General features: G+C 38.1%; 58 protein-coding genes, 1 pseudogene and 2 other annotated features (2 of these 61 only partly in view). Of the genes and pseudogenes, 38 read left to right on the top strand and 21 right to left on the bottom strand.

Annotated elements, in window-relative coordinates; genetic code table 11:
• Nucleotides 1-131, top strand: partial view of a phosphatase PAP2 family protein gene (locus LS684_RS11645; RefSeq protein ID WP_233806161.1) — the 3' portion only. The gene continues 364 nt to the left of window position 1, outside the view; 131 of the gene's 495 nt are visible here — the last part of the coding sequence; its start codon lies beyond the left edge, outside the window; its stop codon occupies nt 129-131.
• 9 nt (nt 132-140) lie between these two features.
• Here the strand turns inward: LS684_RS11645 and LS684_RS11640 are convergent, their stop codons facing one another.
• Nucleotides 141-335 carry a hypothetical protein gene (locus tag LS684_RS11640; protein WP_233806160.1) on the bottom strand — a complete coding sequence of 65 codons (195 nt, stop codon included), beginning with the start codon at nt 333-335 and terminating at the stop codon, nt 141-143.
• Between the two features lie 234 nt (nt 336-569).
• On the opposite strand from LS684_RS11640, the gene LS684_RS11635 reads away from it, so the two are divergent.
• The 3 genes from LS684_RS11635 (at nt 570) to LS684_RS11625 (ending at nt 3,471) form a co-directional block, all read left to right on the top strand.
• A complete protein-coding gene (locus tag LS684_RS11635; RefSeq protein ID WP_233806158.1) occupies nt 570-1,499 on the top strand; it encodes a manganese-dependent inorganic pyrophosphatase in 930 nt (309 codons plus the stop codon).
• A gap of 126 nt (nt 1,500-1,625) precedes the next feature.
• Nucleotides 1,626-2,894, top strand: coding sequence for an MFS transporter (locus LS684_RS11630; RefSeq protein WP_233806156.1), 1,269 nt, complete (start codon nt 1,626-1,628; stop codon nt 2,892-2,894).
• Complete coding sequence (locus LS684_RS11625) at nt 2,848-3,471, top strand: TetR/AcrR family transcriptional regulator (RefSeq protein ID WP_233806155.1); 624 nt, start codon at nt 2,848-2,850, stop codon at nt 3,469-3,471. Before LS684_RS11630 ends, LS684_RS11625 begins: the two co-directional genes overlap by 47 nt.
• Nucleotides 3,472-3,509: 38 nt before the next feature.
• Here LS684_RS11625 and bioB read toward each other — a convergent pair whose 3' ends face one another.
• Together bioB and LS684_RS11615 are read right to left on the bottom strand one after the other, a co-directional pair.
• Nucleotides 3,510-4,502, bottom strand: coding sequence for a biotin synthase BioB (bioB, locus tag LS684_RS11620; protein ID WP_284701558.1), 993 nt, complete (start codon nt 4,500-4,502; stop codon nt 3,510-3,512).
• A gap of 52 nt (nt 4,503-4,554) precedes the next feature.
• The gene (locus LS684_RS11615; protein WP_233806153.1) at nt 4,555-5,151 is read right to left on the bottom strand and encodes a biotin transporter BioY; all 597 of its coding nucleotides are present in this window, start codon (nt 5,149-5,151) and stop codon (nt 4,555-4,557) included.
• 470 nt (nt 5,152-5,621) lie between these two features.
• Between LS684_RS11615 and LS684_RS11610 the strand changes: the two genes are divergently transcribed.
• Together LS684_RS11610 and thrS are read left to right on the top strand one after the other, a co-directional pair.
• Nucleotides 5,622-6,011 carry a sporulation protein gene (locus tag LS684_RS11610; protein WP_233806152.1) on the top strand — a complete coding sequence of 130 codons (390 nt, stop codon included), beginning with the start codon at nt 5,622-5,624 and terminating at the stop codon, nt 6,009-6,011.
• 216 nt (nt 6,012-6,227) lie between these two features.
• Nucleotides 6,228-6,454: a binding site (T-box leader), on the top strand.
• Between the two features lie 34 nt (nt 6,455-6,488).
• Nucleotides 6,489-6,713 (top strand) — a binding site (T-box leader).
• A 50-nt stretch (nt 6,714-6,763) separates the two neighbouring features.
• Nucleotides 6,764-8,683 (top strand): threonine--tRNA ligase, encoded by a 1,920-nt coding sequence (gene thrS, locus LS684_RS11600; RefSeq protein WP_233811628.1) that lies wholly within the window; start codon nt 6,764-6,766, stop codon nt 8,681-8,683.
• Nucleotides 8,684-8,809: 126 nt separating this feature from the next.
• Here the strand turns inward: thrS and LS684_RS11595 are convergent, their stop codons facing one another.
• Nucleotides 8,810-9,511: a thermonuclease family protein gene (locus LS684_RS11595; protein ID WP_233806151.1), complete on the bottom strand. Its 702-nt coding sequence runs from the start codon at nt 9,509-9,511 to the stop codon at nt 8,810-8,812.
• A 305-nt stretch (nt 9,512-9,816) separates the two neighbouring features.
• Between LS684_RS11595 and LS684_RS11590 the strand changes: the two genes are divergently transcribed.
• Complete coding sequence (locus tag LS684_RS11590) at nt 9,817-10,074, top strand: stage VI sporulation protein F (protein WP_233806150.1); 258 nt, start codon at nt 9,817-9,819, stop codon at nt 10,072-10,074.
• Between the two features lie 24 nt (nt 10,075-10,098).
• Here LS684_RS11590 and LS684_RS11585 read toward each other — a convergent pair whose 3' ends face one another.
• From LS684_RS11585 to LS684_RS11575, 3 genes are all read right to left on the bottom strand, one after another.
• Complete coding sequence (locus LS684_RS11585) at nt 10,099-10,977, bottom strand: mechanosensitive ion channel family protein (protein WP_233806148.1); 879 nt, start codon at nt 10,975-10,977, stop codon at nt 10,099-10,101.
• A 60-nt stretch (nt 10,978-11,037) separates the two neighbouring features.
• Entirely contained in the window at nt 11,038-11,424 is a 387-nt protein-coding gene (locus LS684_RS11580; protein ID WP_233806146.1) for a globin domain-containing protein, read from the bottom strand.
• 478 nt (nt 11,425-11,902) lie between these two features.
• Complete coding sequence (locus LS684_RS11575) at nt 11,903-12,232, bottom strand: hypothetical protein (RefSeq protein ID WP_233806144.1); 330 nt, start codon at nt 12,230-12,232, stop codon at nt 11,903-11,905.
• Nucleotides 12,233-12,424: 192 nt separating this feature from the next.
• Here LS684_RS11575 and LS684_RS11570 point away from each other — a divergent pair, with 192 nt between their 5' ends.
• Nucleotides 12,425-13,009, top strand: a complete 585-nt coding sequence (locus LS684_RS11570) for a hypothetical protein (RefSeq protein ID WP_233806141.1) — start codon at nt 12,425-12,427, stop codon at nt 13,007-13,009.
• A 92-nt stretch (nt 13,010-13,101) separates the two neighbouring features.
• Nucleotides 13,102-13,248 carry a hypothetical protein gene (locus LS684_RS11565; RefSeq protein ID WP_233806139.1) on the top strand — a complete coding sequence of 49 codons (147 nt, stop codon included), beginning with the start codon at nt 13,102-13,104 and terminating at the stop codon, nt 13,246-13,248.
• 183 nt (nt 13,249-13,431) lie between these two features.
• On the opposite strand, the gene LS684_RS11560 is transcribed toward LS684_RS11565, so the two are convergent.
• Complete coding sequence (locus tag LS684_RS11560) at nt 13,432-13,857, bottom strand: ferritin-like domain-containing protein (RefSeq protein ID WP_233806137.1); 426 nt, start codon at nt 13,855-13,857, stop codon at nt 13,432-13,434.
• Nucleotides 13,858-13,986: 129 nt separating this feature from the next.
• On the opposite strand from LS684_RS11560, the gene LS684_RS11555 reads away from it, so the two are divergent.
• The 3 genes from LS684_RS11555 (at nt 13,987) to mnmH (ending at nt 18,121) form a co-directional block, all read left to right on the top strand.
• Nucleotides 13,987-15,912: a protoglobin domain-containing protein gene (locus LS684_RS11555; protein WP_233806135.1), complete on the top strand. Its 1,926-nt coding sequence runs from the start codon at nt 13,987-13,989 to the stop codon at nt 15,910-15,912.
• Between the two features lie 101 nt (nt 15,913-16,013).
• Nucleotides 16,014-16,958 (top strand): VanW family protein, encoded by a 945-nt coding sequence (locus tag LS684_RS11550; RefSeq protein ID WP_233806133.1) that lies wholly within the window; start codon nt 16,014-16,016, stop codon nt 16,956-16,958.
• A gap of 80 nt (nt 16,959-17,038) precedes the next feature.
• The gene (mnmH, locus tag LS684_RS11545; RefSeq protein WP_233806131.1) at nt 17,039-18,121 is read left to right on the top strand and encodes a tRNA 2-selenouridine(34) synthase MnmH; all 1,083 of its coding nucleotides are present in this window, start codon (nt 17,039-17,041) and stop codon (nt 18,119-18,121) included.
• A 153-nt stretch (nt 18,122-18,274) separates the two neighbouring features.
• Here the strand turns inward: mnmH and LS684_RS11540 are convergent, their stop codons facing one another.
• A complete protein-coding gene (locus LS684_RS11540; protein WP_233806129.1) occupies nt 18,275-18,469 on the bottom strand; it encodes an aspartyl-phosphate phosphatase Spo0E family protein in 195 nt (64 codons plus the stop codon).
• Between the two features lie 208 nt (nt 18,470-18,677).
• Nucleotides 18,678-18,857 (bottom strand): H-type small acid-soluble spore protein, encoded by a 180-nt coding sequence (locus tag LS684_RS11535; RefSeq protein WP_233806127.1) that lies wholly within the window; start codon nt 18,855-18,857, stop codon nt 18,678-18,680.
• A 189-nt stretch (nt 18,858-19,046) separates the two neighbouring features.
• Here LS684_RS11535 and LS684_RS11530 point away from each other — a divergent pair, with 189 nt between their 5' ends.
• From LS684_RS11530 to odhB, 3 genes are all read left to right on the top strand, one after another.
• On the top strand, nt 19,047-19,262 hold the full coding sequence (locus tag LS684_RS11530; RefSeq protein ID WP_233806125.1) for a hypothetical protein: 216 nt from the start codon (nt 19,047-19,049) through the stop codon (nt 19,260-19,262).
• A 428-nt stretch (nt 19,263-19,690) separates the two neighbouring features.
• The gene (locus tag LS684_RS11525) at nt 19,691-22,537 is read left to right on the top strand and encodes a 2-oxoglutarate dehydrogenase E1 component (protein ID WP_233806123.1); all 2,847 of its coding nucleotides are present in this window, start codon (nt 19,691-19,693) and stop codon (nt 22,535-22,537) included.
• Nucleotide 22,538: 1 nt separating this feature from the next.
• Nucleotides 22,539-23,774, top strand: a complete 1,236-nt coding sequence (gene odhB, locus LS684_RS11520) for a 2-oxoglutarate dehydrogenase complex dihydrolipoyllysine-residue succinyltransferase (protein ID WP_233806121.1) — start codon at nt 22,539-22,541, stop codon at nt 23,772-23,774.
• Nucleotides 23,775-24,354: 580 nt separating this feature from the next.
• Here the strand turns inward: odhB and sda are convergent.
• The 4 genes from sda to LS684_RS11500 all read right to left on the bottom strand — a co-directional run bounded on the left by sda (nt 24,355) and on the right by LS684_RS11500 (nt 28,646).
• The gene (sda, locus tag LS684_RS11515) at nt 24,355-24,483 is read right to left on the bottom strand and encodes a sporulation histidine kinase inhibitor Sda (protein WP_233806119.1); all 129 of its coding nucleotides are present in this window, start codon (nt 24,481-24,483) and stop codon (nt 24,355-24,357) included.
• A 456-nt stretch (nt 24,484-24,939) separates the two neighbouring features.
• Nucleotides 24,940-26,094: a Ger(x)C family spore germination protein gene (locus LS684_RS11510; protein ID WP_233806116.1), complete on the bottom strand. Its 1,155-nt coding sequence runs from the start codon at nt 26,092-26,094 to the stop codon at nt 24,940-24,942.
• A 1-nt stretch (nt 26,095) separates the two neighbouring features.
• Nucleotides 26,096-27,556, bottom strand: a complete 1,461-nt coding sequence (locus tag LS684_RS11505) for a spore germination protein (protein WP_233806114.1) — start codon at nt 27,554-27,556, stop codon at nt 26,096-26,098.
• Complete coding sequence (locus tag LS684_RS11500) at nt 27,519-28,646, bottom strand: endospore germination permease (protein WP_233806112.1); 1,128 nt, start codon at nt 28,644-28,646, stop codon at nt 27,519-27,521. Before LS684_RS11500 ends, LS684_RS11505 begins: the two co-directional genes overlap by 38 nt.
• Before the next feature lie 432 nt (nt 28,647-29,078).
• Between LS684_RS11500 and LS684_RS11495 the strand changes: the two genes are divergently transcribed.
• The 9 genes from LS684_RS11495 (at nt 29,079) to crcB (LS684_RS11455) (ending at nt 35,823) form a co-directional block, all read left to right on the top strand.
• Nucleotides 29,079-30,722: an AMP-binding protein gene (locus tag LS684_RS11495; protein WP_233806111.1), complete on the top strand. Its 1,644-nt coding sequence runs from the start codon at nt 29,079-29,081 to the stop codon at nt 30,720-30,722.
• Nucleotides 30,723-30,842: 120 nt separating this feature from the next.
• Nucleotides 30,843-31,007 (top strand): hypothetical protein, encoded by a 165-nt coding sequence (locus LS684_RS11490; protein WP_233806110.1) that lies wholly within the window; start codon nt 30,843-30,845, stop codon nt 31,005-31,007.
• An 83-nt stretch (nt 31,008-31,090) separates the two neighbouring features.
• Nucleotides 31,091-31,963 (top strand): gamma-glutamylcyclotransferase family protein, encoded by an 873-nt coding sequence (locus tag LS684_RS11485; protein ID WP_233806109.1) that lies wholly within the window; start codon nt 31,091-31,093, stop codon nt 31,961-31,963.
• 65 nt (nt 31,964-32,028) lie between these two features.
• Entirely contained in the window at nt 32,029-32,256 is a 228-nt protein-coding gene (locus tag LS684_RS11480; RefSeq protein WP_233806108.1) for a hypothetical protein, read from the top strand.
• Nucleotides 32,257-32,304: 48 nt separating this feature from the next.
• A complete protein-coding gene (locus LS684_RS11475) occupies nt 32,305-32,508 on the top strand; it encodes a DUF6501 family protein (RefSeq protein ID WP_233806107.1) in 204 nt (67 codons plus the stop codon).
• 136 nt (nt 32,509-32,644) lie between these two features.
• Nucleotides 32,645-33,241, top strand: a complete 597-nt coding sequence (locus LS684_RS11470; protein WP_233806106.1) for a GNAT family N-acetyltransferase — start codon at nt 32,645-32,647, stop codon at nt 33,239-33,241.
• Between the two features lie 108 nt (nt 33,242-33,349).
• Entirely contained in the window at nt 33,350-34,999 is a 1,650-nt protein-coding gene (locus LS684_RS11465; protein ID WP_233806105.1) for an FAD-binding dehydrogenase, read from the top strand.
• A gap of 67 nt (nt 35,000-35,066) precedes the next feature.
• Nucleotides 35,067-35,456: a fluoride efflux transporter CrcB gene (gene crcB, locus LS684_RS11460; protein WP_233806103.1), complete on the top strand. Its 390-nt coding sequence runs from the start codon at nt 35,067-35,069 to the stop codon at nt 35,454-35,456.
• Nucleotides 35,449-35,823 carry a fluoride efflux transporter CrcB gene (crcB, locus tag LS684_RS11455; protein ID WP_233806101.1) on the top strand — a complete coding sequence of 125 codons (375 nt, stop codon included), beginning with the start codon at nt 35,449-35,451 and terminating at the stop codon, nt 35,821-35,823. Before crcB (LS684_RS11460) ends, crcB (LS684_RS11455) begins: the two co-directional genes overlap by 8 nt.
• Before the next feature lie 84 nt (nt 35,824-35,907).
• Here crcB (LS684_RS11455) and LS684_RS11450 read toward each other — a convergent pair whose 3' ends face one another.
• Nucleotides 35,908-36,459 carry a GNAT family N-acetyltransferase gene (locus LS684_RS11450; protein ID WP_233806099.1) on the bottom strand — a complete coding sequence of 184 codons (552 nt, stop codon included), beginning with the start codon at nt 36,457-36,459 and terminating at the stop codon, nt 35,908-35,910.
• Nucleotides 36,460-36,910: 451 nt separating this feature from the next.
• Here LS684_RS11450 and LS684_RS11445 point away from each other — a divergent pair.
• The 7 genes and pseudogenes from LS684_RS11445 to nadE all read left to right on the top strand — a co-directional run.
• Nucleotides 36,911-37,027: pseudogene (locus LS684_RS11445) on the top strand (transposase); the annotation flags it as partial.
• A 124-nt stretch (nt 37,028-37,151) separates the two neighbouring features.
• The gene (locus tag LS684_RS11440) at nt 37,152-37,292 is read left to right on the top strand and encodes a hypothetical protein (RefSeq protein ID WP_233806097.1); all 141 of its coding nucleotides are present in this window, start codon (nt 37,152-37,154) and stop codon (nt 37,290-37,292) included.
• Nucleotides 37,293-37,433: 141 nt separating this feature from the next.
• Nucleotides 37,434-37,994 (top strand): sugar O-acetyltransferase, encoded by a 561-nt coding sequence (locus LS684_RS11435; RefSeq protein WP_233806096.1) that lies wholly within the window; start codon nt 37,434-37,436, stop codon nt 37,992-37,994.
• Nucleotides 37,995-38,114: 120 nt separating this feature from the next.
• Nucleotides 38,115-38,570, top strand: a complete 456-nt coding sequence (locus LS684_RS11430; RefSeq protein ID WP_233806095.1) for an NUDIX hydrolase — start codon at nt 38,115-38,117, stop codon at nt 38,568-38,570.
• A gap of 962 nt (nt 38,571-39,532) precedes the next feature.
• Nucleotides 39,533-40,075 (top strand): cysteine hydrolase family protein, encoded by a 543-nt coding sequence (locus LS684_RS11425; protein WP_233806094.1) that lies wholly within the window; start codon nt 39,533-39,535, stop codon nt 40,073-40,075.
• Between the two features lie 43 nt (nt 40,076-40,118).
• Nucleotides 40,119-41,585 carry a nicotinate phosphoribosyltransferase gene (locus LS684_RS11420; protein ID WP_233806093.1) on the top strand — a complete coding sequence of 489 codons (1,467 nt, stop codon included), beginning with the start codon at nt 40,119-40,121 and terminating at the stop codon, nt 41,583-41,585.
• A gap of 64 nt (nt 41,586-41,649) precedes the next feature.
• Nucleotides 41,650-42,474, top strand: coding sequence for an NAD(+) synthase (nadE, locus tag LS684_RS11415; protein WP_233806092.1), 825 nt, complete (start codon nt 41,650-41,652; stop codon nt 42,472-42,474).
• Nucleotides 42,475-42,542: 68 nt separating this feature from the next.
• Here nadE and LS684_RS11410 read toward each other — a convergent pair whose 3' ends face one another.
• Complete coding sequence (locus LS684_RS11410; RefSeq protein ID WP_233806091.1) at nt 42,543-42,992, bottom strand: AraC family transcriptional regulator; 450 nt, start codon at nt 42,990-42,992, stop codon at nt 42,543-42,545.
• Nucleotides 42,993-43,332: 340 nt separating this feature from the next.
• Between LS684_RS11410 and LS684_RS11405 the strand changes: the two genes are divergently transcribed.
• Together LS684_RS11405 and pepF are read left to right on the top strand one after the other, a co-directional pair.
• Nucleotides 43,333-44,319 (top strand): DnaD domain-containing protein, encoded by a 987-nt coding sequence (locus LS684_RS11405; RefSeq protein ID WP_233811627.1) that lies wholly within the window; start codon nt 43,333-43,335, stop codon nt 44,317-44,319.
• Nucleotides 44,320-44,451: 132 nt separating this feature from the next.
• Nucleotides 44,452-46,239, top strand: a complete 1,788-nt coding sequence (gene pepF / locus LS684_RS11400; RefSeq protein WP_233806090.1) for an oligoendopeptidase F — start codon at nt 44,452-44,454, stop codon at nt 46,237-46,239.
• 60 nt (nt 46,240-46,299) lie between these two features.
• Here pepF and LS684_RS11395 read toward each other — a convergent pair whose 3' ends face one another.
• The 4 genes from LS684_RS11395 to LS684_RS11380 all read right to left on the bottom strand — a co-directional run bounded on the left by LS684_RS11395 (nt 46,300) and on the right by LS684_RS11380 (nt 51,465).
• Nucleotides 46,300-47,361, bottom strand: coding sequence for a hypothetical protein (locus tag LS684_RS11395; protein ID WP_233806088.1), 1,062 nt, complete (start codon nt 47,359-47,361; stop codon nt 46,300-46,302).
• 245 nt (nt 47,362-47,606) lie between these two features.
• The gene (pflA, locus tag LS684_RS11390; protein WP_233806086.1) at nt 47,607-48,350 is read right to left on the bottom strand and encodes a pyruvate formate-lyase-activating protein; all 744 of its coding nucleotides are present in this window, start codon (nt 48,348-48,350) and stop codon (nt 47,607-47,609) included.
• An 85-nt stretch (nt 48,351-48,435) separates the two neighbouring features.
• Entirely contained in the window at nt 48,436-50,661 is a 2,226-nt protein-coding gene (gene pflB, locus LS684_RS11385; RefSeq protein WP_233806084.1) for a formate C-acetyltransferase, read from the bottom strand.
• Nucleotides 50,662-50,985: 324 nt separating this feature from the next.
• On the bottom strand, nt 50,986-51,465 hold the full coding sequence (locus LS684_RS11380) for a cupredoxin domain-containing protein (RefSeq protein ID WP_233806083.1): 480 nt from the start codon (nt 51,463-51,465) through the stop codon (nt 50,986-50,988).
• 183 nt (nt 51,466-51,648) lie between these two features.
• On the opposite strand from LS684_RS11380, the gene LS684_RS24215 reads away from it, so the two are divergent.
• From LS684_RS24215 to LS684_RS11360, 3 genes are all read left to right on the top strand, one after another.
• Complete coding sequence (locus LS684_RS24215) at nt 51,649-52,353, top strand: spore coat protein (protein WP_349293048.1); 705 nt, start codon at nt 51,649-51,651, stop codon at nt 52,351-52,353.
• An 83-nt stretch (nt 52,354-52,436) separates the two neighbouring features.
• Entirely contained in the window at nt 52,437-53,639 is a 1,203-nt protein-coding gene (locus LS684_RS11365; RefSeq protein WP_233806082.1) for a DHH family phosphoesterase, read from the top strand.
• Nucleotides 53,640-53,825: 186 nt separating this feature from the next.
• Nucleotides 53,826-54,506, top strand: a complete 681-nt coding sequence (locus tag LS684_RS11360) for a TerC family protein (RefSeq protein WP_233806081.1) — start codon at nt 53,826-53,828, stop codon at nt 54,504-54,506.
• 31 nt (nt 54,507-54,537) lie between these two features.
• Here the strand turns inward: LS684_RS11360 and LS684_RS11355 are convergent, their stop codons facing one another.
• On the bottom strand, nt 54,538-55,752 hold the full coding sequence (locus LS684_RS11355) for an NAD(P)/FAD-dependent oxidoreductase (protein WP_233806080.1): 1,215 nt from the start codon (nt 55,750-55,752) through the stop codon (nt 54,538-54,540).
• Between the two features lie 141 nt (nt 55,753-55,893).
• Between LS684_RS11355 and LS684_RS11350 the strand changes: the two genes are divergently transcribed.
• Together LS684_RS11350 and LS684_RS11345 are read left to right on the top strand one after the other, a co-directional pair.
• Entirely contained in the window at nt 55,894-56,832 is a 939-nt protein-coding gene (locus LS684_RS11350; protein ID WP_233806079.1) for a glycine-rich domain-containing protein, read from the top strand.
• A gap of 155 nt (nt 56,833-56,987) precedes the next feature.
• Nucleotides 56,988-57,671 carry the 5' portion of a D-alanyl-D-alanine carboxypeptidase family protein gene (locus LS684_RS11345; RefSeq protein ID WP_233806078.1) on the top strand. Its footprint extends 450 nt past the window's final position, so only the first 684 of its 1,134 coding nucleotides appear in the window; it begins with the start codon at nt 56,988-56,990; its stop codon lies off the right edge, out of view.

Raw genomic sequence — 57,671 nt, 5'->3', positions numbered from 1 at the left:
TGATGATCTTTGCTTCCATGACCGGTGTATCAAGAGTTTGGCTGGGGCACCATTACCCCTCTGATGTATTCGGAAGCGCTATCATTGGAGTGGTGATCAATCAAATTTATGAGAAAGTTAACAGGCTCTAGAATATAAGGCTAAAAGCCACCGTTATTATGATCATCCTTCACCTGGCTGCTGTGGGCTTCGAGATAGGCTTTATCATAACCAGAAACATGTTTCGCATTTTCTTCTGGATCAAAATCATGAATTCCTCGTTTTTTATAGGACCAATCAACAAAAAAACCAATACCAAACAGAGTAGCAATGATTCCTAAAAATATCCATCCCATCGAATCAGCTCCTTACATCCTTACACATAGTATATGACAAAATCTAACAGGTTGTAATAGTTCATTGGATATATTTTCTAGTAAGTTTGACTAGTGAATTTTTTAAAGATTACAGTCCATTGCTCTACAAAAAAGTTGTGTTTTATTATACAATTGATAGGCAATACTGGATTGGTGACAAATGATTTTGTTCGAGTTGATCCGCTAACAATGAAGCAAAAAGGAGTACATAACATGGAAAAAGTATTAGTTTTTGGACATAAAAATCCTGACACGGATTCAATTTGCTCTGCAATCGTTTACGCAGACTTGAAAAATAAGCTAGGCATGACCGCAGAAGCTGTTCGTCTTGGAGAAATCAATGGGGAAACAAGCTACGCATTAGAATATTTTCAAGCAGAAGCACCCCGATTAATTGAGAAAGTGGCTGACGAAGCTTCTGGAGTGATTCTAGTCGATCATAATGAGCGCCAACAAAGTGCCGATGACGTCGATCAAGCTCAAATATTAGAGGTTATTGATCATCATCGAATTGCAAACTTTGAAACGGGATATCCATTATACTTCCGTGCAGAGCCAGTAGGTTGTACAGCGACAATTCTAAAGAAGATCTATAAAGAAAACAATGTCAGCATTGATAAAAACATGGCGGGTCTTATGCTTTCAGCAATTATTTCAGACTCATTATTATTCAAGTCACCTACATGTACAGAAGAAGATGTGCAAGCAGCAAAAGAATTGGCTGAAATTGCAGGTGTCAATGCAGAAGAGTACGGTTTAGCCATGTTAAAAGCTGGGGCAGACTTAAGTCAAAAAACAGTAGAACAGTTAATTTCGATTGATTCAAAAGAGTTCTCTATGGGTTCAAGCAAAGTAGAAGTGGCACAGGTTAACGCGGTAGATGTTAATGATGTTCTTTCTCGTCAATCCGAAGTTGAATTAGCTCTATCAAGGGTTATTGAAGAAAAGAACTTGGATTTATTTGTGTTTGTTGTAACAAACATCTTAACAAGCGATTCAACGGCCATAGCATTAGGACAAGCAACAGACAAAGTTGAACAAGCATTTGGGGTCAAGCTTGATGATCATAAAGCGGTTTTAAAAGGAGTCGTTTCTCGTAAAAAGCAAATTGTTCCTGTTTTAACAGAAGCATTTGTAAAATAATTAAAGATTCAAAAGCCTCTACAGTCATTCTGTAGAGGTTATTTTTTTATTCTGCTTGTAAAACGACAATAGTGTCGTTATAATTATTAAAAAGACACCATTGTCGTTTTAGAGGGAGGAATAGAGATGAAAGAACAAATTTTCAAAAATAAGGGTTTTTTAACCTTAATGGTTGCCCAATTAATATCGGGGTTAGGGGATTGGTTAAGTATAGTAGCGATTATGACACTGGTTGGGTTAAAATGGGATTCAACACCATTGGAGGTTTCTTTTATCATCCTTTCACTTACCATTCCGATGGCTTTGTTTGGCCCTTTCGCAGGTATAATAGCTGATCGATTTAATCGAAAACAATTATTGATTTTCTCTGATATTGTCAGGGCCTGTTTAATCCTCTCACTAACATGGGCAAACTCACTTTCAGCGGTATATGCTTGTTTATTTGCCATCGGTTTTTTATCCGCCATATTTATTCCTGCTAAGAATGGAATGTTAAAGGAACTAGTAAAGGATGTACAAATGAAAAGCGCTATGTCCATTTCATCGATGATTGATTCTATGACTAAAGTGTTAGGTCCTCTAGTAAGTGGGATACTTGTGACCGTTTTCGGCACTAAGATCATTTTTACGATTGACTCCGCTTCGTTTTTCGTATCTGCAATATTGATTATGTTTCTTCCGAAAATGGCAAAAGTAGTAGTAGAGGGGCAAGATTTTCACAAGAAGTCATCTTTTAAAGAGGATTTTATTGAAGGAATGCAACGAATTCAGGGAAATCGATTATTACTAGTAGGGTTATCTTTGTTAGGCGTATGTCTATTCATTCTACAGCTCTCTGACTCCCAAATTATTGTATTAATAAGAGAATTATCTCATGCATCTCCGGATTTATTTGGGCTTATCGTGACGGCAGCTGGGCTTGGAACGCTGTTCGCAGGAATGATTCTAGCTAAAAAAACAACATACCATGCGTTCAGGCTCATTCTATTGGGTGTATTCGGAATAGGTGCAAGCTTTAGCCTCATGGCCGTACTAGCGGGACTTGATTTGCCATTTTCGACATTATGGGGTCTTGTGCTCGGTTTTTCCGCAGGGTTATCGGCAGGACTCGTATTTATCCCTTTCCAGGCTACCGTCCAAGTGGACACTCCCGTCCATTTAACAGGGCGTGTATTCGGAGTGGTTAATAGTGTAACCACAACCGCAACTATTGTTGGTCCCTTAATTGGTGGGTGGCTTGCAACTATATATGGTGTGATTCCAACCTTTATTGTGACAGGTGTTCTATTAATAGTTATTTCGATCATTGGTTATGTTTTTAGAAATAAAATTGAAAGAGGGAAGAGAGATGTCACCACGAGTGAGCAAGCAGCACAAAGAACTACGTCGAGCTAATATTCTAGCTGCTGCTAAAAAGGTATTTATTCAAATTGGCTACGAGCGTACAACGATGAAGCATATTATGGATGAAGCAAATGTGAGTAGAGGGGGGCTGTATCAATATTTTTCCAATAAAGAGGCTGTCTTTGAAGCGTTGTTAGAAGAGGATTTAAACGATGAATTAGAAGACACGGCTTCGTTATTAGTCGAACAGGTTGACTCCTATTGGGATCTGTTATTATGGTCAATTTTTGGGGAAAGTAAAACTCCAAACGATGATATGGATGAGTTATCGCCATCAAAACTTGAATTTTTTATCACAGGCAGGCATAATGCTCACCGAAGAACATATGGCGAAACTCGCTATCAGAATGGGCTGAAAATCTATCAAGACATAATAGAAGCAGGGCAAAAAAACGGTGAATTTTCGAGCAGGTTTCCTAGCAATCTAATTGCCCGTACGATCGTTACATTTATTGATGGGACGGCTTTAGAGCACGCCATCCTCCCAGCAGAAATCTTAAAGCTAGCAGATCAAAATCGCCTGTTCTTTGATTATATAAAAGCCGCATTAGAAGTAAAGGAATCATAAGAAAACCGGATGAGCTGAATGAGCTCATCCGGTTTTTATTAAGCACGAATAGGAGTCTGTACATAATCAATTTCAAAACCAAGGTCTTCAAGCATTTGATGGTCAGCAGTACTTTCTTGTCCAGCAGTTGTTAAATAATCGCCAACGAAAATGGAATTTGCAGCATATAAGCCAAGAGGTTGTAAACTTCTTAAATTTACTTCTCTCCCGCCTGAAATACGGATTTCCTTTGATGGGTTAATGAAACGCATCAAACAAAGGACCTTTAAACAATACCTAGGGTTTAATTCGTTTGTTCCTTGTAAAGGAGTCCCGTCTATCGCATGTAAAAAGTTAACGGGAATCGAGTCTGCATCAAGAACCTTTAAGCTTCTTGCCATGTTGATCACATCTTGTTTCGTTTCCTTCATGCCTATAATCACTCCAGAGCAAGGGGAAATGCCTTGTTCTTTTATTAACTCAACCGTGTTGACACGATCCTCGTATGTATGAGAGGTGGTAATGGATTGGTGATGATTCTCAGATGTATTAATATTATGATTGTAGCGATCGACACCAGCTTCTTTTAGTTTAGCTGCTTGGTCTGGTTTTAGTAGGCCCAGACAGGCACAAATTTTTAATCCAAATTTATCTTTAATCTCTCCAACTGCAGAAATGACTTGGTCAAGCTCACGATCGCTTGGCCCTCGACCACTTGCTACAATGCAGTAAGTTCCTACATTCAACTGGTGTGCTTGCTCAGCACCTTTTATGATGGCATCCTTGTCCATCATTCGGTATTTTTCGATTGGAGCAGTTGAAATACTCGACTGAGAACAGTAACCACAATTTTCAGGACACATACCGGACTTCGTATTTATAATCATATTTAGCTTTACTTTATTGCCATAATAATGATGGCGGACAGTATATGCGCTATTAACAAGTTCAAGTAATTCATGATCAGGACAATCCAGGACGTCCATTGCTTCTTTATCTGATAGTTCTTTCCCATCTAACACATTTTGAGCGATTCCTCTCCATTTACCCATATAAATCCCCCTCATATAGCTAATGTTTCAAATTCTCTCAAGCTTACTCGACTCAAGCCGCTTTTTTTAAATGGCGAAATTGATTTTTCGAAAGAACGGACTTATCAAATCGATAAGCAAAGATACCAGCTAAAACGGCTAAAATAATATCTTTTGGAAGAGGAACAACCATCCAGAGCCATGCCATTTGATAGGTAAATCCTTCTGGTGCAGCGGCCCAAAATTTATAGGCAAAATACATCCAATTCGTTCCAACCACATAATTGATGACTAATCCAATTAAAGCAGCAACCACATAGATTGGCAGTTTATTATTTTTCTCAATGATTTTTCCTGTTACGTATGCAGTTAAGATAAAAGATAGAATGAATCCAAAAGTGGGGCTAATAATCGATGAAAACCCTCCACCAAATCTTGCGAAAACGGGAACTCCAACTAGACCTACTAAAGCGTATACAGTCATTGCGACGGAACCTAAACGACTTCCCAAAACAGCTCCTGCTAGAACAGCAAAAAAGGTTTGGAGTGTGATCGGAACGCCACCGACAACCATAAATGGAGCAATTGACGTAATATTGGCTCCAATTGTCATCAGTGCAACAAACATCCCAACAAGCGTAATGTCAATTGCCTTAAATTGTTTCTTCATTTTGTTAACCCCCATATGAGAAATAGTAATGTAACTCTAGGATAATCGTAGGAACTATTTAATGTCAACCAAATGTTAATATAAGTTTACATAAATATAACTGAATTTTGCATAAAATTAATTGTGTATAATTAATTTATGTAAACTAATGTGGATGTTCAAGGAAATATTTGACTGACTGCTATTTTTATAGTATTCTAATATTAATTTAATAAGTTCTCCAAAGGGGAGTAGCTTTAGCAGCAAAGTCGTCATTTCAGAGACACGTGTCTCTCGGCTTTGTTGGCAACAAACTTTATGTTGTTAGCAAGACCTTTACCAATTCGGTAAAGGTCTTTATGTTTAGGTCTTTACCAGATAAATGGTAGAGGCCTTTTTTGTTTGAAAAAGCCTGCTTACAAAATGCTAGATGCAATGAAACGCAAGAAACCCATTAAACAGCCAAAATAATTGATAGGAGAGGATAAATCATGATTCTACGAAAATATATGTCTCTACTTGGTGTAGGTGCAGCTAATATTGATTTAATTCTAGAGAAAACAGATTTTAATATAGGAGAAAGTGTAAATGGTTATTTTTCTATTGTAGGAGGAACAATTGAACAGAAAATAAGGCGAATCGAATGTGATCTAGTATTAAAAGATCGGAAAACGAAAAGTGAACACATCATTGAATCGTTTACGATGTATTCTACAAAGTCCATTGCATCTACAGAAATGAATAAAATCCCTTTTTCATTCCATTTACCAAAAAATATTCGTTGTTCAGATGAGAATATTTCCTATCGCTTTAAAACGAAGATGTATTTTCAAGAGGGAGTTAAGAGTGAGGATCAAGACTTCATTCGAATTCATGGTTGATTAGGTGGTTTACGCTGAACTAGGGAAGTGTGATTTGGTGTTAGTTAGATTAGTCAGTATAGAGCATAAAAAAATTTAGAGAGCTAAAATCATCTTAAATACTGGGAGAATACTGTGTTTTTGAAAAATCAATGGATGTAGATTTTCAAACAATGAAAAATAAATGATTGCAAAAAATAAATCATTCATGTAAGATGTAAAATAATTCAAATTTATGAAAATGCTTTGATTAGGACAACATTTACTTTTTACGGTTTCCAGAGAGGGAAGGAAAGCTGAAATCTTCCTAACGCAGGGAAAGTATCTTACCACCTTTGAGCAGTATTGGGGAACTTAAAGTATCCAATACCGTATCTGCGACGTTACAGCACCAAAGCCATAAGCTCGTTTTTAGCTTGTGGGAAATTGGGTGGAACCACGAATATGACGCATTCGTCCCTTGCCATAGGGATGGATGCGTTTTTATTTTTAATTTCATATGATGCGATGAGAAGGACATGATTTATTTTTACGGTTTTCAGAGAGGGAAGGAATCGCTGTGAACTTCCTAGCTTAGGAAAATAATTTACCGCCTTTGAGCAGTATTGGGGAATTAAAGTATCCAATGCCGTTTTTGCGACGTTACAGCACCAAAGCCATAAGCTCATTTTTAGCTTGTGGGAAATTGGGTGGAACCACGAATATGACGCATTCGTCCCTTGCCATAGGGATGGGTGCGTTTTTTTATACTTTTAAAAGGAGTGTTTAGAATGATGAGTGAGAAATGTATACATGTACAATTTCCGGATGGGAAAATCAAGGAATTTCCAATAGGAATAACGGTAAAAAAGGTAGCAGAGTCAATTAGCTCAAGCCTATGTAAAAAAGCAGTTGCAGGGAAAATAGATGAACAACTGGTTGATTTGAGCTATAAGCTAGAAAAAGATGTAAAGCTCACAATATTAACTTTAGATTCAGAAGAAGCAGTGGCTATTTTAAGACACTCATCTGCACACGTGTTAGCGCAGGCTGTAAAGAGAATTCATGGTCATGTAGAATTAGCCATTGGACCTGTTATTGAAGATGGATTTTATTATGACATGAACCTTGAGCATCCGATTACTTCTGATGATTTATCCGCAATTGAAAAAGAAATGGAAAACATCATCAGTGAAAATCTAGAAATCGAGCGAATGGAAGTTTCCTTTGAAGAAGCTCAAAAGCTATTTGAAAAGAAGAATGAGCCTTTTAAGTTAGAGATTTTAAAGGACATCCCAAAGGGAGAAAACATAACTCTTTATGCGCAAGGAGATTTTATTGACCTTTGCCGCGGACCACATCTTCCATCTACAGGCTACATTAAGGCGTTTAAATTAACACGCGTATCAGGTGCATATTGGCGAGGAGATAGTAATAATCAGGTACTTCAGCGAATCTATGGCGTGGCATTTAGAAATAAAAAAGAGCTAAGTGAGTATGTAGATTTCTTAGAAGAAGCTGCAAAACGAGATCATCGTAAGCTAGGAAAGCAGTTAGAGCTATTTATGTTTTCTGAAGAGGCACCTGGAATGCCATTTTATTTACCAAATGGACAAATCATTAGGAATGAGTTAGAAAATTATTCTCGAGTCGTTCAACAAAAGGCCAATTATGATGAAGTACGTACTCCGTTCATGATGAATCAAGAGTTATGGGAAAAATCAGGTCATTGGGATCATTATCATGAAAATATGTACTTTACGGAGGTTGAACATAAAAAATTTGCTCTCAAACCAATGAATTGCCCAGGGCATATGCTGATGTTTAAAAACAATCTTTATTCGTATCGAGATCTGCCAATTCGAATGGCGGAGTTCGGCCAAGTTCACCGTCATGAGTATAGTGGTGCATTAAATGGAATGCTTCGAGTCCGCACATTTTGTCAGGATGATGCCCATATATTTGTTCGGGAGGATCAAATCGAAAGTGAAATTAAGCAGGTTATTCACTTAATTGACGAAGTATACACTACATTTGGTTTTGACTATTCAGTAGAACTATCGACTCGCCCTGAAGATTCATTAGGGGATGATCGTCTATGGGAAACTTCTGAAGAAGCATTAAAGAGCGTATTGGAGAGCTTGAATGTTCCTTACCATTTAAATGAAGGGGATGGAGCATTTTATGGACCGAAAATTGACTTTCACATAAAGGATGCGCTAAAACGAAGCCATCAATGTGCAACGATACAGCTTGATTTTCAAATGCCTGAAAAGTTTGATTTGACATATATCGATCAATCTAAACAAAAAGTTCGCCCAGTTGTCATTCACCGAGCTATATTTGGATCAATCGACCGGTTCTTTGGGATTTTAATCGAACATTTTGCAGGAGCGTTTCCTGTGTGGCTTGCACCGACACAAGTGCAAATTATCCCTGTTTCACAGGTTCATTTAGAATACGGCGGGAAGCTCCAAGCAGAATTAAAGGAATTAGGGGTAAGAGTGAAAACGGACACTCGCAATGAAAAACTAGGGTATAAAATAAGAGAAGCACAATTGAAAAAGATTCCGTATATACTGGTGTTAGGGGACAAGGAAGTGGAAGAAAAAGCAGTAAACGTTAGACAATATGGGAAAAAGCAATCAGAAATGGTATCATTAGATTCATTTAAAAATAGCATTATTGATCAAATAAATAGACGTAGTATTTAAGGACTATCCCCTTAAAAAAATGGCGAAATAATCAAGCAGCGTACTAAGCCATGCATCTTCATAAGAAATAAGGGAAATATTCAAGAGGATCAACCCTTGTTATTTCCCTATATTTTCGTATGAACGTTATTGTTTTGGTGCACGGAACCCTGCTTCATTCGCTTCCTTTTCAGAACAAAACATCACTTCTGCAATGGTTTGCTCATACCAAGGAGATTCGGGAGTGTGATAGATTTTCTCAGATCCAATGTTTCCTTTGATTTTACAACCTGATGTTTCAGTTGTAGTAGTCTCAGCTTCTGTAAACTCAGGGTGAAACCCATCTTCTTGAGCATAATTTTCAACAGACCAAATTCCTACTCCTTGTTGCTGTACGTCTTTTTGAATTGCTTGAAATTGATCAACATAACGAGTATTAGGAGGAAAGATATATGCAACTCGAGCAAGTCCCTGTTTAAGAAGCTCCTCTTGCAGCATCTTCCCATCCACGTACACATATGCGAGCAGTCGATCATACTTATCTCTTTTCTGTCCAATATCGTATTCGATCTCAAGAATTTCAGCTTGTTCAACTAAATTTTTAGTGAATTCTTTAGCTTCTTGCCCAAAAGGCTGTTTTCCCAGTCTAGGATGTGATGTTTCGGGTGTATCGATTAATAATAGACGAATGTTCTCACTCTCCCCATCCAAGAACACGGATAGGGTATCACCGTCAATAGCTTGGTCTAGTTCAACTTGAATCTTATCTCCAGAACCTTCGCTCTCCACCAACGAACAGCCCGTTATCGAAAATAAGAGAATGAATGCGACTAACATTTTTAACTTCAAATAGAATCCATCCTTTTTAAGTGTGGTCAATCTCCTATTTTATCATTGGTCCATTAGGATAGAAACTAGTAATATGAGAAAAAATCGGGACTTGTATCTGGACAGAGGGAGAGTATGGACAGAAAAAGCAGAAAATCCGAAATTGGTGTCAGAACCAGTCTTCACTTTGGGCAGAGCACCTAGCTCTTCATCATCATCCCCCGCCTCATATAGTCATTTTTCTTAAATTCTTGAAAAGTCTAGTCCTTTTTCTCCTAGGTTACATACGATAAACCAAGTATGGCTGGGAAGGAGGGATCCATCATATGAGTGATATGTTTAAGGGTATTGAGAAGAAAACAGGTGTAAAGATGAATGACATTATGAAGGTGGCGAATTCGTTTGGTAATCGTAATCTTCGTAGTGAAAAGGATGTTCGTGAATTAATTGGCCAGGTAGCCAAATTAGCGAATAAACGAGTACCGAAGCAAACGGAAGATATGATTGTTGATGTGTTAGTTAATAAAAAGCAAAATATTGACGAAAAAACCATCTCAAATATGTTAAATAAGAAAAAACGATAACAAACAAATAAAAGAGGAAGCCTATTATTGGCTTCTTCTTACTTTGTGAAGGAATTCTTCTTCATTCTGGGTTCGGTAAAGCGTGTTTTCTTCTGCCATCATGATTCCGTGCTCATACATAGTTATTGCCATGATTTTTCGAGCTTCCTTTGCCGCTGTCCAATAGAATTGATCATCTACAAGCCCGACTACCGTATACTCATACCCGCGATAGTGTGAATTTAATGATGTCATCCCGTACACTTGAAAGGGCTCGATGATGCAATTTTGATCATCTCGTTTGAGACATTGGCTAAATTCGTTGTTTAATCGTTCACATGCAAGCTCAAGTGCTCCGAAAACCTGCTCGGGATTTTCGCGAAAGCTTGCAACGACCCGTTCAATCACACGCATGCGGTCAATGTTGTAATTTTGGATTTGCTTGACTTCTCCGTTGCTGATTGTCAGAAGCTTGCCACTCCACTCGCGTACTTTTAAATAACGAAGTCCGATATCCTCGACCGTTCCATTGAATGTATTATTTACCGTAATAAAGTCGCCTTTGTGTAACTGCTTTTCATAGGTAAGAAATAACCCAGCCAAAATATCACGAATTAAACTCTGAGCACCAAAACCGACAATGACCCCAATGATTCCAGCTCCAGCTAGAACACGTCCAAAATCCTCGACATACTGAGAAATCGCGAAAAAGATTAGGCCGATGGTCGCCGTATACTTCGTAAGAGAGCGAATCATACTTTCAATCGTTTGTTCTTTTCGCTCCTCGATAAAATTGGTTCGTTTGAAAAAGTTATGTACGAGCTGGTTTAAGATAAATACTCCGACATAAGCAAAAAAACCAGCTATAAGGATGCTCATTAAGTTATATTCCTTTAGTTTATCAATCAATTCCATTAATCCCATTCACCTACTAATAAAAGCTATATGAATAAATTAAACCATGAATCAAGTCAATTTACCAATTTACTCATTCGAGTTAACCATAATAGCGGCAACTTGCTTCAATCTGTGAAAGAAAAGTTGACCTTCCGGTGTTTGCGATAATCCTATTTCTTCAAAAGCTTCTTCCATGCAGCTTAACCAGTTTTCTGCACGAACAGGGGTAATCTCAAACGGTAGATGTCTTTGCCTCATGGCTGGAGGTCCGAATTCTTCACTATACAAGGCAGGTCCACCAAGAAATTGAGAGAGAAACATAAATTGCTTTCTTTTAATATCCTCCATACTTCCATTAAAAATCGGAAGAAGTTCCTCGTTGCTAAATACCTTCGGATAAAATGCATCAACCAGCTTTTGAATCGTTGCACCTCCACCGATTTGCTCATATAAAGTTTCAAAATTCCCGTTCATTTTGAAAAACCACCTTTTCCTTGTTTTTTTCAGTATAGCGAGTGATGCTTGAATAAATTGTGATGTGAATCACAGAAAAGTCTGTTGAATCATCTTGCTTACTGGAGTGAAAAAGATCGCATACGTGTATGACAAAGAAGGATTAATATGAAAGAATGTATGGACACATCGTTCAGGTGATTTAGTTCAAGAGCTTCAGATATTATCAATTGGGAAAATCAAAGAGTTTGAAATTCAGTCTACGATAAATGATACACAACTAGAGAAGCTCTATCAGTACTTAATAAAGGATGTGGAGGATGAAGGGGGCCAAATCATAACCCTCTATGTTCGAATGCCACTACTTCTAACGCAAGATGAAATTCATCAGGTGATGAAAGACCTTGAGAGCTTTATAAAGCTTTATTCGTAAGTAGGCGAAAAAAGCCAAGGAACAGTTCGATGTCCATTGGCTATAATTGAATTTGAGGAATACATTCTATATAAATGCATATTGAAATAGTCCATAATACAATGGTACGAGGATGATTAATCCGGATAAACGAAGGGCTAAAGGGATTTCTTCTTCTTCGAACTCATTTAAAAAGAATACGGTATAAACAACGTCCCATGTTAGGGATGCAAAAAAAATAAACTTCCAAATGAAAGGCGTTAAGATTTGTATTTCTGTCACAAAACCAAATAAACCAATCCAGGTAATTACTGATATAATAAAGTCCAACTTAAGTTTAAAAGTTTGGTATTTTCCTTTAAGCAGAAATCCGATCGAAGCTGTTCCAAGTAAAGCTAAATAAATTGTCCAAAGCATGTAATTATTCCTTTTCTATATAATTTATGACACCTCTTTAATGTAACGAAGTTTACGTAAAAAGAAAAGTTTTATATAATAGATTGCGAAATTGAAAATATTTACAAATTGACAGGGTATGTGTGAAGTTAATAACAGATTCTCGAAATATAGTAAAATATTATAATAGTAGGTATGGAGAGAGATGGAGGAATGCAAATCGAAATGAGCATGTATGAAGAAATCTTACACATCATTGATCAAAAAGGACCAGTTTCAATTCCTTCTATTTGTCATGAATTAAATGGACATGTTCAAAAAGTAGAGAATCAAAAGACAATCGTTCAACCTTCGTCTGTTAAGTCAGTGATTTCTCGGAAAAAGGACCTTTTCTATTATGAAGATGAATTGGTGTGTATTCAACCAGACAGAAATTTGCAGTCATTGGTTTTTCGAATGACGATAGGTCAAAGTCCTTCCTATACAGTTAAAATCGATTTTACGAGCGAACGGTTTACCTTTTTTGAATGGCAATTAGATCAAAGTGTTTGGAACTTTGAACGCCCCAAATGGCTTGGAAGTGTTCGTGACTTTAAACATGCATTATACCGCGCGAAAATTTGGGATTGGGAAGAGGATCATCAGCCAAATGCCATTGTATTAGATGGGGTCAATTGGTCTATCGAGCTTCATACGAAAGGACAAACTTATTATAGTGAAGGGCTTGAATCCTTTCCGCGGGAATGGAGAACCTTCACTCGGGCGTTGACGAAATTAATTGGGAAAAGAATCTTTTAGATTCAATCAACATATTCCTCATCTAAAATAGCTATAGTGTCTTCATATTTTCTTCATTTGAATGAAATAATAAAGGCAGGATAGGAGATGAGATGATGAATCAGAAAAAGGACCATCCATGCCAGGAGGAATTAGATCAGCTACACCATTATTTAATTGAACAAATTACACATGTGTGTGTAGAGGAAGAACAAGAGCGAATGAAGAAAGAACATGGTATACCATCAGAAAAAATATAGCAAAAAGGAGACTAGTAGTAGTCTCCTTTTTGAGTGCTTAAGAAAGTAAATTAATTCCCAATTGTAGATAATCAATTTGGCTTCTAGCTCAAGCAACTCGCTCTAGAGGTCAAAACTTAGTTAGATAGGAAGACAAAGAACGCTTTCTAATCCAAACTGCTTGCCTAGCCTGTTTTTGTTCTTCTACTGTAAAAGTTTTTTTAGTGTATCAACATGCTGACGGTCTTGATCTAAAATACGTTCAATCAATTGCATGCTCTGTGGATCTAAATCCCCTTTTACTATTTCTTCAGAGAGCTGTATCCCATATACGTCTTCTCCCTTTAAGATCGTTTTTAGTTGTTCATCTAATTCGGTAGGTGCCGTCAACTTTCCTATGTAGTTTTGGAAGGAACCGATCATGCCTTCATCGTCTACTGGAGTTCCACCTAGATTTTGTATTCTCTCTGCCACCTGCATTGCATGTAGTTTATGTTCTTGCTGGATCCTTTGTAATTCTTTTTTTATATAGAAATCGTCTACACTCTGAATATAGTGTTCATAGGCATGAATCCCCATATATTGACCCTTTAAAAACGCATTTAACTCCTTTATGACGGTTTCATACATAGCTGAATCCTCCTTTTTAAGTATAAACCCTTCATTTTTAGCCTGTCCAAAAGTCATGAAAAGTTCACACAAAAAACAGTGAATAATGTAATAATAGTGTTAAATAACCAATTTATGGGGAGATTTCCTATGAGTAGAATTAATGTGAAATCGAAAGAACGACTTAAGCAAATTAAATTTACAGGCATCACGGAACATAAATTGAAGCTTATTTCACAATATAAAGAGTCATTCTCTCCATCGTTAGAATCAATTGTAGACCAGCTTTATACAGATATATACGATGTTCCAGAGATGAGAGACATTATTAATGATTATTCAACGATTAATAGATTAAAGGTCACACAGCTGAAGTATCTCCAATCTTGTCTAGATGGAATGATTGACGATGCTTATATTGAAAGTCGCTTAACCATAGGACGTGTTCACTCTAGAATAGGGCTCGATACTCAGTGGTATGCAGCTACATATTCACGTTATTTGGATATATTGAAGGAAATAGCGAAAACGATTGCTTCTGAAGATGTCTTGGAGTTAATGAATGCATTTACCTCTCTTTTTACATTTGATTTGCAGCTGGCAATAGAAGCATACAATGAAAAGGAAATTGACAAAGTCGCACACCCTGTGTTTTATGAAATGGAAAAGCTTAGAGTGCTGAATGGATTTACCAACCATGATCTTTTACATTTAGAAAATTTCAGTGGGTTACTCTCGTTCCAAGTGACCACAATTATGAACCATTTTAAGAGGATTATTCGAACCCATGTGGATCACCTAGAGCTGCCAATCATTAACACGCGTAATGAAGATGAATTTCACTCCTATATGAAAAAGGTGGTCTTGGAGTTTTTTCAGGAAAAGACCTTTCAAAAGCCGGAAATATTCTATCGCCTTATTAGAGACTGGAGCAGGTTAATTATTGAAGATAAACTACCTGAAGCTTTCTTCCAATCATGTGGAATGAGCTTAGTAGAGTCTGTTCGGTTAACCTTTCTAACAAAAGAACATATAAACGATTCAACGATGATGATGCAGGTAAATGCATTTGAACGTCTCGTGAAATTTGGGATTACATTAATTCATGAAATGATAAGACCCTATCGATTTTTACAAAATTTTAACATCATGAATATTTATGCCTATGAAATTAGCACTACTGATTTTGGTCAGCTTACGTGGATGGATGATCGGATGAAGCAATTGTTAAAAAAGCAAAACCGTCAGCGCTTTTTGAAGAGTCAACTAGGAGGGCGATGCTATGAGGTCATCTTTAATCGCTCCCTTCCTTGCCCAGGTTGTCCTGTGGCGATAAAAAGCAGTCAACCGATCACGGTAGCTATGGAAAATGAAGGAAAGTCACAATACTATAAAATTGGCCAGCTCCCGTTAAATGAAGTGTTCGAGCTTTCTCGGTCGTTGCTTGTTATGCAGGATACAACAAAGGAATCAAAAATGATGTTTGACACGATTGATCGTCTCTTGCAACTAGCTGAGTTCCGTGATGATGACACAGGTCAACACGTCGATCGAATTGGAATTTTATCCGGCATGTTAGCCCAATTAGCTGGGATGGATGAAACGTTTGTCAATCAGATCGCGATTGCTTCGAAATTCCACGATGTAGGAAAAGTCGGTATTCCTGATAATATATTAAATAAGCCTGGAAAGCTAACAGAAGACGAAAGAGAGTCAATGAAAAATCATGCTTTAATTGGATACCAAATACTCTCCAATCTCGAATTGCCTGTTATTCAAATGGCAGCTTCGATTGCTCATACCCATCATGAATGGTATAACGGAAATGGATACCCAAATGGCTTGAAAGGAGAACAAATTCCTTTGGAGGGCAGAATCGTAGCCATTGTGGATGTGTTTGACGCACTATTATCCAAACGGGTGTACAAGGAACCATTCCCTCCTCAGCAGGTGAAAGAAATTTTACTTGAAGGAAAAGGGAAGCAATTTGATCCTAAACTCGTTGACCTCTTATTGAGCATGTGGGATGAATTTATTACTATCAGAAAAAAGGTTAGGATGGAACCTTCATTCTGATGAGGTATGTATTGAAAGGTTGAGCACAGTAGAAAAACTACTGTGCTTTTTTCATGAATCTTCCGATTAGCACGCATAATATAGGGAGAGGAGTGACGGAAATGACAATAAGAGTGTTTGTACTAGTTGTATTAATCTTATGGCACGTAGCTGTTGTCGACGCAAGTACAATTGTAATTAAGCATAAGGAAGAAGTAATTTCTCAAATAGCAAAAGGGAGCTTCTTCATTCCTTACCTTCCAGATTTACCACTTGTGGATGTTGATCAATTAAATTTGTTGACTGAACAAATAGAAGGCGTTGTATATAAGACGCCAATCAATGCGATAATTGACGAGCAAAATCAGATTAAACCTGAAATCATGGGCTATGAGCTTGATGAAATCGAGTTTAAACGTCGGTTTATGCAATCTTTTTATGATCCGAGTTCTTCGTATTTGGAAATTCCTTTAAAATACCTCTATCCAAAGGTGGATAGTGAGCTTCTCACACAAATACGTACGAAACAAATCGGTTATTATGTTACTTATTTTAACCCAAATAATAAAACTCGTTCTCATAATATCTCACTCGCGTCTGAAGCGATCAATAATGTGGTTATTTTTCCGAATGAGTCATTTTCTTTTAATGAGATCGTTGGTAAACGAACAGCAGGTCGAGGCTATCTTCCTGCCCCCGTAATTGTAAAGGGGGAATTAACGGAAGGAATTGGTGGTGGCATTTGTCAGGTATCTTCGACTCTCTTTAATGCCGTCGATCGAGCAGGAGTTGAAATCCTACAAAGGTATTCTCATAGCAAAAGAGTTCCATATGTGCCTCCGGGGAGAGATGCGACGGTTAGCTGGTATGGTCCCGACTTTACGTTTAAAAATACATATAATCAGCCGATTTTAATTCGTTCCGTGTCTAATGGAGGCAGCATAATCATTATGATATTTTCTTCGGATACCATCGAATATGAGCCGAGAAACATTTCAAGTATCTCTCCGCAGTTACCCGAAGAAATGACAAATTCGTCTCCTTCTGAATCTTTGACGGAAAGGTAGTATAATATGATAATACAAATAGCAAACACCACTCATACTGTGGTGTTTTTCCTGTGAATGAACAGATGGAGGAAAATGCCATGAAAGACATTACCGTAGAGCAGTATATAGAGTTAACGAGGCCAATAATTGTAGATGTGAGATCCCCAATCGAATTTGAAGAAGGTGCGATTCCGAATGCGGTAAATATCCCTTTATTTACTAATGAAGAAAGAACCGAAATTGGTACGATTTATAAAAAGGAAAGTGCTGCTGAAGCTAAGTGGAAAGCGATGGAAATTGTCTCACCCAAGATTCCTTCTATATTAAATGAAATTAAGCTTCTTATGAATAGTGGCTTTCAACCTGTTATCCAGTGTTGGAGAGGGGGGATGAGGAGCGGAGCCGTAGCCCAATTTTTAGAGTTCGCTGGTATTCCGTCCCTTCGATTACAGGGGGGGTACCGGGCTTATCGTCAATATATCTTGAAGCAAATTCCTCAACTTCTACCTGAGCATGCAATTATATTACATGGGATGACAGGTGTAGGAAAAACGGAAATCCTGAATGAGCTATCGAAACAGGGATACCCTGTAATAAATATTGAGCAGCTAGCCTCACATCGAGGCTCAGTTTTTGGAGATATAGGCATCAATCAAGGGAGAACGCAAAAGGACTTTGATGCATGGTTATACCATGAACTCAAAAACCTGAAGGATTCGCCTTACTTTATAATGGAAGCTGAAAGTAAACGTATTGGAAGAGTTGTTCAGCCCGAAGCTCTTCTACAGATAAAATTAAGAGGAGTCCATATCGATGTGACAGCAGATCTCACCCAAAGAGTAAAGAGAATATATCGAGAGTATGTTTTTCCGTATGAAAATGAGACCTGGTTTCTTCCTAAGGTTGAGGAAGGGCTATCTGTAATTGAGAAAAGAATGAAAGACAAAGCGATTGTTGAAGAGCTCAAAAAAGCAGCAAACGAAAAGAACTATAAAGTAATCATTGAAAAGCTGTTAACCCATTACTATGATCCTCGTTATGATCATAAAACCCTTGAATACAAGGGAAGCTTTATATCGATTCAATCAAATGAACTCAATCAAGCAGTTGCAGAGGTAATCGATCACACGAAAGGTTTTCATCATAAAATAAGAGAAGCGGCGCAAGGAAGAATGAGCTAAGTATATAAGGCTGATAAGGATGTTTCTTGGAGCTTTTTGAAAAGGAATTATTCTGAAGATAACATAAGATTGTAGGGAGTTAGCGAAGAGAATTTATCTTAGAAAAACCCAGTTATTAATGAAACAATGGACGAAAAGGATACACAAAGAATATTATCGTCGATTTTTTTGGACTAGCAATTGATATTTTACTAAGTAACGATCTAACATTTGGCTTACCTGGATGGTTCGAGGGCTTGAAAGTCCTTCTGAGGTCCCAATGCGTACGAGGTCATTTCTTAATTTTTGAATCATTTCAGCTAATTCTCTTAGGCTTTCTTGCCTATAATCTTCTTTAGTTAATGGCATGTGATAGGACTCCTTATAGTTAATATATTCATCATAAGTAGTTCAATCAATCGGAGTAAGTGATGTTTCCCACAATGAAATAACTAGCTGTCTTTTTTCTACTAATTGTCATTGGATTGTAAGAATTTGTCTTGTATAGACGGTTCGATCCTTAAACGAAAACCCACATGCTTGTGGGTTTTCGTTGCATCTATTTATGTAATCGTTTCTATTCCTCGATTAAGTTCAAGACAGGTACATCCTTTTCTTCTTCTGGATTTGTTTTGGAATACACTCTTGCAGTTCCCGATTTTTCATTCACGTGTTGAATAATTACAGGTGTTCCTTCGAATGTAACTTGAAACATTTCCATTGAATCAGCAATTTCTTTTGCACGACCGATATTCATTTTACCTAGTCCCTCCTAAATGGTATCAAACATAATTTGCCTTGTCTGAAATCATTTTATCCACTAATTTTTAGATGAATGGCTATCTATTATTGCAATGTTCAAATAAAATAGTAGGATTTTCCTGGAGGTAATTGAGAATTTGTCCATTATAATAAGGAAGTAGGCAAAATAATGGAGGGTGTTTAAATGTTTGAACATAACAGTTGTCACCATCGTTATTTAGTATTAGATGAAAATATTCCTCTTATAACAGAAGATGGAATGTGTGTTTTCATTAGTGGAGGCAGCAATCCTAACTTCACCTTATGTGGTCACATTGATTTCCCAATGGATATGAGAAAAGTAATTGATCTACGTTTGAGAGAAAAAAGATCCAACAAGCAAGCGTCAAATCAACTTTAAATCAATAGAAAATTCATGATTTAAGCTGGTGTATTGCCAGCTTTTTTTATTAGAAAAAATAGATTTTATATTGCTTTAGCTGAAAAAAAGCTCTGATGATTACCTTTGTTTATTCCTCCCTAAACTGCTAAAATTTTGCTTTTCTAATATAAGTATTTCAACTATAATAAGATAAAATATTTTACACTTCACAAAGAGTAAAAACCTTTGTATTACAAAGGTTCTCGTGTTAAAATATCCATTGAAAACGTTTTATCCTCTGAATAATATTATTTTTCTCAAAATTCTTTGTTTCGTTTTGAAAGGTATGGGTATTAGGGAAGAGGAGTCATAATTTAAGTTGCTTTGTTATTGGTATGGTTAGAAGGGATAGTCAGCAAGTTATTCCCCTTCAACATCCCCTTAAGAAGCTACATGGAGGTATTTTCATGAAAAAGCCGGAAAGTGTTCAAGGGCCAGGATGGCAAGGTTTTCATGGTCCAAACCTTGGCTATGTCATAGAGTTATATGAACAGTATTTAGAAAACCCTGAATCAATCGACCCAGAAATGAAAGCGTATTTTGATGAATTTGGAGCACCAGAAGTAGGACAGCAGGTAAAAGTGGTTGAACAATCTTCACCAGCAATGGCTACTCCTTCTGGAAATCTAACATCCATATTAGCAGCGATGAAGCTAGCGGACCAAATTCGACATAACGGACATTTAGCAGCAGATATTTATCCATTGAAAAAGCAAGCTTCAAACGAGCATAGATTTGACTTAGCTAATTTTGGTTTAACTAAGGAAGAGCTAATGGGCATTCCTGCACATCTCTTGTGTAAAGATGCGCCATCACATGTGAAAAATGGATATGATGCCATTCAATACTTACTGAACATATATACAAGCACGATTGCTTATGAATTTTATCAAGTTCATGATGAAAATGAAAAGCAATGGCTACAACAGAAAGTAGAGCAAGGTAACCTTCAACCGAAGCTGTCGATTGAAGAAAAGCTAAGCGTTTACAAAAGGCTAACAGAGGTTGAAGAGTTTGAAAAGTATCTTCACCGAGTTTTTGTTGGGCAAAAACGCTTCTCAATTGAAGGATTAGATGCCATGATTCCTTTATTGGATGAGATTGTTTCAAATTCCGTTCAAGCTGGTTCGAAAACAATAAATATTGGAATGGCTCACCGTGGACGATTAAATGTATTAGCCCACGTCTTAGGGAAGCCTTATGAAATGATTTTTGCAGAATTTCAGCATGCGCCGAATAAAGAGCTAGTTCCATCAGAAGGTTCAATTGGCATAAATTACGGCTGGACTGGTGATGTGAAATATCACCTTGGACTTGACCGACAAATAAAAGAAGAAAATACTGTTCGAGCGCGTTTGACACTTGCCAATAACCCAAGTCACTTAGAATTTGTTGGTTCCGTAGTTGAAGGGTTTACAAGGGCAGCACAAGATACGCGCAAGGAGCCTGGATATCCTAAGGAAGATTTAATGTCAGCTATGGCCATCTTGATTCACGGGGATGCAGCTTTTCCAGGTCAAGGGATTGTAGCGGAAACGTTAAACTTAAGTCAATTAAAGGGCTACCGCACCGGTGGAACCATTCATATTATTGCGAATAATACAATCGGTTTCACAACAGAATCCTATGACTCAAGATCCACACGCTATGCAAGTGATTTAGCAAAGGGATATGAAATTCCGATTCTGCATGTAAATGCGGACGACCCTGAGGCTTGTATTGCTGCGGCAAAGTTTGCTTGTGAATACCGTGCTACATTCCAAAAGGATATTTTAATCGATCTAATTGGTTATAGACGCTTTGGTCACAATGAAATGGATGAACCAATGACTACGAATCCTTTAATGTACACCCTAGTTCATCAGCATCCAACAACTAAGGTAGTATACGGGAACAAGCTTCAAGGGGAAGGGTCAATTTCTGAAAAACAACAGGAAGAAATTCAAGAAGCCATTTTGAAAAATTTACAAGATGCTTATGATAAAGTTCCGAACAAGAAAAAAGAGGTAGAAGTGACAAATCCACCAGAATTAGTGGAAAAAGGTCTACCAGTTATTCAAACGGCTGTACCTCTAGATCAACTGAAACAAATAAACGAGGAATTATTAAACTGGCCTGAGAAAATTCACGTATTTAACAAGCTTAGTAGAATATTAAAAAGGCGTTCAGAAGCTTTAGAAGGGAATGGGAAAATTGACTGGGGTCATGCAGAAGCGTTAGCATTTGCTTCTATTATTTCGGACGGTACACCCATACGTTTAACTGGCCAAGATTCTGAGCGTGGAACATTCGCTCAACGAAACATCGTTTTACATGATGTGAACTCAGGCGAAATTTTCTCTCCATTACACACGCTTTCTACAGCAAAGGCATCCTTCGCTGTTCATAATAGTCCGTTATCAGAAGGGTCTGTCATAGGATTTGAATATGGCTATAATGTGTTTGCACCTGAAACACTTGTGTTATGGGAAGCGCAATACGGTGATTTTGCCAATGCAGCCCAAGTATTATTTGACCAATTTATTTCTGCCGGACGTGCGAAATGGGGGCAGAAGTCAGGTCTTGTCATGTTACTTCCTCATGGGTATGAAGGCCAAGGACCTGAGCATTCAAGTGGAAGAGTGGAGCGCTTCTTAACGCTTGCTGCAGAAAATAACTGGACTGTAGCAAACTTAACTTCCGCTGATCAATATTTCCATATTCTAAGAAGGCAAGCGGCTATTTTAAACCGCGAAGAAGTTCGTCCTCTAGTCATCATGACGCCGAAAAGCTTACTTCGTAATCCAACGGTTGCTTCTGAAGGGACAGAACTGAGCGAGGGCTCGTTCCGCTCAATTATTGAACAGCCTGGACTTGGAAAGAACCACGATCAAGTTCAAAGACTTGTATTCGCTACTGGAAAAATGGCAATAGATCTTGCTGAAAATGTAAATACTGAAGCGAATAATGACTGGTTACACATCATCCGCGTAGAGGAGATCTATCCATTCCCAATGGAAGAGATTCGAGCGATTGTTAATAGATATCCGAATTTAAAGGAAATGACTTGGGTTCAAGAAGAACCAAAAAACATGGGGGCATGGAATTTCATTGAACCTCGGTTAAACGAGCTTGCACCTGACCATGTGGAAGTAGATTATATTGGAAGACGCCGTCGTTCTAGCCCAGCTGAAGGGGACCCAAATGTGCATAAAAAAGAACAAGGTCGTATCATTAATGAAGCTTTAACGCGTCAAATTGAAGGGGGATTCTAAGGTGGCTGAAATAAAAGTTCCAGAATTAGCAGAATCAATTACAGAAGGTACTGTGGCTCAATGGTTAAAAAAAGCGGGTGACACAGTGGAAAAAGGCGATTACATCGTCGAACTAGAAACAGATAAAGTTAATGTTGAAATCATTTCTGATTATAGTGGGGTATTAGCGGAATTAAAGGCAGAAGAAGGAGATACAGTGAAGGTTGGGGAAACCATTGCTGTCGTATCTGAAGGAGGTGCAGCTCCTGTAACTGAGACACCTGCTCAAGCAGAAGCACCGGCTCAGCCAAAAGCAACACCTCAAACACCTGAAGTAACGATCGATGAGAAAAAACAAAGACCGATTGCTTCTCCGGCAGCTCGTAAATTAGCTAGAGAAAAAGGCATCGATTTACATTCTGTTCAGACAGCTGATCCACTTGGAAGAGTTCGCGCTCAAGATGTAGCAAACTTTGAACCAAATCAACAGCAAATGCCTAAGGCTTCGACTGAACCTGCTGTTAAACCACAGGCTCCTGCTCCACAAGCATCTGATGATAAGCCAGTAGAACGTATTCGCATGTCTCGCCGTCGCCAAACAATAGCTAACCGTCTAGTTGAAGTTCAACAAACGGCAGCGATGTTAACGACTTTTAATGAAATTGATATGACGAATGTAATGAATTTACGTAAACGTCGTAAGGATAAATTTTTTGAAGAAAATGACGTGAAACTAGGATTTATGTCATTTTTCACTAAAGCGGTAGTAGCAGCATTGAAGAAATCTCCATTGTTAAATGCTGAAATTCAAGGAGATCAAATTGTCTTGAAAAAGTATTATGATATCGGAATTGCCGTTTCTGCTCCAGAGGGCTTAGTTGTTCCTGTCGTACGTGATGCAGACCGTAAAAACTTTGCAGAGATCGAAGGCGATATTCTTAATCTTGCGGATAAAGCAAGAAACAACAAGCTTTCATTAAATGACCTTCAAGGTGGTACATTTACGATTACAAATGGGGGAGTATTCGGATCCTTACTATCAACGCCTATTCTAAATGGACCACAAGTTGGTATATTAGGAATGCATAAGATCCAAGTTCGTCCTGTTGCAATCGATGCAGAGAGAATGGAAAACAGACCAATGATGTATGTCGCATTATCATATGATCACCGTATTATCGATGGAAAAGAAGCAGTTGGATTCTTAGTGAAGGTTAAAGAGCTACTTGAAGATCCAGAATCATTAATATTTGCATAAGATGTAAAAACAGCGTGAAGGTAATCTTCATGCTGTTTTTATGTTTATATAGGGTATACCAACCAGGTTAGCTCTTTGAAACGTATATTAGAGATTAAGTTGGATGAAACATAAATGGATGAATAAAAATAAGTTGCAGTAAGGAAACATTTAGTTCGGCCAGAATATATATATAATAAAGCAGGTGATGAAGGGATGGGAAGGGTACAGAAGAAGATCTATGTGTACTCCAAAATATTGAAAATGCTTGGTGTATTTAACCAAGAAGAATTTCAAGAAATCAATAAAGAGTTGAAAAAGAAAGTTTAAGGGAAGTTGCTAATGTGTGGGTGATGATGAAGGGCTTATTAGCAAAAAAATAGAGGGAGAGTGGTCATCATCCCTGCGATGAAGGCCAAAATTAGTAGAAAAATAGAGGGAAAAGGTCATCATCCCGGCGATGAAGGCCTAGATTAGCAGAAAAATAGAGGGAAAAGGTCATCATACTACTGTCGTGAACTATTACAGAAAAAATATATTCATTTAGACAAAACAATGGGCTGATTTCAGAAGAAGTCAGCCCATTCATTTGATTGCTTATTTAATTGGTATTAGGGTTTAATCCTCTTCGATGGATTTCATCTTTTAAAAATTTGATCCATTCTTTTTCACCCGACTTCAATGCATTACGATACGACACGACTAATTGTTCATTACTCATAATCTTCATTCTGCATACCTCCTCGGAAAGGATTAAATATTCTAACTTATTAATCTATTGTAAATGGTTTATGAAGATTTGAAAACCCATAACTGGAAAAAATTCATACGTTCTAATGGAAAATGAGTAAATATTTTACAAAATATACATATGGAGGTAATCTGAGAGGGGAAGAGGTATCGCATGAAGACCAAAATCATTTAGTTGTGGAATGAGCTTTATGAATATGGAACCTCCCACTATAGAATCACCAAGATCATTCGAGTGGTTTGTTTCTCTAAAAGCTGATAAATCTATAAGATTTAATGAAGAGGACACTTGACTCCTTGAAATTCATCTTCATACAATGAAAGGCTACCGAGGGCATCTTTGTCATGTTGTAGCAAGAGGAATGCAAGTGTCTAATTCGGTCTTATCTGAACTAAAATAAAGTACGCTTATCAGTGTAGTTTTTCCCATCTAATATTAAAAACCATGGTTCCTATCATATTCGTAGCTGTTAAAATGGAATAATTCAACATTCACTTTGATATCTTTTAACGACTCATCCGTTAAATAAAAGTTTTGTTCTTCTTTAAGTTTTTTATATTTTTTGGGGTGAGTTCGATACCATTTTTCTCCCAAGTTAAATAAGTCTAGTTCATTTTGTAATCCTTCTTCATAGATTTCAGTAAACTGCTTTGTTAAGTCCTCACCTACTTTTTTCGTCAGTTCTTCGATTGGTTTGCTTTTAATCATCTCAAGAAGGTCTGCTTGAACATCTATAACTATGGAGAAAATCGGCGAATCTTTGTTTTTTTCATATGTAATTTTCATTTTTGGCGTTTTTAATTTAAGTGCAGCTACTAATTCATCTTCCATCATTACTTTTTGATCTACTGAAATTTGTTCCTGAAGTAACCATTCAAGAAAAAGAGCTTGCTCGAAAGGTAGTGATTTAACATACTTTTGCTGCTGAAAGACCGCTAACTTATTGAGGTAGAGGACGGGGTATGCCTCTTCTGCTTTCCAGCTCTTAGTATCAACTTTAACAGAAGGAAGCTTTGCTGTTCCCATCGGTTCATAGTACTGTCTAAGAAAATCCATTAAGTGAACGGGCTTTAGTTCGTGGTCCTGTAGTTCTCCATTTTTCTTCATAAATAACACGGTATAAATAGCAGGGTATTCAAATAGTGCTTTTACATTTAACACGTCTTCTATATTATCCTCTGTCATAAACACCCTTAACGTATGGCGAATGGAGCGATTTCGTCCTAATTCAGTTATAACTTCATGAAACTTATGCTTCACGATTTCCTCTGATAAGACAAATGTTTCCACATGACCGAAAAAAAGGGGGGGTTCAGATTTTTTATATAATTTGCGGACGGCTAAATTGAGAGTTTCCCCTTTGGCCGAGCCGACAAAGATTGGAACTGGTTCAACAGGCTTTGCTCCTTCTTGTTTGGCGACATTTGCAAAGTTAAGTCCTTGTAGATAGACAGTAAATTCCTCGTTTTCCTCGTCATAGTCCATGCCAATTGTAACAATATAGGTCAAGTCTTGGATGTTTTTTAACCCAGAACAACCTGTAAGACCAATTAATACAATAATCCACCCTAAAACCATTTTCTGAACCATTTTATCCTCCTTCTCTCGTCGAGTCATTCGGATTTGTAGTTGCTGTACGTGATTTATAAAAGCTTTTAGGAGCTTTTAGTAGCGATTTAATTACTTCCTTTATGCTAATTGGTGCTAGTGGTGCTAGGTAGGGCACTCCAAAGGAAGAAATCGATGAAAAATAGATAAGCGTTAATATATAGCCAATTAACAAACCAAAAAGTCCGAGAAATGTACTTAATAAAAGGATAATAAATCGTAAAATCGTAATTGCTGAGCTTAGTGAATGGTTAACGAGTGTAAAGGAAGAAATATAGGTTATGGCTGCAACTACAAGCATGGTAGGAGACGTTAATCCTGCACGTATGGCAGCATCCCCTACAATAAGCCCTCCTAGTACAGCGACGGTTTGGCCGATGGCTCTAGGCAATCGAATACCTGCTTCGTTGAACAACTCAAAAAGAAAAAGGACAATAAACATTTCCATAGGTGCAGAAAAAGGGAGGCCAAAACGAGCGACAGACACTGTGGCTAATAACAAATAAGGAATTTGATCGACATTATAAGCAGAAAAACTAACCCATAATCCTGGTAAGAAAGCAGATATCATAATGCCAATCATTCGAATCATACGTTCAAGTGAGACAAATCCATACCCAATATAGGAATCCTCCGGTGACTTTGTTAATAACAGAATGTTAACAGGGGCAAATGTAACAGTCGGATTCCCGTCCACAATTAGGGCAAACCTTCCTTGGTTTAATGCTTCGACGACAAAATCTGGCCTCCCAGTAAAATCAAAGCCAGGAAAAAATGAGTACGGTCGATCTCCGATTAGCTGCTCTAAGTCATGAACACTTACTAATATGTCGACATTAATTTTTTCGAGTCGTTTATGCACTTCTGTAATAATTCGGTGATCAATGACATCGTCGAGATATAAAAGCGCTACTTTTGTGTTACTTCTTTTACCAATCGTGTATTTTTCAATACTTAGGGATGAAGTTTTTAACCTTCTTCTTACTAGCGAAATATTGGTTAAAAAGTCTTCGACAAATCCATCCTTAGGACCACGAATGGAGGTTTCCAGTGAGGACTCTTCTGGCAGCCGAATAGATAACTTGCCTGCATTAATCGCAACAACTTTATGTGGTAATATAAATATGATTTTTCCGGAGAATAATAGATCCTTGAGGTCCTCTAAGGAGGATGACTCAAATACTTCCACTTGAAAAAGTTCATGCAGTTGCTCTTCTGCTGAATCTAAATGCTCCGCACGGATCTTAGGGAGGATGTATTGATTCAAAAAATGAAGATCAATCAAGCTCTCAAAATAAAAATAGGGTAAGGAATCTTCATCTTCCAAAGAATGTTTCTTCATGATAAAGTCTTGCGCTTTGGCAAATTTGCTGGTTAGCTCATCAATTAAGATGCGTCCCTGCCCCTTATGTGCTTGATTTGAATTGGTTTTTGTTTTTTTCATGTTGTCCATCCCTTTTCTTCAGTACTAGGAGAGTGAAGGCTGAGAAGATAATTATTGTGATAAAAAAACCAAAAATAATCGGAATTAGATATTTGTATAAATATTTATAGAATTCGTACGTTTCAATATTTACATTGGTTAGGATAAATAATACGATATATATCCCAATAACCATTTTCCAATTTAACCGATCATCCTTTATTTTATGAGATAATAGATAACCAATTAGATACATAAACAATCCAATTCGTATTAAGGCACCGCTTAACCATTGATATAATGCAAAGAAGTCAAGGTGAGAAATGTAATCCCCAATATTTAATAATCTCCACTGCTCATAGGCAGGATAACGTAAAGTAGTTGCTTCTATTGGGCCAAACTCCATTATAGATGCAGTCAATGGACCTAAAATAAGAAAAGTAAAAGCTGATAATAGGATAAATAAGTGACGAAACTTAATTTTTGCCTCTGTAAATGGCTGGATAATCACAACGATATAAATCTCTAATAACCCTGATAATACATAAACAATTCCCTTTAAAACGGGCATATACCCATCAGAAAATAAAGGGAATAGGTAGCCAGGGTCCTTCATAGGTGTGTTGGTTATCGCGATAAAAAAGCCAAGAATAATCACAACTGGAAGTAGAAATCCGCTTGCAATAGCCATATATTTAATTCCTGCAAATGTGGTTAATAGACAGGCCACGATTAAAACGATATTAATAAGTAACAAAGGAAGATCGGCCAAAAAATATGCGTTTAGCCAAATCAACAAATCTCGAAATGTAACATACACACTTCCTAATAAAAAAAGCAGAACAGGTGTTAAATAGAGATAAGAAAATTTCCCAATCCGATTTTGTAAATACTGAAAGAACCCACCTTTAGGCGAATGTTTGATAATATAATGGACCAAGATTAAAAATAATAGAGCAATGAAATAAGCGATTAGTACGCTGATCCAGCTATCTCTACCAGCAGCCAGAAGAATATTAGGGATCAATATAACATGGTTTAACAGTCCAGTGGAAAGAACAAGCAACAGAAAAATTTCCCTTGGTATTAAGATTTTCGTTAATGTTCTCATTCGTCATCACCGCATCCTTCTTGTAAGCTATATTTTGCCAAGTGATGAATAAAAATATGCCTTATTTGTAGCATTTAGAGAAATTCCTGCTAATCAAGGAATCTCTCTGCCAATTACCTTTCATTCAGCCGCTCTTTCTTATTGTATTGATACAATCATTAGGTACAATTATTTTTCTAATCAAATGATTTTTCATACCATGTATAGCTATAGATTCGTTTCTTTATGTAATTCATTATACAATGAAAATATTGAATATTCTGTAAAATATGTTAACATAATTGTAAGCGCTTTTATTCATGGGTAACATGCCTGCTCCTACTTTTGGCGCTTCTGCTTTCTCTATTCCTCTATGATCCAACACAAATGTTCTAGTCTTTTCATTCCATGCATTAGTTAGTAGTAGGTCATTAAATTAGGGGGATTGATTGAATGTCAAATGTATTATCGATTACCGTTGGAAAGCTGCTTGAGGAAAAAGCAACACTTTATCCTGATCATGAAGCTGTTGTCTATGCAGACCGGGGAGTGCGATTAAGCTATAAAGAATTTGATCAACAATGTAGAAAAGTAGCAAAAGGGCTCATGAGCCTTGGTCTCGAAATCGGGGAAAACATTGCGGTTTGGTCGACGAATACACCTGAATGGTTAACTTGTCAATTCGCAACAGGTAAGATGGGGGCGGTTCTTGTAACTGTCAACACAAATTATCGATCAGCTGAATTAGAATATTTATTGAAGCAATCTGAGTCTACCACGATTATATTAATGGACCAATACCGTGACGCCTCTTACATAGAAATGCTTTATGAGATTGTACCTGAACTAAAGACGGCGGTAGCTGGACAATTGAAAAGTAAAAAGCTTCCCTACTTAAAAAATGTCATTGTATTAGGAGAACAATCCCATCCAGGAACATATAAATGGCAGGATTTAATCGATATGTCAGAGGAAATAAGCGATGACAAGCTAGACCAGCGAATGAGCCAACTAGACCCAGACGATGTCATAAATATGCAATACACATCTGGAACAACAGGCTTCCCTAAAGGGGTTATGCTTACCCATAGCAATATTGTTAATAATGCACTTAATATTGCAAATTGCATGAAGCTGACGAAGGATGATCGCCTATGCATTCCAGTCCCCTTCTTCCATTGCTTTGGATGTGTACTTGGTACACTCGCGTGTGTTTCAGTGGGTGCAACGATGGTTCCAGTTCAAGAATTTCATCCAAAGGCCGTGCTGCAAACCGTTCAAGATGAGAAATGTACGGGATTACATGGAGTTCCAACGATGTTTATTGCAGAATTAAATGACTCAGAGTTTGACAGCTTTGACTTAAGCCATTTAAGAACGGGGATTATGGCAGGCTCCAATTGTCCAATTGAAGTAATGAAAGCAGTCATTGAACGTATGGGTGCTGCCGAAATAACGATTGCTTATGGACAAACAGAGGCATCTCCAGTCATTACCCAAACAAGGACAGATGATCCAATCGAGCTTCGAGTGGAAACTGTCGGAAAAGCACTGCCCAATGTGGAAGTGAAAATTGTTAAACCTGGGACAAATGAAGAAGTTCCAAGGGGGGTTCAAGGGGAACTGTGTACAAGAGGCTATCATGTGATGAAGGGTTATTATAATAATCCTGAGGCCACAAAGGAAGCGATAGATGTAGAAGGCTGGCTTCATACAGGTGATCTAGCGGTGATGGATGAAGCAGGCTATTGTAAGATTACAGGAAGATTGAAGGATATGATCATCCGCGGTGGTGAAAACATCTATCCGAGAGAAATTGAGGAATTCCTCTATACACATCCGAAAGTGTTAGATGTTCAAGTTGTAGGAGTTCCCGATGTTGTCTACGGTGAGGAAGTAATGGCTTGGGTCATCCTAAAAGAAGGCCAAACAGCGACAGCAGAGGAAATGGTTGAATACTGTAAGGGGAAAATATCTAGGCACAAAATTCCTCGATATATCGAATTTACGGATTCCTATCCAATGACAGCCTCGGGGAAAATTCAAAAATTTAAGCTGAGAGAACAATCTGTTGAAAAAGCGGAGCAAGCAAAGTAAGACGGAGAAAATCTCTCCTTCATCTCATTCAAAAGGAGGAGAACTAATCCTCCTCATTGCCAATGTTTCAGATGGCGGAAACATATACAATGAGCTTAAGAGATGAAAAGGAGAGATGAAATGATGTTGGATCATATATATGCAGCACAAGTAATACATGAATTAAGAGAAAAGGAGTTTCATAAAAAGCCTTCCTATTTGTATCAAAAACAGGATAAATCCAGTACACAAATCATTTGTAAGCTACCATTCACATCTAATCTATCACAATGTCAGTGTCATTAATTAGAGTCTATACCACAAGGACCTGTTCTCTTGTGGTATTGTTCGTTTACATAAGCGATTCAACCAAAAGGGGGATAAGGAACATGGAACCGTCCATTTACGTCTTTGTCTATGGAACACTTAGGTATAAGGAGAAAAATCATCATCTCATAAAGGGACCGTGTGTAGCTGAGCAAGCGTGGATCTATGGAGAAATGTTCGATATTGGTGATGTTTATCCTGTTGCTCTTTCATCTACAACAAAAAAAATGTATGGAGAACTGTATCGAGTCTCAAAGGATGAGTTAAAACAACTCGATTCGTTAGAAGGCTATACAGAAGCGAATTCTGATGACTTGTTTACTCGAGTATCAACAACAGTCTTCACAGACAAGGGAAAATTTAGAGCCTATACATATTTGTACAATCAGAAGATGGACAAAGACAAGCAAGTGATTACTAGTGGTGATTGGAAGCTGTATCAATTTTTAAAGGCTAACCCAATAAGGGTCTACTACTTTGCATATGGATCATGTATGGACTGTGAGCGATTTCGAGTAGCGAACGTCGAATCATTTTTTAACAGAGTAATAGGCGCGGCCGTTCTTGTGGGCTATTCGATGACCTATGGGTTTATTGCAGCAGATGGAGGACGGGCAGATATTGTTGAATGTGGAGGAAAAACAGAAGGGATTCTTTATGAAATTCCATTCGAAGCGATTGACTATCTTTTCCATCGGGAAGGGGTTGATGAAGGCTGGTATCGACCAACATTCGTTCGAGTTCAAGTGGGAGAACAGTTTTATGAAGAAGTGTTAACGTTTCATGTGTATGAGAAACAGCAGGAATTGGCTCCTCCTGCCCACTATGCTAATGAAATCCTCAGAGGGGCAAAGGGGAGGGTAAGTGAAAACTATTATCGCGAATTAATAAACCGGCTCCATACCCTTGGGAAAATGGATGGAATCGAAATTTGATGTTTAGTATGAGCCTAGGTGGTGGTATATAGTGATTACTACCATCTATAAAAGAAGGTGACTTCATGAAGATTTTCACCAATCAGGGGCTTTACAAACTGAAGTATGAACATCAATATTATGATCATCTTGAATTTCTTCGTTTAGATCATATATGTAAAATTGGCTATGTAACTTTAAAAAATGTCCTAACTGGAGAAATCTACACATTTGAACAAGATAAAATCGTCTATATGAAAAAGAAAATGCATGTACAAAATACAAAAACACAAAAAATGGTTGCAACCGTCTAAGGCGATTCCTTATACTTATGAAATAGGAACGGTAAAGGAGCTGTAGACATGATTCATCAAACATGGCAGGAAAAAAATACAGTTAAAAAGATAAAATGTATCCATACAGATGCGAGTAAATATATTGTGAATCGCGTATTGACTAAAGGTCAAGTATATGAAGTGAAAAATGAAACAGAAGAGTTCTATTTTATCATTGACAATTCTGGAAAAGTTGGCGGTTTTTATAAAGACTATTTCCAAGAAGCATAATCACAATTTGAAAATGGATGACGATTTGTCCTTCCGTTCAAATGTCTGTTAAAAGGTATCGAGTAGTAAATCTCTCGATACCTTTTTGGTATATCGTTAAAAAGAGTGATCAATTTATAGTGAGGTGGAATGCTATATGCCATTCTGGCACGAATTATTTTCATTAACCAGTCAAACAGTCGAGCTAATCCCATTAGAGGAAGAACATGTAGAAGAATTATGGGAAATTGCAAAAGCACCTGAAATCTGGTCGTATATGGCTACACAAATACATACAAAGGAAGCACTAAGAACTTCGCTTCAAAGTGCATTAAAGGACCGAGACAAAGGGCTGCAATATCCATTTTCGGTCTTTCATAAACAACAGCAAAGAATCGTTGGTAGTACGAGATGGTTGGATCTTTCAGAGGCTAATCGTTCCGCAGAAATTGGGTGGACTTGGTATGATCCTGCCGTTTGGAGAACAAGTGTCAATACAGAATGTAAATGGCTCCTACTCCAGCATGCCTTTGAGAGCTGGGATCTTAACCGTGTCCAGTTGAAAACAGACTTACGAAATATCCGATCACAAAAGGCAATTGAGCGAATAGGTGGTGTACGGGAAGGCGTGCTTAGAAAAGACCGAATCCTATCTTCCGGAATGCCAAGAAACACAGTTTGCTACAGTATTATTGATGAGGAATGGCCACAGGTGAAGCAAAACCTACTAAGTAGGATGACTGATGCTCAATAGCAAATATCCAATGATTTTTCAGAATTTTCACTAAAGATAGGGATTTTAAAATAAAAAGAGAATACATATCTTTAGAGGATCATGATGAAGAAAGAGTGGAGGATGTAAATGAGCTTTAATGCGATTGTAGTTGGGGCTGGATTAGCTGGGTTAGTGGCGGCTGCTGAAATTGCAGATAAAGGGAAGACAGTACTATTGCTTGACCAAGAACCTGAGGCTTCACTAGGCGGGCAGGCATGGTGGTCATTTGGCGGCTTATTTTTGGTTAATTCACCAGAGCAACGAAGACTAGGAATCAAGGATTCAAAGGAATTGGCGTGGCAGGACTGGCTCGGATCTGCGGGCTTTGATCGACTTGAGGATGAGGATTATTGGGGAATTCAGTGGGCGAAAGCATATATCGATTTTGCTGCTGGAGAAAAACGCTCATGGCTACATCAGATGGGGGTAAGATTTTTCCCAATCGTTGGATGGGCAGAGCGTGGCGGCTATTTAGCAGAAGGACATGGGAATTCAGTCCCTCGCTTTCATATTGTTTGGGGAACGGGTCCTGGAATTGTCGCTCCATTTGAAAGGCGCGTAAAAGAGCATATAAAGAATGGTCAAATCGTCTATAGACCAAGGCACAGAGTAGAAGAAATCATTAAAACCGATGGGACAGTTACTGGTGTAGCTGGCGTAGTTCTAACCGATAGCCATGTCAGCAGAGGAGAAGAAAGTTCTCGTGAAGTTATTGGTGATTTCGAATATAAAGGGGAAGCCGTTTTAGTCTCGAGCGGGGGAATTGGAGGGAACTTTGATCTAATACGTGAAAATTGGCCGAAAAGATTAGGGGAACCGCCTAGTGAGATGTTATCGGGAGTTCCTGCACATGTAGATGGTCGAATGCTGTCCATCACCAATCAAGCGGGAGGCAGAATAGTCAACCGGGACCGCATGTGGCATTACACAGAGGGGATAAAAAACTGGAATTCGATTTGGCCAAATCATGGAATTCGGATTTTACCTGGTCCTTCTTCTCTATGGCTGGATGCGACAGGCAAACGCCTGCCTGTTCCAGGTCTACCAGGATTTGATACGTTAGGAACACTAGAGTTGATTCAACAGACAGGCTATTCCTATTCATGGTTTATATTAACGCAAAAGATCATTGAACGAGAATTTGCCCTTTCAGGCTCAGAGCAAAACCCTGACTTAACAGGTAAAAGTATCGCCCAGGTATTGAAAAGAGCACTTCCCGGTGCACCAGGGCCTGTTCAAGCGTTTATGGACAAAGGAGAAGATTTCATCATTGCTGATCATCTGTCAGAACTAGTAGACGGAATGAACAAGTTAACGGGCGAAGATCTACTGTCCTATCAAGACATCGAGCGACAAGTTCTTGCAAGAGATCGAGAAATGGAAAATACATTTACCAAAGACCTACAAATTACAGCTTTAAGAGGGGTAAGAAATTACATAGGGGACAAGTTAATCCGTGTCGCCGCTCCTCACAAGTTCCTGGACCGAAAAAATGGACCACTTATCGCAGTTCGCCTACATATCGTTAGCCGCAAAACGTTAGGTGGCCTGCAAACCGACCTATCTGGAAGAGTACTAGACTTGAATGGGCAAGTCATCCCTGGATTATTTGCAGCAGGGGAAGTAAGCGGTTTTGGCGGGGGCGGAGTACATGGTTATCGAGCGTTAGAGGGAACTTTTTTAGGTGGTTGCTTATTTTCAGGAAGAACGGCTGGGAGAGCCATGGCCGAGCTCTAATGAAATAGTGTTCATCCCATCCTTTAAGCGGTAAAATAGGAAGATGAGATGAACGAGGTGAGGCATTTTGATTTATTTATATATAGGAGCTGGAGGAGCAATCGGAAGTTTGCTTCGCTATCTAATCAGCTTGCTAGCCATTGGATCATGGGGGAACTCCTTTCCGTATGGCACGTTATGCGCAAATCTAATCGGCGCCTTTCTATTAGGCTGGTTTACTTCAACTGCAGGGAGAAAGTGCCTATCTCCCCAGTTAACAGCTGGAATTGGTACGGGTTTGATTGGATCTTTTACAACCTTTTCGACTTTAAGTAATGAGCTTGTAAGCTTAATTGAGCAATCGGCATATGTAGCTGCATTCGCGTATGCCGTAATAAGTATGATCGCCGGATTGCTAGTTGCATATCTCGGGATGGTGTTAGGGAAGGGAAAGAAGGCTGGTGAGCTGCGTGGGTAGTGTGTTAGCTGTATCCATTGGTGGGTTCTTTGGTGCAATCGGACGTTATTATCTTTCAAGCATATTTAATCGAAAAAGCAATACAGCAAACCTCCCAGTCGGCACACTGCTCGTTAATTTACTAGGCTCGTTTTTATTAGGGATTCTGCTCGGGGCTCATGTAGCAGGAAACATCTATTCCTTACTCGGGATTGGCTTTATGGGGGCCTTTACAACGTTCTCTACGTTAAAGGTCGAGTTGCTAAAAATGCTTGAAAAGAACGAGCAAGCTTCATTCATCATTTACTTAGCTCTATCCTATTTAGGTGGGATCATCCTTGCAGTCCTAGGTGTGATTGCCGGGAAATCGAGCGGGATTGGGTTTTGAGTAAAAGCAGATAATTTGGAATTTCATCTTCCCCATTATGAAAGAAGCACCTGTTCATTCAGGTGCTTCTATGTTGGTATAGAATTAAGAAAGTCGATCTCTCCATTCGCTGGCTAAGACGCCATAAACAACATGGTCGACATAATGGTCATATAACCATTCTGCTTGTCGAATCGATCCTTCCTTTATATATCCCAATCTTTCAGGAACACTTCTGCTTTTCTTATTTTCCACAGCTGCTCGTATTTCTACTTTATTTAAGCTTAGGTGTTCAAAAGCATAGGAAGTCAATGCTTTTGCCACTTTCGTCACAATCCCGTTCCCTTGATAGCTTTCACCAAGCCAGTATCCTATATAAGCCGTTTGGTTAGACCAATTAATCGTGTTGAAACTAGCGATGCCAACAATTTCTCCGTTGAATAAAATAACTGAATGAAGGCATTTATTTTCCCCCATTTCTTTTAGACAACCATGGATATAGTTTTTTGTATCTTCTACGCTTTTCGTAAAGTCAAGCCAAGGTAGCCATTCTTTTAAATATGCTCTCGATCCATCTGTAAGCTCAAATACTCTTTCAGCATCGTTTAATTCAATTAGTTTTAGTGATACATTCTCGTCAATCTTATGTATAAACATATTAATACCCCCAATATTTACTATTGTATTATCATACTATAAAATTCGAATAATTTGATAATAATAAATGGTTTTAACTTTGATTTTCAGTTTATTGGATTTCAGTCGTAAAATAAGTGAAAATGAAACTCAAAGTCTATAAACCTAGAAAAACATCAAGAGAAATAGGATGAACGATCGATGTGTTTGTTCAATAAGGAAGACCCTATCGTATAGACGCACACATTTTGAATATGTGTGTCCTTTTTTAACGTATTTCCTAAAGAAGTCTCCCTCTTCAAGCGTGTGAAGGGCGTAGCTCAAGCGGAAAGGGGGAAATGAATTTCGGTTGGACGATAGCCCAAAGGTTCTTTCTTTTGTCATTTTCCTCCATGTGTTATAATCAGTATTATAAAGCGTAGGGATTGATATAATAACGAAATTAGACAGTAATAATCATTCAGTATTATTGATGTATTACCACCTCTTATTAGTTGTGAAGTATCGAAGGAAAGTGATGGAAGATACGATTTCCGACTATGCCAAAGATAAATTTGTGTCTTTGAGTCAAAAATATAATATTACATTATATAACAGAGCCGGTTACTAATGACTTAGTCAATCAATACCAATCGGAAATCAAGAAAATTGAAGAAGAATTTGAGAAATTATTTACAATAAACCCTTTACTAAAAGAAAAGCAGCTAGAAAATTTGCATAAACATACGTTGTATACAGAGTATGAAGCGATTGACAAGCTTGTAAAGGAAGAAATTATTTCAACTGAAGTGGCGGTACGACAACAGGAGCAAATTACAAACCGGTTGGTGGAAGTAAAGGGCGAAACACACTAATGTCATCAGACTTATGACTATCTGATATATATCATATTGGCAAAAATCAATGGCATGATGAATGGACGATTTTATCCTGAATGGTGATAAGAGCATTCATTCCTTAACGGTAGGACAAAATTTAAAAAAGAAGATGATTATATGAGAACAGAGAAAGAAAAGATGTTGGCTGGAGAAATGTACAATCCTGCAGATCCGGTATTAGTAAAGGATCGTGAAGAAGCAAGGCGAAAAGTAAGGCTATATAATCAAACAATAGAAACGGAGGGGGAGAAACGAACAAACATATTAAAGGAGCTACTTGGAACAACAGGAGAAAACGTATTTATGGAGCCAAATATTCGATTTGATTACGGGTATAACACACACGTGGGAGAGAACTTTTATGCAAACTTTGACTGTATTATTCTAGATGTATGTGAAGTGAGAATTGGTGATAATTGTATGCTTGCTCCTAGGGTGCAAATCTATACTGCAGCACATCCTCTTCTTCCTGATGAACGAAATTCCGGGCTGGAATTTGCAAAACCAATCCATATTGGACACAATGTGTGGGTTGGTGGCGGTGCAATCATAAATCCTGGAGTGACGGTAGGAAACAATGTAGTCATTGCATCTGGTTCAGTAGTTACTAAAGATGTACCTGATCATGTGGTAGTAGGCGGTAATCCAGCTAAAGTAATAAAGAAGATTGAAATCTAAGGCAAATACAATCTTCTGCAGATGTGGAAATTTGAGAGGCTTCTGGGCTGGAAATTCCAAATACATATTGATCAATGGAAGGGAAACCGTAAACATTCTGTTGAATGAAAAAGGAGAAAAATGACTGATAAACCGATTGTATTAGTTGTTAGCGTTTCAATTATTAAAGATGATGAAGTTTTGTTGATTAAAGAAATTAAACCAAATGCAATGAATAAATGGAACTTTCCAAGTGGAAGGATGGAAGTGGGAGAAAGTATTTTTCATGCAGCAAAAAGAGAAGTGGAAGAAGAAACTGGACTAGAAGTAGAACTTACATATACTACAGGTGTTTATCATTTTATCAGCAATTCTCAAGATCAGGTTATTATGTTTCATTTTATCGGGCAGATTACTGGGGGTTCAATATCTCTAGAAGAGCAACATATTACAGACAGTAAATGGGTGAAGGTAAAAGAATTAGTTACGTATCACGACAATGAACTTCGGAATCCTAAAGTAATAAAGCAAATAGCAAGCGGTCTGATGAATAAGAGCTTCTACCCAATTCATGTATTTCATAAGCAAATAGAATGAGGTTGCTTGATGCACTCACTTTAGGGATTTGCTCAGCTTCCACCCCGCGCAAAGCGAGTGTCTGCAGCGCAGGTGGAACGAACTTGTTTTTACACCCTAACTATTTGAATCAAGTCATTGTTCGTATTTGAGAAAGAGTCAATAAGTTATGTCTTAGCCTCTTTAAAATGCCAAACTCAATTGGGGTTGATCGAACTCTGTTCATTCTTTAGACGAATTCGATTGAAGTACTAAAAAACCAATTCCATCTTTCTATTTATTTACCACCATGCTTCTAACAAACTTACTTAAAATATGTTTGTGTCGATGTTACAGGTTTTGCCTACTATTCTATATTTCCAGCAGTGAGGTAATCCATCACTTCGTAAATTGGGTTTCGTTTAGAATCACTAGCTTTGTTGTGTTTTTGCATGAAATGCTGTGAGCTTAGCATGTTCTTCTGAAGATACTTCGTCTATCCAAGTTTGTAGGCGTAGTCATTCATTCCATCAGCGTTTTTCGTCGAGCTAGGAGAATCTACTCCCCCAATTGTAGCATTTGTATTATCTGGTGACTCATCATGCTGCTTCCTTTGTTATGGTGTACGAAACCGTTTTTCAGTTGTATTTGAAGTTCATCCGGTTTGATTTACAATGATCAGTAGAAGCAGACCAATGGAAATTAGGGTGAGAAAAAATTGAATCCAGCCTTTCATTTCATCACGCTCCTTGATTGCATCGTATTCACATACTAAAGACGAGGACTGGGCTAGCGAACGGAAAATCGATAACAGAAAAAAGGAACGAAATCCATCCGTTTACAAATTGGAAAAAAAGAATAAAATTAACAATTAACAAAATGTTATTTCTAATAAAGGGGAAAACAACGAAGAGAACGTCTAAGAAAGCAACACAACTATATCGGTTTACTGAATTAGAAGTAGTAAAGTCCATTTATACTGCAAGATATTAGGGGGAGTTATTATGAACAAAGCGTTAATAAATATTGATTATACGATTGATTTCGTAACAGGTGCGCTGCCATGCGGAGAGCCAGCTATCCGCATTGAAGATCAAATGTGTTCACTTTCAGAGCAATTTATCAATGAAGGGAATTATGTGGTGTTTGCCATTGATCTTCACCATGAAAATGACCCATTCCATCCCGAAACGAAGCTATACCCGCCTCATAATATTGAAGGAACAGAGGGTCGGAATTTATATGGGCGCTTAAAAGATGTGTATGAAAAACATGCAAAGGACAAGAATGTGTATTGGATGGATAAAACGAGATACAGTGCTTTTTCAGGGACGGACCTTGAGACGAAATTACGAGAGAGACACATTACTGAGCTCCATTTAATTGGAGTATGTACGGATATATGTGTACTTCATACGGCCGTAGATGCCTATAATAAAGGGTTTAACATTGTCGTACATGAGAATGCAGTAGCAAGCTTTAATCAAACAGGTCATGAATGGGCTTTAGAGCATATGAAAAACTGTTTAAATGCAGAAATAAAATAATATTAGTATACTAAAATAACTGAGGTAGTTAGGAGGAATCTAGTTGAACGAACCGTACCGAGAAGATAGTCTTGCCTTGCATACGGACTTATATCAAATTAATATGGTCGAGTCTTATTGGGTAGATGGAGTCCATACACGTCAAGCTGTATTTGAATTGTTTTTTCGAAAGCTACCATTTGGAAATGGCTATGCCGTTTTCGCAGGACTTGAACGAGTCATTCAGTATATACAGCAATTACGCTTCACAGATTCCGATCTTGCTTATCTTCGGGAAGAGCTTGGTTATTCAGATGAATTTCTAGCCTATCTACGAAACTTAACATTTACAGGCTCCATACGCTCGATGGTTGAAGGAGAGCTTGTGTTTGGTAATGAACCATTAATTCGAATTGAAGCTCCTTTAGGTGAAGCTCAATTGATTGAAACAGCTCTGCTAAATATGATTAATTATCAAACGCTCATCGCGACAAAGGCCTCTCGAATCAAAGAGGTAGTAGGTGAAGATGTTGCGATGGAATTCGGCTCTAGGCGGGCACATGAGCTAGATGCAGCGATTTGGGGCACACGAGCCGCCTATATTGGAGGATTTGATGCGACTTCAAATGTGCGTGCGGGGAAACTATTTGGAATCCCTGTCGCCGGAACACATGCCCACTCTTTTGTGCAGGCCTATCGTGATGAATACGTCGCTTTTCATAAATATGCAGAGACGCATAAAGAGTGTGTTTTCTTGGTGGACACGTATGATACGCTTAAATCTGGCGTGCCAAATGCGATTAAAGTGGCAAAGGAGCTTGGTGATCAAATTCATTTTAAAGGGATCCGGTTAGATAGTGGGGACATGGCATATTTGTCCAAAAAAGCTCGTCAAATGTTGGATGAAGCTGGGTTTACAGAAACGAAAATAATTGCTTCTAATGATCTAGATGAATACACCATCATGAACCTTAAAGCACAAGGCGCAAAAATTGATATCTGGGGAATTGGTACAAAGCTGATTACGGCATATGACCAAGCAGCGCTAGGAGCCGTATATAAGCTTGTATCCATTGAGGATGATACAGGTGAAATGGTGGATACGATTAAAATTAGTGCAAACCCAGAGAAAGTAACGACACCTGGGAAAAAACGGGTTTATCGCATCATTAATCAAGTCAATGGAAAGTCAGAAGGGGACTATATCGCTCTTGAAGAGGAGAAGCCGCAGCAGGAGCAGCCATTAAAAATGTTTCATCCCGTCCACACCTATATTAGTAAATTTATCACCAACTTTGAAGCAAGAGAGCTTCATCATGATATTTTTCAAAAAGGTAAACTCGTATATGAACGACCCGAACTGAGCTCAATACAGAACTATACGAAACAGAACCTTACGGAGCTTTGGGATGAATATAAGCGTGCGTTAAACCCTGAGGAATATCCTGTCGATCTAAGTACGAAGTGTTGGGAAAACAAAATGAGATATATACAGCAGGTAAAAGAAAACATTCAAAACAGGGTAGATTAGCTGCTCGTTTCAAATCGTCACATGCGAATGTGTATATATGAAAAGAAGATGAGGAGGAAGCAATTTGACGATTCAAAACCAAATTATGCAGGAGTTACACATTAACCCAACCATTGAACCAAAAGAAGAAATTAGAAAGCGGATCAACTTCCTAAAGGACTATTTGTTACAAACGAAAGCAAAAGGATACGTTTTAGGAATTAGCGGAGGGCAAGATTCAACTTTAGCAGGGCGACTTGCGCAGCTTGCTTGTGAAGAACTTCGCAAGGAAGGGCATGACGCGAAATTTATTGCCCTCCGGCTTCCATATGGCTTGCAAAAGGATGAAGAAGATGCCCAGCGTTCATTAAGGTTTATTCATGCAGATGAAGAGTATGTTTTTAATATCCAGCAGTCTGTTGATTCAGTGAAAAGGGAGTATGATGACCAAACAGACGAACCGCTAGCTGATTATCATAAAGGAAATGTAAAGGCACGGATGCGGATGATTGCCCAATATGCTTTTGGTGGGCAAGAAGGGCTTCTAGTCATTGGTACAGACCATGCGGCAGAAGCAGTTACCGGCTTTTTCACCAAATATGGAGACGGTGGCGCTGATATTTTGCCCTTAACCGGTCTAACAAAGCGTCAGGGGAAAGCGCTATTAATCGAGCTTGAAGCGGACGAACGTTTATATGTAAAAATACCAACTGCGGACCTTCTAGATCATAAACCTGGCCAAGCAGATGAAACAGAGCTGGGCATTAGCTATGATGACATCGATGATTATTTAGAAGGGAAGCAAGTATCAACAGAGATTGCTGAAAAAATTGAAAAGCGCTATCTCCTAACAGAACATAAAAGACAACTTCCCGCTACCCTGTTTGATACGTGGTGGAAAAAGAGCTAACCCACAATTCAAACGGAAGAAAAGCTTGATCAGCTTCAAGCTTTTCTATTTTTTTTATAAATAAGCAATTACGAGCTTATTGGAATACAAATTTCGCATGACGGGTTATCAATAATATCCCCCGTATATCTTTCCATTATTGGTCTATTGTCCAGTTTGAATCCACTGTTATCTAGAGAAGAAAATATATCGATGTATGCTTTTTGAATCGCTTCGGCTGTATGTTTGACATCGTAGATCAGGTACTTTCCGCTCAAAAGCTCACCCTCATTAACATGATTATCTATTTGATAATCATTAGGAATAATGATGCATGCATCAAATCTACATAGTTCAGGAAGCGTAATGTCTGGACGATCTTGAGAAATGGCAAATATGACTGCAGATTCTAGAAGCTTTCTTTCCTTCGCCCATTTTTTTAACCTCTCCATTACTTCCAAATTGGCAGGACCATATTGTCCAGTTCGCCTCATATAAGCAATCCGAACGTTAGGCAGAATTTCGATTTTCACATTCATTGTATTGTCTCTTCCTTTCAGAATAAGAATGGTTCATTACCTATCCGAATGTAACATGCTATAAAATATATTACTTGGGAATATTTAAGGAATTTTATCATTCACTAATTAAAATCTAGTTATATCATTCGAGAAATTCCAAGAATATTTGAACCAAACACAATTTCACAATTAATTAGTGGCCTATCGTTTTTTTTATAATTTTCCGTCTAGGGGGATCAGTACCTCCTACATTCACCAAACTTTCACATCTTTCCCCAAACGACCTTGTCCGTTTGCCCTTAAAAATCACTATATAAAAGGTGAAGGATATTTTATGTGAAGAAGGGACTGGGTGTTGATGGCGATGTATCGAATGGTTCGTACGGATTTTTGGAAGATTCCGATGGTTATGGAGGAGATGTCACCGGAGGATAAGTATTTTTATTTGTATTTGTTGACGAATCCGAATACGAAGCAGATAGGGATCTATACGATTACGAAGAAGCAGATGGCTTTTGATGTGGGCTATTCAATGGAGACGGTGCAGGCGTTGATGGATCGTTTTTGCTTCCATCACAAGCTGATTCGCTATAATCCAGAAACATGGGAGCTCGCGATTAAAGAGTGGGGGAAATATAATCTCCAAAAAGGCGGCAAGCCGGTCATGGATTGTATGTATTCTGAATTGAAAGAGGTTGTCGACACGTCGTTGATTTCTTATGTGATGGAATCGATTAATAAGCAGGAATTTCGTGAACTGTTTGAATCCTTTTGTCATGTGGAGCCATTAGAAGAGGAAGAACTAGATTTAGAAGAAGAACCACTTGAACCCCTAGTAACATGCCATTCTACGATACGTGGGCAAAAAGAAAAAGAAAAAGAAAAACAAAAACAACAAGAAAAAGAAAAAGAAATGCAAAAAGAACAAAATCAAAATGGAGAAAAAAACAAACATATACACTCTCCATCTCAACAAAAGAAAAACGATGTAGAAGATGTAGTCGTCTTTTGGGATAATAATGGATTTGGTAGTACAAACATACATGGGAAAGAACAATTACTCATGTGGTTAGATAAAGATGTTTTTTTACAACCGAAAGAAGTAATTATAAAAGCAATGGAAATTGCATGTGCAAATAATAAGAGAATGCTCAATTATGTGATAGGAATATTAAACAACTGGAAAAATCTAGGGTTATTAACGGTTCAAGAGATTGATTTACACGTAGAGAAGCAAAAAAAGATAAAAAAACAACCAACTGAGGTCAAAGTGTTGCCACCAGGAAGAGATATTCCCCGAAATTTTGTATTCGATCTGAATGCAGGCGAGAGGGAATATGAGTAATTAAGTGATCTAACTTTCTGAATAAATCATTAATAGTGCGATATGTATGTAGCTACCTTCAAACCATATATTGTGATTATCTTTCGAATATTTTGTATAATATAGCAATAGATGATGAAGGGAGAATATTACATGCATACATACAAGACTAGGAAAGACGTTCCAATCGAAGAGACGTGGCGGCTTGAGGATATATATGCCAGTATGGATGAATGGAAGTCCGATTATGAACAAGTTCGTGAGCTTGCACGTAGACTAAAGAAATTTGATGGAAAAATAGCAGATGGGGCCACGTTACTTGAATATTTAACCCTGGAAGAAGAAATGGAAGGACGCTACCGAAAGCTCTATGCCTATGGAATGCTTCAATCCGATCTAGATACAAGGGTAACCACTTCTCAGGAACTACGAGATAAAGCAATTCAGCTTGGCCAACAGGTTAGCTCTGCACGCTCCTTTTTCATGCCGTTTTTATTGAGTTTAGAAGAGAATTCGCTTACAACATTCATAAAAGAAACAGAAGGCCTTCGTTACTTTGAAAAGGATCTCTATGAAGCATTTCGCTATAAAGCTCATGTTCTTACGAAAGAGAAAGAAGAAGTACTAGCGATGATGGGCGAGACGCTATCAGCCCCAAGTAAGATTTTTGGCATGATCAATCATGCGGATATTCAATTTGGAAAGGTTACGAGTGATAAGGGAGAGCAAGTAGAGCTTACAAGAGGAATGTTTGCGAAACTTATAAAAAGTGAAAAGCGAGAACAGCGGAAAGAGGCGTATCAAGCTTACTTTAAGCCGTATAAGCAATCCGCAAATACGATTGCAGCTACTCTTTCATCTGCTATTAAAAATAATGTCCTGACATCAAAGCTACGACAATATCCGTCTGCTTTAGAAAAGGCACTATTCTCAGATATGGTTCCAAAGGAAGTGTATGAAAATTTAATTAAAGCAACGAATGAACAGATAGGCGCCATGCATGAGTATACAAAAATCCGCAAAAGCCTGCTGGGATTAGATGAACTTAGAGCTTATGACTTAAACGTCCCTCTCGTACATGGGGTTGAGAAGGAAATCTCTTTTGAAGAAGCTTATGAAACGATGTTAAAAAGCTTGGAGCCGCTAGGAGAAGAATATGTTTCGACGTTAGCCAGTTTTAAAGAGAAGCGTTACTTTGATGTAAGAGAAACGCCAGGTAAGCGATCAGGAGCGTATAATATGGGAGTGTATGGCGTTCATCCTTTCGTACTATTAAACCATCAGGACGATATTCGAAGTCTATTTACACTCACACATGAATCTGGCCATGCAATGCATGCCTATTACAGCAGCAAGCATCAGCCCCAAATAAGTGCAGGCTATTCTATTTTTGTGGCAGAAGTGGCTTCAACGGTGAACGAAATCTTATTGATTCGTTATTTATTGCGGACAACAGACGATGTGAACATGCGTAAATACTTGCTGAACTATTTTATCGATAGCTTTAAAGGGACCTTTTTCACACAGGTGATGTTTGCTGAGTTCGAAAAAATTACTCATGAAAAAGCAGAGAATGAAGAACCGTTAACTGCTGATGTGTTTAATCATGTTTTTGAACAAATATATCTGCAATACAATGGAGAAGAACTTGTTATAAATGATGAAGTGAAGTATGGATGGGCACGAATTCCGCATTTTTATCGACCATTTTATGTGTATAAGTACGCGACTGGATATGTGTCTGCTATTCAAATTGCCGATAACATACTAGCGGGTGATAAGAAAATGCTTCAAAATTATTTGACGTTCCTAAAGAGCGGAAGTTCCAAGTATCCGCTGGAGCTACTAGCTGAAACAGGGGTAGATCTGACAAAACCAGAGCCCATCCAAAATGCACTGTCCATATTCAGAGATTTAGTGAGCGAGTTTGCTGAAATGTAAAATAATCCATCTGGAAAGTCAAATGAAAAACCCGCAAGAGTTGACCTCTTGCGGGTTCCCTTAATCCAATGGTATTCGATTTTTCAGTTCGTTGTAAAATGTGTTAGGGTCATCTACGTTTAAGACAATCCTGTCAACCTGGCGAGAAAATCCATACAAAAGGTGTAAGGTTTGAGGCTGCTTTAGCTGAATTTCAAACATCGGTTTCTCTTGCATAAAATCAATCACGCGAGCGTCAAACATTGTCTTTAGTTCATCTTTGGTGAATTTTTCAGGTCCTTCATAAGATTGGACGTGTTTTATATTTTCACTAGAAATCGTCATACTCTTTGAGAATCCTACTTGTAGGTATAAGTCTTCATCTGTTAGAACAAAAGGCGAGAGGCGGGTTGCTTGGATCTCTGCAATGAAAAATAAAACCCCATATACGTTCAATGCCAATAAAATATACGAAACCACTTCATTCCATTGATGGAGGAAATAGTGTAAGCCGACCGATTCTAGAACGGTTGCATGGATGAGCATGAAATATAAAGCAGTCGAGCTGGTTTTCTTATGGTATGTAAAGCTCATTTCAGACGAAAGGCTTACGTTCTTTTTCCATGAAAATAACGAATAGTAAAACATGGAAAACTCAGAAAAAAACACTTGGAGCACTCGTTGATTTGGCAAGGTTTTTTCTAATGCTAAGCGTGTATTCTTAAGGAATAGGGAGCTATCGTTGTTAATCCGCTTATATTCACGTACTAGCTTAGGGAGATTGCTAGCTATTTTGATGAGAATATATAATTCAATTAGGATGAATATGCCTTCAGATGCCACTACGATATACGGTAAAAAAGGATATTCATTCAAGTGCTGATTCGGAATAATGAAATATGCAGCCCCATAACCAGCTAAGAGAACGATTCCGATATATTTGAGGGAGTATCTCTTACGAATAATCATAAAATAAGTGAGAATAGGGATGACGATTAAGAAATCAAGGATTGAACCCAGCGCTACTTCCTTAGGGATGTCGGATAGCAAAGGAAGATGATACAGACTGTAGTTTGAGAGAAGGATTAAGCAAATGAATAATAGAAACCAGGCAATTTTTGGTTTTTTTAATTCGTGTGACATATGAAACACCACCTCAATTTCATTATATAACAATACAGAGGCAAGAGGTGTGAATGAATGTGATTTACTAGATTTCCGCTCCAGGTGCTTGCTTTCCTGGGGCGTTCGGCGAGCCTCCTGGAGCTGAAAACTAACCCTCTTTCAAAGTAACAATGTATACGAATAGAGACAATGAAAAGGGTCTAGCTGGTTCTTAGAAATCAAAAAAGGGACCGAGAGCATTCTCTCAATCCCTATTGTCGCATTTATTGATTTCTCTTTAACCCTTTTGTTAGGAGCCGATAGGCAGTATCGACGGATGATTCAGATGGCGGCTCAATATGTGTGAGTGGGTATGAAAGCCCGAGAGCCTCCCATTTATAAACCCCTAATTTATGATAGGGAAGAACTTCCACTTTCACTACATTGTGTAAGCCGGCGATGAACTCACCTAGTTTCTCTAAGTCCTCTAAGTCGTCCGTTATGGTTGGAACAAGTACGTGCCTGATCCAAACGGGTACCTCATGTGTGGACAGAAATTTAGCGAATTCGAGAATGTGATCATTGCCCATCCCTGTTAAGCTCTTATGTTTTTGTCGATCAATTTGCTTGATATCGAGTAAGACGAGATCTGTATACTCAATTAATTCCTTCAGTTGAGCTTGAAAATGAGGGGCAGTGGAATAACAGCCACCTGAAGAATCAATTGTTGTATGGATTCCAAGTTTTTTACATTCCTTAAATAGCTCGATTAAGAAGGGGAGCTGGAGTAAGGGTTCTCCGCCACTAACTGTTATGCCTCCCCCTGAGGTTTCAATAAAAGGGAGATAGGATTTTAAGTCCTCAATGATCTCTGAAACAGTCATTTGTTTGCCAGTTCCAATCTCCCAAGTATCTGCATTGTGGCAAAATTGGCACCTTAATAAACAGCCTTGTGTAAAAATGACATACCGGATCCCCGGTCCGTCAACTGTTCCAAATGTTTCAATAGAATGAATGTTTCCGATCATGATGAAATCTCCTCTCTTATTGGGAAGGCTCGTTGGGAAGAGGTAGGGAGCTTAACCCTCTCCCTCTAATGGAGCCCATTAGTTCTTACATAGATTCATGGAAGGTACGATTAATGACATCTAGCTGTTGTTCTCTCGTTAGCTTGATAAAGTTAACAGCGTATCCTGATACGCGAATGGTAAGTTGTGGGTACTCTTCAGGATGCTCCATTGCATCTAGTAATGTTTCTCGATTAAATACATTGACATTTAAATGGTGTCCAGACTTTAGGGCATAACCGTCTAATATGGAAGCTAGATTTCGCATACGACTTTCTTCGTCTTTCCCTAATGCCTTTGGAACGATTGAAAATGTGTTTGAGATGCCATCCATTGCATATTGATATGGTAATTTGGCAACAGATGAAAGGGAAGCAAGCGTTCCTTTTGTATCACGTCCATGCATCGGGTTAGCTCCTGGAGCAAATGGCTCGCCTGCTTTACGACCATCTGGCGTGTTGCCTGTCTTTTTCCCGTATACGACGTTTGATGTAATTGTTAATATGGACATCGTATGAACGGAATTTCGATACGTATGATGCATACGTAATTTTTTCATGAAGCGTTCAACAATTTCGACGGCGATCGAATCGACACGGTCATCATTATTCCCGTATTTAGGGAAGTCACCATCTGTTTGGAAGTCAATCGCAATGCCATTTTCGTCGCGAATCACATTCACATTCGCATACTTGATTGCACTTAAGGAATCTGCTACAACGCTTAATCCTGCAATCCCTGTAGCCATTGTACGAAGAACCTCTGAATCATGAAGAGCCATTTCGATTCGTTCATAACTATATTTATCATGCATGTAATGAATTACATTTAACGTATTAATGTATAATTCAGCTAACCAGTCCATCATAAGGTCAAACTTAGCCATTACCTCATCATATTGTAATACATTCGAAGTAATTGGCTGATACTGAGGGCCGACTTGGATTTTGTGTTTCTCATCCATGCCGCCATTTATCGCATAAAGTAGGGCTTTAGCTAGGTTGGCACGTGCTCCAAAGAATTGCATTTGCTTGCCAATTTCCATTGCAGATACGCAGCAAGCTATACCGTAATCATCACCATATTCAGGTCTCATAATATCGTCGTTTTCGTATTGGATGGAGCTTGTTTCGATCGACATTTTCGCGCAATATGTTTTAAAGTTCTCAGGGAGCTGAGTAGACCATAATACCGTTAAGTTTGGTTCTGGTGCAGGTCCTAGATTATTTAGCGTGTGAAGGAAACGGAAAGAGTTTTTTGTAACCAATGGTCTTCCGTCAAGTGCCATCCCACCAATTGATTCGGTTACCCATGTAGGGTCTCCGCTGAATAAATCGTTGTAGTCCGGTGTTCTAGCGAATTTAACCAATCGTAGCTTCATGACAAAGTGATCGACAAGCTCTTGTGCTTCCTCTTCAGTCATCACGCCAGTTGAAAGGTCACGCTCAATATATATATCAAGGAATGTTGACACACGGCCTAAGCTCATCGCTGCTCCATTTTGTTCTTTAATTGCAGCTAAGTATCCGAAATATAACCATTGGAACGCTTCCGTAGCATTTGAAGCAGGCTGTGATAGATCAAAGCCGTAGCTGTTTGCTAGCTGCTTTAACTCATTCAATGCGCGAATTTGCTCAGAAAGCTCTTCTCGTAGGCGCATGGTTTCTTCAGTCATAGTTCTGCTTGTTAATGCAAGATCCTTTTTCTTTTCTTGAATTAGGAAGTTTACTCCATATAATGCTACTCGTCTGTAGTCACCGATAATTCGGCCGCGACCATATGCATCAGGTAGACCAGTGATAATACCAGCTTTACGAGCAAGCTTCATTTCATCCGTGTAGGCATCAAAAACTCCTTGGTTATGAGTTTTTCGGAAATCAGTGAAAATCTTATCAACTTCTTTGTTTAATTCATATCCATAAGACTCACAAGCCTGACTTGCCATACGAATTCCACCAAACGGCTGCATGGAACGCTTGAATGGTTTTTCCGTTTGGAATCCTACTACTTTTTCTAACTTTTCGTCTAAGTAACCAGGACCATGTGATGTAATAGTAGAAACAATTTCCGTATCCATATCTAGAACGCCACCATTTTCACGCTCTTGCTTTGTCAGCTCCATAACCTGCTTCCAAAGTGTAGTTGTTGCTTCTGTTGGACCTGATAAAAAAGAATGATCGCCTTCGAAAGGAATAAAGTTAGTTAAGATAAAGTCTCTTACATTTACTTCTTTCTGCCAAGTACCAATTGAAAATCCTTTCCAATGTTCCATGGTGTGTCACCTCATCATATATTTTGTATAACAGTTATTCTATTTATATCTTACTTAAACTATAACAGATAGGATGTGAAGAAAATCACATATAATTTGAGAGATTTGTGTCATTTTATTATTCCTTTATATATAAGGGTTTGTTGAGGGGGTGATTATAAAATACTGTGAGAATGTTGTTAATCTGTACTAATATTGTTTGAGTAAATGTGTTTTCTGTTATATAAAAAAGATAGGGGTTATCCCTACCTTTTTACCATATCATTTGGTTGCAGATCCGTACATAAAAAATAAAACAGCTTGAATAAAAGAATATTTCTCTCCTTAATCAACAATAATGTATCCAACCATTGGTCCGTGATTATTCATATCAGGGTGGGCTAAGCAAATGAGTCTGTATACCCCTTCTTGATTGAATTCAATATTCAAAGCTGTTTCCTCTCCTTGTGTCACGATTCCTTTGTAATCGGTACCTTCAATAATAAATGGATGTTTTTTTCCGCTCACACCCATGATCCTTAACGTGATTTTTTCATCTTTTTCAACAAAGATTGTCCCAGGGTCCCACCGATAAGACTCTATTTCTGTTCGGTCTTCTGTTACCCCTTTAAATTCGCCAGTTACAAGATGAATTTCACGGACCGTTTTGTCCTGTTTAAAAGCAGATAGTGATTCATTATTGAAATAAAACCAAACCGACACTGATATAATTGCGACCATCATCATAAATACAAGAATTACAGAACTCCTTCTCCAAACAAATATTTTCAGGGTTATCTCCTCCAAGTGATCACTTTTTATCATTATATGCTTCGTATGTATTAGAACTTGTCTATTTTATTCTTCAAACGAATTAGAAGTTGATTCATGTATAGAAAATGAATGAATACTCAAACTAACAGTGGCTTATATAAATAGGATATATATACATATACCTAAAATGAAATCGCCCGAAACCTAAAAAATATTGTTTCAGGAGGAATGAAGATGCAACCGCTTACAGGGAAAGAGTTAGAGTATATTGTGGATTCGATGTCTAACGAGGATTTATTAGTAAAGCAATGTGTGTCAGCAGGAGTACAAGCTCAAACACCAGGAGCTAAAGACTTTTGCAAAGAGCTAGTTGGAAAACATCAACAGCATTATCAAACTCTTCTGCAGCTATTGCAGCAACATACGTCGATTGCCCCAACAGATTTACAGCAAGCAAACCAAATGCAAGGGAATCAACAGCAACATACTGGTCAGATGAACACCTCTGCTCAGATGAATAATGTAAATGGTGGGCATGGGACTTCCTATCAACAAATGGGCATAAAGGATATTCAGCAAGCGATTTCACAATCAACGATGGGTTCTCAGCAATCATTTAATCAAACTCAGATTGTTTCGTCATCCATTTTAAAAGATGAAGATCTACTCTATACGATCCTAGCCGATTTAAAGAGAACATCACGAGAGTATACGACAGCTGCCACAGAGTCAAATTGTTCTGTTGTACGAAATACATTTGAAAACCTTTTGCAGGACAGCTTAAAAATGCAGGGACAACTGTATCAATTTATGTCTCAGCAGGGGATGTATAATACGTCTTCTCCCGCGGTTGAATCACAAATTGCTCAACAGATTACTCAATATTCACAAACTCAGCAACAAACCGACCAACTTGTCCAACAACATTTATTTTCATAAGTGAATAAATAAAGAGTGGTTCTGTTTTGGAGCAGAATCACTTTTTTGCTAGAGCTTACTAAATGAAAAGCTAGGTGATGGAATTGTATAAATTATTTACACACAACGATCTGGATGGTGTAGGCTGTGGAATTATTGCTAAAATTGCTTTTGGTGAAAAGGCAGACGTGAAATATAACTCGGTTTTAGGTCTTGATGTTCAACTAAAGCGATATTTAGAAAACGTATCAGCCAAACAAAAAGAAGAAAATGCTGTTATAATTACAGACTTGTCGATTAATGAAGAAAACACTAGTAAAGTAGAACAATATTACCGGTCTGGTGGAAAAGTTAACCTGATTGATCACCATAAGTCTGCGTTACAATACAATGAATATGACTGGGGTCATGTTCAAGTAGCTTATGATGATAACCGTTTAACCTCAGCTACATCCTTATTATATGACTATCTCATTCAAGAAGGGCATTTGAAGCCTTCTAACGCTCTACATGAATTTGTCGAGCTGATTCGTCTGTATGACACTTGGGAATGGGACCAGAATCAAAATACAAAGGCAAAACAATTAAATGATTTGTTCTACTTACTGTCAATCGATGACTTTGAAGCTGAAATGGTCGACCGGTTAAGAACGGGAGTTCACTTTGAATTCACTGAATTTGAACAGCAGCTTTTGAAAATGGAAGAGAAGAAGATAGAAAGGTACATCCGCAGAAAAAAAAGAGAAATGATTCAGAGCTTTATTGGGGTTTATTGTGTAGGAATTGTTCATGCTGAATCTTATCATTCAGAACTTGGGAATGCACTAGGAACTGAATATCCTTACATAGATTATATCGCCATCTTGAATATGAGCGGTAAAAAAATTAGCCTTCGGACGATTCATGACCATATAGATGTTTCAGTAATAGCTGAAACATTTGGTGGGGGTGGCCATGCTAAGGCAGCAGGATGTTCATTAAATGAAGAGGCATTTTCCCACTTTGTTTCAAATGTTTTTCCAATTGAGCCTATGAAGCAGGATGCAAGCAGAAATCATTTTAATATGAAAAATTCACTGAGCGGATCACTCTACATGAATCGTAGTAACGAGACGTTTTTCCTATATGCTAATGGCGAGAAGCAGTGGGTAATTGAGAAATGTCATGATTTGCTAGATCATACCTTTCAAAGCTTTCAAGAAGCAGAAATGGTTGTAAAGCGTCACCATTCTGCATGGCTAGTTCCAGATGATATGTTTATTCACTTTTTGCAAGCTTTTATGATGGATGCCAAACGAAAGGAATGATTCCAACCCTTCAATTAACCTTCTTATTAAGGAGGTTTTTCTTTTGTTGGATTGAAAGGGTTTATTTCCCATTTTTGTATAAGTTTAAGAAGACTTAATCGTACGTTTCCGCCCATCTAAAGGAAAAAAATAAAAAGGTTTATCTATGAAGCAGCGGAGATATTAATGATAGAGGGGTGATGAAGGATGGAATTATTTAGCCCAGAATTTTGGTCCGCTTTATTGTCAATCATTATTATTGACCTCGTTCTTGCAGGAGATAACGCAATTGTCATCGGTTTAGCTGCAAGAAACTTACCTAAGGAAATTCAGACAAAGGTGATTATTTGGGGGACTGTTGGTGCAATTGTGATCCGAGCAGTAGCTACTCTAGCCGTGGTATGGCTGTTAAAGATCCCAGGCTTATTACTAGTCGGTGGGATTCTTCTTATATGGATTTCCTACAAGCTTTTAACAGAAGAAAAAGGGCATGACGTGAAAGCTGCACAAAACTTTTGGGCAGCGATACGAACCATCGTCATTGCAGATGCCTTAATGGGGCTTGATAATGTTTTAGCGGTTGCAGGTGCGGCTCATGGTGACTTTCTACTTGTAATAATTGGGTTACTGATTTCCATTCCTATTGTCGTATGGGGAAGTACCTTAATCTTAAAATGGGTTGATCGTTTTCCGGTAATTATTACAATTGGAGCTGGAGTCCTCGCCTATACCGCTACGAAAATGATTGTCGATGAACAATTTCTAAAGGGATTTTTTGATGCAAATCCTGTGATTAAATGGGGCTTTGTGGCAGTGGTTGTCATCGGAGTTCTCTTGTTAGGAAAAAGAAAGAAAAATCGTGTGAACCATCATCAAGAGGCTGTATAGGGTGTGAATCCTATACAGCCTTCTTACGAAATTAAGAAAATAGTGGTCGATGATTCAGATACAGTGGATAATTTGGGTTATTCCCTTTAGTAATCATATCCGTTACGATCTTGGATAAAGCCATACCGTAGACGGTCCCATTGTCTCCAAAAGCTAATATGAAATGACAATTAGGAAATTCTTCATATTGACCAATAATCGGTAATCCATCATGTGTTCCTCCATAAAAGGCACCTATATAATACTCGGGAGTGACAGATATACTTGGAAACAACCGATTGAATTCTTCGATTAATTGATCACGCTTATGAGTAATTTTCGGATCTCGATCACTTGCATAGGGCGTATTTTCATCTAATCCTCCGATAATGACCCGCTGATCTGGAGTCGTTCTCATATAAATATAAGGGCGAGCCGATTCCCAAATTAAGGTCTGGTTATACCAAGTAGAGAAATCTGTAACCGGTGTAGTAATAACAGCAAATGAACTAGTCATTACTGCATTTTTCTCTTGCTTAAAATCTAACCCTTCATAGCCACATGAGAAAATCACTTGATTGGCTTTTATCTTGTGTCCGCTCGAAGTAAAGAACGTGGCTACATCTTTTTCGAGCTTTTTCCCGGTAATTTCAGTGTTCTCATAGATCTGTACCCCGTTTTTACTAGCATAATCGAGGAGTCCATACGCGAGCTTCATTGGGTTTACAATAGCATCATTTTTATAGTAAATTGCCCCTTCCTTAGAGAATGGATAGTGCTGATTAATCTGATCCTTGTCCCAAAACTCTACTTGAAAGCCATTCTTATTAAGGTACTCATACTCCTTGGTGATTTTCTCTAAGTCTTCCTTTACGCTCGCATAATAAAGGGTATCGAGTCGTTTGAAATCCGCTTCACCTTCGATGTTTTTGCAAGCGGATTCAATATCTGTAATTGCTTGATCACACAATTTAAGATGCGTAGTTGCATGCTTCTCTCCAAAGCTATTGATTAATTCAGTATACGTTTTATCTCCTGCATATTGAATAAGGGCTGTATTTACAGAAGTACTCCCAAATCCTGGTTTCTGCTTATCAATAACAACCACATCCAAGTCTTGCTCACTCAGATAATAAGCACATTGTGACCCAGATGTTCCGGCACCGATAATTAAGACATCACATTCGATGTCTTCTTCAAGTGTAGGAAAACTTGGGATATTATTGATTGTTGTTGGCCAGTATAGCTTCCCGCTTAATAAGTCCATTTCTATTCCACCTTCACCAAATTTCACCGTTTTAGTTTACCCACGTAGTTCTTCTTTATCCTGTTATTACTAGTTTTTAACAAATAAATAGAGTTTTCTTGTATAATGAATGGAGGAAGCATGAAAAGGGGGAGTGGTAAAATGGTGGCCTTGATTACGGTTGCACTCGTTTTATTTCTATTGTTAATCATAGTAGCTATGCTTAATCGATTTTCGAAAAAGTCCCATACAGTCGGGTTGGTGGAAGAAGAAATCCCAAAGAATTTAGGGGTAACAAAAGATCTGTTTGTTCCAATGGCAGAGAAGCTTGAACACTCGATGTCATCTTCCTTCATTGAAAATGTAACATATCGCATGGAGAGGGAGCATCCTGATTGGCGAGAGCTTGATATAAACTGGAGCTTATTTGAATTAAAAAGGTACTTTCTCATGACGGGTATCTTAAAAAGCGTCCCAATGTTCAGTGACAAGGTGGATGAGGTATGGCATGAAATGCTTATGTTTACAAGAGACTATGAGCAGTTTTCTATAAAGTTTTATGGCAGCTTTCTTCATCATACACCGAATATGGAGATAGAGCCGATCCCTGGTGATCGCGCGTTTTTCGATTATGTCTATTTAAAGTTATTCGACCCCACAATTAATAGTCGAATTTTATGGGGAAGCTTCTTAAAATATCCGATTAAGAGAGAGCTTTTGAACGATTTTCAAACGATGTCAACAGGGGCATTATTAACAAAATACTTTCGAGCAGGAGAAGAATGGCTTGAAATAAAGAAATATATTATCTCAGAAATGAAGAATGACCTAGCTCAGATGGATCCGAATCAGAAGGGAATACCTCGTAAGCCAAACGATGATTTATCATATTTATTACCAGCTGTCGTATTTCTTTCCTTTTATGAGCCTGAAGCATACGAGGATAAAATGGCAGAGGAATTACAAAAAACGGATCAGGCTTTAGGAAGTGGAGCTACTACGGTAATCGCTTGTCATACAAGTGATGATTCAGGCAGTGGTGATTCTAGCTGTTCAAGTGGATCAAGCTGTTCAAGCTGCGGAGGAGGATGTAGTAGTTAACCCTCTAACATGAAAAAATTTCCAATCAAGTGGAAGAAATATAACAAATCGTTTTCAATTTCATAACAACTGTTCGGAATATGCCTATGTCTGTTTTTAATTTGATATAATCCTCTAGGTGAGTGATTATACGATAGATAGGTGTGTTCGTACGCATGAAAAAGGTTTTTTCCATTTTGATAATGGTACTTCTCTTGTGCAACCATACGACTGGAAGTGCTAGTACACTCGATATTAAAAGTGAAGCAGCCATTCTTATCGATTCACAATCTGGAGCGGTGCTTTATGAAAAGAACGCCAAACAAAAGATGTACCCAGCCAGCTTAACGAAAATCGCGACTGCTATTTATGCGATTGAAAGAGGAAACCTAGCAAATATGGTGACCATTACGAAGGAAGCTACTGAGGTAGATGGAACAAAGGTTTACTTGAACGAAGGAGAAGAAGTTCCTTTAAAAAAACTCATCCAAGGAATGTTGATTAATTCTGGAAACGATGCTGCCGAGGCAATTGCCCTCCATTTAGATGGGAATAGAGAAGCTTTTTCACGTCATTTCAATGATTTTTTACAGAACAAAATTAATGTCCAAAACACTCATTTTACAAATCCTCATGGGCTATTCGAAGGCAGTCATTATACAACAGCAGAGGACCTAGCCAAAATTACAAGCTATGCATTACATAATGATACGTTCAAAGAAATATACGGAACAAAGGAATTAAAATGGGTAGGAGAATCTTGGGATACAACGATTTTCACCCACCACCGAATGCTTAAAGGGGAAATTCCGTTGGAAGGCATCATCGGGGGAAAAACAGGATTTGTAACAGAGGCCAAG

The organism is Cytobacillus spongiae, assembly GCF_021390075.1.
The sequence above is the reverse complement of the archived record's forward strand: the minus strand, read 5'-3'. Positions and strand labels throughout refer to the sequence as shown.

Excerpts from the sequence above, each read along its gene's own strand:
- LS684_RS11640 (WP_233806160.1), bottom strand. The coding sequence starts at position 335 with ATGGGATGGATATTTTTAGGAATCATTGCTACTCTGTTTGGTATTGGT.
- LS684_RS11635 (WP_233806158.1), top strand. The coding sequence starts at position 570 with ATGGAAAAAGTATTAGTTTTTGGACATAAAAATCCTGACACGGATTCA.
- LS684_RS11630 (WP_233806156.1), top strand. The coding sequence starts at position 1,626 with ATGAAAGAACAAATTTTCAAAAATAAGGGTTTTTTAACCTTAATGGTT.
- LS684_RS11625 (WP_233806155.1), top strand. The coding sequence starts at position 2,848 with ATGTCACCACGAGTGAGCAAGCAGCACAAAGAACTACGTCGAGCTAAT.
- bioB (WP_284701558.1), bottom strand. The coding sequence starts at position 4,502 with ATGGGTAAATGGAGAGGAATCGCTCAAAATGTGTTAGATGGGAAAGAA.
- LS684_RS11615 (WP_233806153.1), bottom strand. The coding sequence starts at position 5,151 with ATGAAGAAACAATTTAAGGCAATTGACATTACGCTTGTTGGGATGTTT.
- LS684_RS11610 (WP_233806152.1), top strand. The coding sequence starts at position 5,622 with ATGATTCTACGAAAATATATGTCTCTACTTGGTGTAGGTGCAGCTAAT.
- thrS (WP_233811628.1), top strand. The coding sequence starts at position 6,764 with ATGAGTGAGAAATGTATACATGTACAATTTCCGGATGGGAAAATCAAG.
- LS684_RS11590 (WP_233806150.1), top strand. The coding sequence starts at position 9,817 with ATGAGTGATATGTTTAAGGGTATTGAGAAGAAAACAGGTGTAAAGATG.
- LS684_RS11585 (WP_233806148.1), bottom strand. The coding sequence starts at position 10,977 with ATGGGATTAATGGAATTGATTGATAAACTAAAGGAATATAACTTAATG.
- LS684_RS11580 (WP_233806146.1), bottom strand. The coding sequence starts at position 11,424 with ATGAACGGGAATTTTGAAACTTTATATGAGCAAATCGGTGGAGGTGCA.
- LS684_RS11575 (WP_233806144.1), bottom strand. The coding sequence starts at position 12,232 with ATGCTTTGGACAATTTATTTAGCTTTACTTGGAACAGCTTCGATCGGA.
- LS684_RS11570 (WP_233806141.1), top strand. The coding sequence starts at position 12,425 with ATGCAAATCGAAATGAGCATGTATGAAGAAATCTTACACATCATTGAT.
- LS684_RS11565 (WP_233806139.1), top strand. The coding sequence starts at position 13,102 with ATGATGAATCAGAAAAAGGACCATCCATGCCAGGAGGAATTAGATCAG.
- LS684_RS11560 (WP_233806137.1), bottom strand. The coding sequence starts at position 13,857 with ATGTATGAAACCGTCATAAAGGAGTTAAATGCGTTTTTAAAGGGTCAA.
- LS684_RS11555 (WP_233806135.1), top strand. The coding sequence starts at position 13,987 with ATGAGTAGAATTAATGTGAAATCGAAAGAACGACTTAAGCAAATTAAA.
- LS684_RS11550 (WP_233806133.1), top strand. The coding sequence starts at position 16,014 with ATGACAATAAGAGTGTTTGTACTAGTTGTATTAATCTTATGGCACGTA.
- mnmH (WP_233806131.1), top strand. The coding sequence starts at position 17,039 with ATGAAAGACATTACCGTAGAGCAGTATATAGAGTTAACGAGGCCAATA.
- LS684_RS11540 (WP_233806129.1), bottom strand. The coding sequence starts at position 18,469 with ATGCCATTAACTAAAGAAGATTATAGGCAAGAAAGCCTAAGAGAATTA.
- LS684_RS11535 (WP_233806127.1), bottom strand. The coding sequence starts at position 18,857 with ATGAATATCGGTCGTGCAAAAGAAATTGCTGATTCAATGGAAATGTTT.
- LS684_RS11530 (WP_233806125.1), top strand. The coding sequence starts at position 19,047 with ATGTTTGAACATAACAGTTGTCACCATCGTTATTTAGTATTAGATGAA.
- LS684_RS11525 (WP_233806123.1), top strand. The coding sequence starts at position 19,691 with ATGAAAAAGCCGGAAAGTGTTCAAGGGCCAGGATGGCAAGGTTTTCAT.
- sda (WP_233806119.1), bottom strand. The coding sequence starts at position 24,483 with ATGAAGATTATGAGTAATGAACAATTAGTCGTGTCGTATCGTAATGCA.
- LS684_RS11510 (WP_233806116.1), bottom strand. The coding sequence starts at position 26,094 with ATGGTTCAGAAAATGGTTTTAGGGTGGATTATTGTATTAATTGGTCTT.
- LS684_RS11505 (WP_233806114.1), bottom strand. The coding sequence starts at position 27,556 with ATGAAAAAAACAAAAACCAATTCAAATCAAGCACATAAGGGGCAGGGA.
- LS684_RS11500 (WP_233806112.1), bottom strand. The coding sequence starts at position 28,646 with ATGAGAACATTAACGAAAATCTTAATACCAAGGGAAATTTTTCTGTTG.
- LS684_RS11495 (WP_233806111.1), top strand. The coding sequence starts at position 29,079 with ATGTCAAATGTATTATCGATTACCGTTGGAAAGCTGCTTGAGGAAAAA.
- LS684_RS11490 (WP_233806110.1), top strand. The coding sequence starts at position 30,843 with ATGATGTTGGATCATATATATGCAGCACAAGTAATACATGAATTAAGA.
- LS684_RS11485 (WP_233806109.1), top strand. The coding sequence starts at position 31,091 with ATGGAACCGTCCATTTACGTCTTTGTCTATGGAACACTTAGGTATAAG.
- LS684_RS11480 (WP_233806108.1), top strand. The coding sequence starts at position 32,029 with ATGAAGATTTTCACCAATCAGGGGCTTTACAAACTGAAGTATGAACAT.
- LS684_RS11475 (WP_233806107.1), top strand. The coding sequence starts at position 32,305 with ATGATTCATCAAACATGGCAGGAAAAAAATACAGTTAAAAAGATAAAA.
- LS684_RS11470 (WP_233806106.1), top strand. The coding sequence starts at position 32,645 with ATGCCATTCTGGCACGAATTATTTTCATTAACCAGTCAAACAGTCGAG.
- LS684_RS11465 (WP_233806105.1), top strand. The coding sequence starts at position 33,350 with ATGAGCTTTAATGCGATTGTAGTTGGGGCTGGATTAGCTGGGTTAGTG.
- LS684_RS11450 (WP_233806099.1), bottom strand. The coding sequence starts at position 36,459 with ATGTTTATACATAAGATTGACGAGAATGTATCACTAAAACTAATTGAA.
- LS684_RS11435 (WP_233806096.1), top strand. The coding sequence starts at position 37,434 with ATGAGAACAGAGAAAGAAAAGATGTTGGCTGGAGAAATGTACAATCCT.
- LS684_RS11430 (WP_233806095.1), top strand. The coding sequence starts at position 38,115 with ATGACTGATAAACCGATTGTATTAGTTGTTAGCGTTTCAATTATTAAA.
- LS684_RS11425 (WP_233806094.1), top strand. The coding sequence starts at position 39,533 with ATGAACAAAGCGTTAATAAATATTGATTATACGATTGATTTCGTAACA.
- LS684_RS11410 (WP_233806091.1), bottom strand. The coding sequence starts at position 42,992 with ATGAATGTGAAAATCGAAATTCTGCCTAACGTTCGGATTGCTTATATG.
- LS684_RS11405 (WP_233811627.1), top strand. The coding sequence starts at position 43,333 with ATGGCGATGTATCGAATGGTTCGTACGGATTTTTGGAAGATTCCGATG.
- pepF (WP_233806090.1), top strand. The coding sequence starts at position 44,452 with ATGCATACATACAAGACTAGGAAAGACGTTCCAATCGAAGAGACGTGG.
- LS684_RS11395 (WP_233806088.1), bottom strand. The coding sequence starts at position 47,361 with ATGTCACACGAATTAAAAAAACCAAAAATTGCCTGGTTTCTATTATTC.
- pflA (WP_233806086.1), bottom strand. The coding sequence starts at position 48,350 with ATGATCGGAAACATTCATTCTATTGAAACATTTGGAACAGTTGACGGA.
- pflB (WP_233806084.1), bottom strand. The coding sequence starts at position 50,661 with ATGGAACATTGGAAAGGATTTTCAATTGGTACTTGGCAGAAAGAAGTA.
- LS684_RS11380 (WP_233806083.1), bottom strand. The coding sequence starts at position 51,465 with ATGATAAAAAGTGATCACTTGGAGGAGATAACCCTGAAAATATTTGTT.
- LS684_RS24215 (WP_349293048.1), top strand. The coding sequence starts at position 51,649 with ATGCAACCGCTTACAGGGAAAGAGTTAGAGTATATTGTGGATTCGATG.
- LS684_RS11360 (WP_233806081.1), top strand. The coding sequence starts at position 53,826 with ATGGAATTATTTAGCCCAGAATTTTGGTCCGCTTTATTGTCAATCATT.
- LS684_RS11355 (WP_233806080.1), bottom strand. The coding sequence starts at position 55,752 with ATGGACTTATTAAGCGGGAAGCTATACTGGCCAACAACAATCAATAAT.
- LS684_RS11350 (WP_233806079.1), top strand. The coding sequence starts at position 55,894 with ATGGTGGCCTTGATTACGGTTGCACTCGTTTTATTTCTATTGTTAATC.